Annotated in this window: 53 protein-coding genes (1 of these 53 running past the window's edge); 24 read left to right on the top strand and 29 right to left on the bottom strand. The window is 58.6% G+C overall.

Annotated features, from left to right (window positions below; genetic code table 11):
- Window positions 1-115, top strand: partial view of a YccF domain-containing protein gene (locus NW840_RS06360; protein ID WP_414343163.1) — the end only. The gene continues 254 nt to the left of window position 1, outside the view; 115 of the gene's 369 nt are visible here — the last part of the coding sequence; its start codon lies off the left edge, out of view; it ends in the stop codon at window positions 113-115.
- A 147-nt stretch (window positions 116-262) separates the two neighbouring features.
- Here NW840_RS06360 and NW840_RS06355 read toward each other — a convergent pair whose 3' ends face one another.
- Together NW840_RS06355 and NW840_RS06350 are read right to left on the bottom strand one after the other, a co-directional pair.
- The gene (locus NW840_RS06355) at window positions 263-2,617 is read right to left on the bottom strand and encodes a transglycosylase domain-containing protein (RefSeq protein WP_414343162.1); all 2,355 of its coding nucleotides are present in this window, start codon (window positions 2,615-2,617) and stop codon (window positions 263-265) included.
- Between the two features lie 3 nt (window positions 2,618-2,620).
- Window positions 2,621-4,558, bottom strand: coding sequence for a serine/threonine-protein kinase (locus NW840_RS06350; protein WP_414343159.1), 1,938 nt, complete (start codon window positions 4,556-4,558; stop codon window positions 2,621-2,623).
- A 131-nt stretch (window positions 4,559-4,689) separates the two neighbouring features.
- On the opposite strand from NW840_RS06350, the gene NW840_RS06345 reads away from it, so the two are divergent.
- Window positions 4,690-5,607, top strand: coding sequence for a histone deacetylase (locus tag NW840_RS06345; protein WP_414343157.1), 918 nt, complete (start codon window positions 4,690-4,692; stop codon window positions 5,605-5,607).
- Between the two features lie 11 nt (window positions 5,608-5,618).
- On the opposite strand, the gene NW840_RS06340 is transcribed toward NW840_RS06345, so the two are convergent.
- From NW840_RS06340 to NW840_RS06285, 12 genes are all read right to left on the bottom strand, one after another.
- Window positions 5,619-6,338: a PP2C family protein-serine/threonine phosphatase gene (locus NW840_RS06340; RefSeq protein WP_414343154.1), complete on the bottom strand. Its 720-nt coding sequence runs from the start codon at window positions 6,336-6,338 to the stop codon at window positions 5,619-5,621.
- Entirely contained in the window at window positions 6,338-8,041 is a 1,704-nt protein-coding gene (locus NW840_RS06335) for an ABC1 kinase family protein (RefSeq protein ID WP_414343151.1), read from the bottom strand. Before NW840_RS06335 ends, NW840_RS06340 begins: the two co-directional genes overlap by 1 nt.
- Window positions 8,042-8,070: 29 nt before the next feature.
- The gene (locus NW840_RS06330) at window positions 8,071-8,382 is read right to left on the bottom strand and encodes a DUF6825 family protein (RefSeq protein WP_414343148.1); all 312 of its coding nucleotides are present in this window, start codon (window positions 8,380-8,382) and stop codon (window positions 8,071-8,073) included.
- A 124-nt stretch (window positions 8,383-8,506) separates the two neighbouring features.
- A complete protein-coding gene (locus NW840_RS06325; RefSeq protein ID WP_414343146.1) occupies window positions 8,507-9,232 on the bottom strand; it encodes a phycobilisome rod-core linker polypeptide in 726 nt (241 codons plus the stop codon).
- A gap of 57 nt (window positions 9,233-9,289) precedes the next feature.
- Window positions 9,290-9,931 (bottom strand): HEAT repeat domain-containing protein, encoded by a 642-nt coding sequence (locus NW840_RS06320; protein ID WP_414343143.1) that lies wholly within the window; start codon window positions 9,929-9,931, stop codon window positions 9,290-9,292.
- Between the two features lie 75 nt (window positions 9,932-10,006).
- Window positions 10,007-10,777 carry a HEAT repeat domain-containing protein gene (locus NW840_RS06315; protein ID WP_414343141.1) on the bottom strand — a complete coding sequence of 257 codons (771 nt, stop codon included), beginning with the start codon at window positions 10,775-10,777 and terminating at the stop codon, window positions 10,007-10,009.
- Between the two features lie 73 nt (window positions 10,778-10,850).
- Window positions 10,851-11,120: a phycobilisome linker polypeptide gene (locus tag NW840_RS06310; protein WP_011432575.1), complete on the bottom strand. Its 270-nt coding sequence runs from the start codon at window positions 11,118-11,120 to the stop codon at window positions 10,851-10,853.
- Window positions 11,121-11,435: 315 nt separating this feature from the next.
- Window positions 11,436-11,924, bottom strand: a complete 489-nt coding sequence (locus NW840_RS06305) for a phycocyanin subunit alpha (RefSeq protein WP_414343139.1) — start codon at window positions 11,922-11,924, stop codon at window positions 11,436-11,438.
- A gap of 145 nt (window positions 11,925-12,069) precedes the next feature.
- Window positions 12,070-12,591, bottom strand: coding sequence for a phycocyanin subunit beta (locus NW840_RS06300; protein WP_414343171.1), 522 nt, complete (start codon window positions 12,589-12,591; stop codon window positions 12,070-12,072).
- A gap of 392 nt (window positions 12,592-12,983) precedes the next feature.
- Window positions 12,984-13,799 (bottom strand): tryptophan synthase subunit alpha, encoded by an 816-nt coding sequence (gene trpA, locus NW840_RS06295; protein WP_414343136.1) that lies wholly within the window; start codon window positions 13,797-13,799, stop codon window positions 12,984-12,986.
- A 61-nt stretch (window positions 13,800-13,860) separates the two neighbouring features.
- Complete coding sequence (locus tag NW840_RS06290) at window positions 13,861-15,276, bottom strand: ABC transporter substrate-binding protein (RefSeq protein ID WP_414343134.1); 1,416 nt, start codon at window positions 15,274-15,276, stop codon at window positions 13,861-13,863.
- Between the two features lie 131 nt (window positions 15,277-15,407).
- Complete coding sequence (locus NW840_RS06285) at window positions 15,408-15,623, bottom strand: hypothetical protein (RefSeq protein ID WP_011430147.1); 216 nt, start codon at window positions 15,621-15,623, stop codon at window positions 15,408-15,410.
- Between the two features lie 28 nt (window positions 15,624-15,651).
- Here NW840_RS06285 and NW840_RS06280 point away from each other — a divergent pair, with 28 nt between their 5' ends.
- Window positions 15,652-16,500: a class I SAM-dependent methyltransferase gene (locus NW840_RS06280; RefSeq protein ID WP_414343131.1), complete on the top strand. Its 849-nt coding sequence runs from the start codon at window positions 15,652-15,654 to the stop codon at window positions 16,498-16,500.
- 8 nt (window positions 16,501-16,508) lie between these two features.
- On the opposite strand, the gene NW840_RS06275 is transcribed toward NW840_RS06280, so the two are convergent.
- Complete coding sequence (locus tag NW840_RS06275; RefSeq protein WP_011432567.1) at window positions 16,509-17,297, bottom strand: amino acid ABC transporter ATP-binding protein; 789 nt, start codon at window positions 17,295-17,297, stop codon at window positions 16,509-16,511.
- A 263-nt stretch (window positions 17,298-17,560) separates the two neighbouring features.
- Between NW840_RS06275 and NW840_RS06270 the strand changes: the two genes are divergently transcribed.
- The 9 genes from NW840_RS06270 (at window position 17,561) to NW840_RS06230 (ending at window position 27,792) form a co-directional block, all read left to right on the top strand.
- Entirely contained in the window at window positions 17,561-18,598 is a 1,038-nt protein-coding gene (locus NW840_RS06270) for an amino acid ABC transporter substrate-binding protein (RefSeq protein WP_414343128.1), read from the top strand.
- Between the two features lie 98 nt (window positions 18,599-18,696).
- A complete protein-coding gene (locus tag NW840_RS06265; RefSeq protein WP_414343126.1) occupies window positions 18,697-19,869 on the top strand; it encodes an amino acid ABC transporter permease in 1,173 nt (390 codons plus the stop codon).
- Between the two features lie 3 nt (window positions 19,870-19,872).
- Window positions 19,873-21,078: an amino acid ABC transporter permease gene (locus NW840_RS06260; RefSeq protein ID WP_414329619.1), complete on the top strand. Its 1,206-nt coding sequence runs from the start codon at window positions 19,873-19,875 to the stop codon at window positions 21,076-21,078.
- Window positions 21,079-21,332: 254 nt separating this feature from the next.
- Window positions 21,333-22,019 (top strand): twin-arginine translocase subunit TatC, encoded by a 687-nt coding sequence (gene tatC / locus NW840_RS06255; RefSeq protein WP_414343170.1) that lies wholly within the window; start codon window positions 21,333-21,335, stop codon window positions 22,017-22,019.
- A complete protein-coding gene (locus tag NW840_RS06250; RefSeq protein WP_414343123.1) occupies window positions 22,009-22,623 on the top strand; it encodes a nucleotidyltransferase family protein in 615 nt (204 codons plus the stop codon). The genes tatC and NW840_RS06250 overlap by 11 nt, the downstream gene beginning before the upstream one ends.
- Entirely contained in the window at window positions 22,610-24,058 is a 1,449-nt protein-coding gene (locus NW840_RS06245) for an NAD(P)/FAD-dependent oxidoreductase (protein ID WP_414343120.1), read from the top strand. Before NW840_RS06250 ends, NW840_RS06245 begins: the two co-directional genes overlap by 14 nt.
- A gap of 107 nt (window positions 24,059-24,165) precedes the next feature.
- The gene (locus NW840_RS06240) at window positions 24,166-25,032 is read left to right on the top strand and encodes a DUF2993 domain-containing protein (RefSeq protein WP_414343118.1); all 867 of its coding nucleotides are present in this window, start codon (window positions 24,166-24,168) and stop codon (window positions 25,030-25,032) included.
- 253 nt (window positions 25,033-25,285) lie between these two features.
- Window positions 25,286-26,797, top strand: coding sequence for a hypothetical protein (locus NW840_RS06235; RefSeq protein WP_414343115.1), 1,512 nt, complete (start codon window positions 25,286-25,288; stop codon window positions 26,795-26,797).
- A 77-nt stretch (window positions 26,798-26,874) separates the two neighbouring features.
- Window positions 26,875-27,792: a methylenetetrahydrofolate reductase gene (locus NW840_RS06230; RefSeq protein WP_414343114.1), complete on the top strand. Its 918-nt coding sequence runs from the start codon at window positions 26,875-26,877 to the stop codon at window positions 27,790-27,792.
- Here the strand turns inward: NW840_RS06230 and dapB are convergent.
- The 6 genes from dapB to rpsL form a co-directional block, all read right to left on the bottom strand.
- The gene (gene dapB / locus NW840_RS06225; protein WP_414343169.1) at window positions 27,789-28,649 is read right to left on the bottom strand and encodes a 4-hydroxy-tetrahydrodipicolinate reductase; all 861 of its coding nucleotides are present in this window, start codon (window positions 28,647-28,649) and stop codon (window positions 27,789-27,791) included. The genes NW840_RS06230 and dapB overlap by 4 nt on opposite strands.
- A gap of 121 nt (window positions 28,650-28,770) precedes the next feature.
- Complete coding sequence (gene rpsJ / locus NW840_RS06220; RefSeq protein ID WP_414328725.1) at window positions 28,771-29,088, bottom strand: 30S ribosomal protein S10; 318 nt, start codon at window positions 29,086-29,088, stop codon at window positions 28,771-28,773.
- Window positions 29,089-29,212: 124 nt separating this feature from the next.
- Window positions 29,213-30,442 carry an elongation factor Tu gene (tuf, locus tag NW840_RS06215; protein ID WP_414343112.1) on the bottom strand — a complete coding sequence of 410 codons (1,230 nt, stop codon included), beginning with the start codon at window positions 30,440-30,442 and terminating at the stop codon, window positions 29,213-29,215.
- A gap of 31 nt (window positions 30,443-30,473) precedes the next feature.
- Window positions 30,474-32,597, bottom strand: coding sequence for an elongation factor G (gene fusA / locus NW840_RS06210; protein WP_011432555.1), 2,124 nt, complete (start codon window positions 32,595-32,597; stop codon window positions 30,474-30,476).
- A 153-nt stretch (window positions 32,598-32,750) separates the two neighbouring features.
- Window positions 32,751-33,221, bottom strand: a complete 471-nt coding sequence (gene rpsG / locus NW840_RS06205) for a 30S ribosomal protein S7 (protein WP_011432554.1) — start codon at window positions 33,219-33,221, stop codon at window positions 32,751-32,753.
- 83 nt (window positions 33,222-33,304) lie between these two features.
- On the bottom strand, window positions 33,305-33,712 hold the full coding sequence (gene rpsL / locus NW840_RS06200) for a 30S ribosomal protein S12 (RefSeq protein WP_011432553.1): 408 nt from the start codon (window positions 33,710-33,712) through the stop codon (window positions 33,305-33,307).
- Window positions 33,713-33,925: 213 nt separating this feature from the next.
- Here rpsL and NW840_RS06195 point away from each other — a divergent pair, with 213 nt between their 5' ends.
- Entirely contained in the window at window positions 33,926-34,630 is a 705-nt protein-coding gene (locus NW840_RS06195) for a ComF family protein (protein WP_414343109.1), read from the top strand.
- Here the strand turns inward: NW840_RS06195 and NW840_RS06190 are convergent.
- From NW840_RS06190 to NW840_RS06180, 3 genes are all read right to left on the bottom strand, one after another.
- Entirely contained in the window at window positions 34,608-35,633 is a 1,026-nt protein-coding gene (locus NW840_RS06190) for an HD-GYP domain-containing protein (RefSeq protein ID WP_414343106.1), read from the bottom strand. The two genes, NW840_RS06195 and NW840_RS06190, sit on opposite strands and share 23 nt — an antisense overlap.
- Window positions 35,634-35,826: 193 nt before the next feature.
- Window positions 35,827-36,765 (bottom strand): prohibitin family protein, encoded by a 939-nt coding sequence (locus NW840_RS06185; protein WP_414343104.1) that lies wholly within the window; start codon window positions 36,763-36,765, stop codon window positions 35,827-35,829.
- An 85-nt stretch (window positions 36,766-36,850) separates the two neighbouring features.
- Window positions 36,851-37,654, bottom strand: a complete 804-nt coding sequence (locus tag NW840_RS06180) for a prohibitin family protein (RefSeq protein WP_414343102.1) — start codon at window positions 37,652-37,654, stop codon at window positions 36,851-36,853.
- 248 nt (window positions 37,655-37,902) lie between these two features.
- On the opposite strand from NW840_RS06180, the gene NW840_RS06175 reads away from it, so the two are divergent.
- Window positions 37,903-38,178 (top strand): hypothetical protein, encoded by a 276-nt coding sequence (locus tag NW840_RS06175; protein WP_414330279.1) that lies wholly within the window; start codon window positions 37,903-37,905, stop codon window positions 38,176-38,178.
- Between the two features lie 19 nt (window positions 38,179-38,197).
- Here the strand turns inward: NW840_RS06175 and NW840_RS06170 are convergent, their stop codons facing one another.
- Together NW840_RS06170 and NW840_RS06165 are read right to left on the bottom strand one after the other, a co-directional pair.
- On the bottom strand, window positions 38,198-38,830 hold the full coding sequence (locus NW840_RS06170) for a 4Fe-4S single cluster domain-containing protein (RefSeq protein ID WP_414330282.1): 633 nt from the start codon (window positions 38,828-38,830) through the stop codon (window positions 38,198-38,200).
- Between the two features lie 170 nt (window positions 38,831-39,000).
- Window positions 39,001-41,277 (bottom strand): ComEC/Rec2 family competence protein, encoded by a 2,277-nt coding sequence (locus tag NW840_RS06165; protein ID WP_414343099.1) that lies wholly within the window; start codon window positions 41,275-41,277, stop codon window positions 39,001-39,003.
- 246 nt (window positions 41,278-41,523) lie between these two features.
- Here NW840_RS06165 and cphA point away from each other — a divergent pair, with 246 nt between their 5' ends.
- From cphA to NW840_RS06150, 3 genes are all read left to right on the top strand, one after another.
- Entirely contained in the window at window positions 41,524-44,220 is a 2,697-nt protein-coding gene (cphA, locus tag NW840_RS06160; RefSeq protein WP_414343096.1) for a cyanophycin synthetase, read from the top strand.
- Between the two features lie 322 nt (window positions 44,221-44,542).
- Window positions 44,543-44,743: a hypothetical protein gene (locus NW840_RS06155; protein ID WP_011432545.1), complete on the top strand. Its 201-nt coding sequence runs from the start codon at window positions 44,543-44,545 to the stop codon at window positions 44,741-44,743.
- A gap of 125 nt (window positions 44,744-44,868) precedes the next feature.
- Window positions 44,869-45,723, top strand: a complete 855-nt coding sequence (locus NW840_RS06150; RefSeq protein WP_414343094.1) for a prepilin peptidase — start codon at window positions 44,869-44,871, stop codon at window positions 45,721-45,723.
- Between the two features lie 269 nt (window positions 45,724-45,992).
- Here the strand turns inward: NW840_RS06150 and NW840_RS06145 are convergent, their stop codons facing one another.
- The 3 genes from NW840_RS06145 to NW840_RS06135 all read right to left on the bottom strand — a co-directional run bounded on the left by NW840_RS06145 (window position 45,993) and on the right by NW840_RS06135 (window position 51,655).
- Window positions 45,993-46,367, bottom strand: a complete 375-nt coding sequence (locus NW840_RS06145) for a DUF6883 domain-containing protein (protein ID WP_414330567.1) — start codon at window positions 46,365-46,367, stop codon at window positions 45,993-45,995.
- A 102-nt stretch (window positions 46,368-46,469) separates the two neighbouring features.
- Complete coding sequence (locus tag NW840_RS06140) at window positions 46,470-50,432, bottom strand: magnesium chelatase subunit H (RefSeq protein WP_414343091.1); 3,963 nt, start codon at window positions 50,430-50,432, stop codon at window positions 46,470-46,472.
- Between the two features lie 242 nt (window positions 50,433-50,674).
- The gene (locus NW840_RS06135) at window positions 50,675-51,655 is read right to left on the bottom strand and encodes an integron integrase (RefSeq protein ID WP_414343089.1); all 981 of its coding nucleotides are present in this window, start codon (window positions 51,653-51,655) and stop codon (window positions 50,675-50,677) included.
- Window positions 51,656-51,791: 136 nt separating this feature from the next.
- Between NW840_RS06135 and NW840_RS06130 the strand changes: the two genes are divergently transcribed.
- From NW840_RS06130 to NW840_RS06100, 7 genes are all read left to right on the top strand, one after another.
- Window positions 51,792-52,562 carry a lysostaphin resistance A-like protein gene (locus NW840_RS06130; RefSeq protein WP_414343088.1) on the top strand — a complete coding sequence of 257 codons (771 nt, stop codon included), beginning with the start codon at window positions 51,792-51,794 and terminating at the stop codon, window positions 52,560-52,562.
- Between the two features lie 318 nt (window positions 52,563-52,880).
- A complete protein-coding gene (locus NW840_RS06125; protein ID WP_414343086.1) occupies window positions 52,881-55,157 on the top strand; it encodes a DEAD/DEAH box helicase in 2,277 nt (758 codons plus the stop codon).
- A gap of 376 nt (window positions 55,158-55,533) precedes the next feature.
- On the top strand, window positions 55,534-55,758 hold the full coding sequence (locus NW840_RS06120; protein WP_414329510.1) for a hypothetical protein: 225 nt from the start codon (window positions 55,534-55,536) through the stop codon (window positions 55,756-55,758).
- The gene (locus NW840_RS06115; protein ID WP_414329508.1) at window positions 55,748-56,083 is read left to right on the top strand and encodes a putative toxin-antitoxin system toxin component, PIN family; all 336 of its coding nucleotides are present in this window, start codon (window positions 55,748-55,750) and stop codon (window positions 56,081-56,083) included. Before NW840_RS06120 ends, NW840_RS06115 begins: the two co-directional genes overlap by 11 nt.
- A gap of 203 nt (window positions 56,084-56,286) precedes the next feature.
- Entirely contained in the window at window positions 56,287-56,577 is a 291-nt protein-coding gene (locus NW840_RS06110; protein ID WP_414329506.1) for a nucleotidyltransferase family protein, read from the top strand.
- The gene (locus tag NW840_RS06105) at window positions 56,567-56,905 is read left to right on the top strand and encodes a DUF86 domain-containing protein (protein WP_414343083.1); all 339 of its coding nucleotides are present in this window, start codon (window positions 56,567-56,569) and stop codon (window positions 56,903-56,905) included. Before NW840_RS06110 ends, NW840_RS06105 begins: the two co-directional genes overlap by 11 nt.
- Window positions 56,906-57,012: 107 nt before the next feature.
- Window positions 57,013-57,225, top strand: coding sequence for a hypothetical protein (locus NW840_RS06100; protein ID WP_414343081.1), 213 nt, complete (start codon window positions 57,013-57,015; stop codon window positions 57,223-57,225).
- The last annotated feature ends 446 nt before the right edge of the window (window positions 57,226-57,671 follow it).

Here is a 57,671-nt window from a genome sequence, read left to right as displayed (position 1 = left end):
CCATCTCTTCTGGGCTGTGATTCTGGCAATCACCATTGTTGGGATCCCCTTTGCCAAACAACACATGAAGTTAATTATTTTGTCGTTGTTGCCCTTTGGCCGAGATCTGCGCTGAGAAAGTGGGTGAACCTAGATTGTGGGTTTATTGAGGGGTACGGCCAAACTGGTTATTAGGCATTTCTCACTTGGGATGCAGGAGAGTTTTCTGTCGGGTTGTCAGGATTTGGGGTTGCCAATTGCCAAGGCTGCTCTCGGAGTTGCTCTATTGAACCATCGTCAAACTATTGGTAATGACTTGCCTCGTGTAATTTCCCCAAGTTTGAGCAGCTATGCTGCTGCTTCCTCGTGTTGGGCTGGAGTCATCATTGCCCAACCAAACGCCGGTCACCAGAGGAGGGTTGGGCGTGTAGCCGATAAAGAGCAGATCCTTGTTGGCGGTGGTGGTGCCGGTTTTACCGGCTTCTCCAATGCCGAGCCGGGCAGCAGTGCCGGTGCCGGAGCTGATCACCCCTTGCAGTACGGCTGTCATCTGTTGGGCGACGGTTTCTGGCAGGACAAGTCGCTGAGAACGGGGATCCTCCCGACCAGGGTAAATCTCACGGCAGGTGCGAAAGTCGTTGGGGTTGGCGCAATCGCTGCTATCCAAGATGCGGCGGATGGTGTGGGGCCTTGACCAAAGGCCACGATTGGCAAAAGGAGTGAAGGCTGCTGTCAACTCCAGCAAGTTCACCTCCATGGTGCCAATCACCATAGAAGGATAGGGTTGCAACGGCGATTGGATGCCCATTTGCCGGGCCGTCGCCACCACTTGCTCTAGACCTACTTGTTGGGCCAACCGCAGGGCAATCACGTTTTCGGAGAGGATCAGGCCGCGGGCCAAATCCATAGGGGCCGATCCCGAGCGACAGCCCCGAAAGGTGAGGTTGCCCCAGGTGAGGGGCTCGCAAGACAACACTTGGGAGAGAGGGATCCCCTGGGTGAGGGCAGCCGCATAGGTGAACACTTTGAAGGTGGAGCCCGGCTGCCTTTGAGCTTGGGTAGCCCGGTTGAAGGGGCTGGCGTTGTAGTCGATCCCGCCCACCAAAGCCAGCACTTCGCCGTTGCGGCTGTCGAGACTGACCAAAGCGCCTTGGCTGAAGCCCAAGCGGGATCCCGACTCGCGCACCGTTTGGGCCAGGACTTGCTCTGCCAAACGCTGGTAGGGCAAATGCACCGTGGTTTCGATGATGAAGTTGCCCTCTGCCGAGAGGTCTTGGCCCAAGAGCTGCCGCAGCTCCTGGAAGACGGCACTGTAAAAGTAGGGAGCAACTGTCGAGGTTTGGGAGCGCAAATGGGGGTTGAGGGTGAGGCGACTGCGCCGGGCCCGCCGAATCTCCTCTTCGGGGAAGACTTTCAGCTCGCTCAGGCGATCCAACACCCGATCCCGGCCTCGAACGGCGGCATCATAGTTGGCGACAGGGTTAAAGGCATTGGGCGCGGGCAAAATGGCCGCCAGAGTCGCAGCTTCGGAAAGGCTGAGCTGGCGGCTTGGGATCCCGAAATAGAACTGGGCAGCAGTTTCAAAGCCGTAGATGCCGTTGCCCAGGTAAACATTGTTGAGGTAGAGAGCGAGGATTTCGTCTTTGCTGTAGCGCTGTTCCAGCTTCAGGGCGGCGACGGCCTCCCGCAGCTTGCGCCCGAAGGTGTTGCCGGAGCCGGTGTAGTCCCGCAGCACGGTGCGGGCCAGTTGTTGGCTGATGGAGCTGCCCCCCTGCTGCACTTCCCCCGAGCGCAGGTTCACCCAAAAGGCGCGGGCAATGCCCAGCAGATCCACCCCAAAGTGGGAGTAAAAGCGGTGATCTTCAGCGGCGACCACCACCTTGGGCAAAATCGGCCCAAAAGCTTCCAGGTCGGGCAGCTCCCGGTAGGTGTCCCCCTGATGGCGGCGCAGCTCCGTCTGCTGATCCCCGGCCAGGACGATCAGGGGGTTGCGATCTGCGGAGAGGGGTGGCTCCACTGAGAACTTGCTCCACTCATGGCCGATCCAAATCCTCGCCCCCAGCCCCAAGACCACCATCAGGATGAGGCAGCCGCGCACCCCATACACCTGTGGTGGGGGTGGATCCAGCACTTGAATCCAGACGCTCTCCGGATCCCGGGGCGGGCCAAGGCTCAGTTGCTGGCCATGCCGCAAGATCACCCGGCGCACCCGCTCGACACCACCGAAGGGTTTGAGGCGGAAAACGCCGTTGGTCGAGTCTTGATCTTCTAGCTGGTAGCGACCGGCATTCCACCCCAGCCAGTAGAGAATAGGGGGCAACGGGATCCGCCAACCCAGACCGGGCAGGCGCCAATCCGGGCGGGGACGGATGTGGGCGTGGAGATGGCTCACCGCGGGGGCAGGGATGCGAATGGTGGCCACCGTCTGGCTGCGACCGAGAATGTCGGATCCCTTCAGGGCAACCACCTGGGGGGGCTCTCCTGGGCAGGTAATCCGCAGGCGCACCGGGCGCTTGGGGGGAGGAGGTTCGGGGGGTTTGAGGAGAGCTGTAGGCCCGACAGGGAAAGGCCTCGCCAGAGTTTTGAAGAGGCGAGCGACGGTGCTCAACAGCGGCTTTTTGTCTTCAGAAGCAGACATGGCTCAGTCCCCCCGCAATTCGCGCGCACGGCGCAGCAGCTCCTGCATGGTCTGGCCGGGCCGAGGGCCGCCCGCTGCCGAATGGGGGTTAGGAGCTTTACGAGGCTGGGCAACAGGGGCAGTCGGGGGCAGGGTGGGAGAGGAGGGGGAAGGTGGTGGAGCACCGCTGGGCAGCGTGGGATCCCAGAGGGCCATGTAAAGATGGCCTTGGGCGTTGCGTTCGATCCTGCCGGCCCAGGGGCCAACGCGGAATTGCACTCGCCCGGAACGTCCCTCGCGCACAGCTCGCAGTTCCCGCTGCAGTTGAGCAGGCAAGGGGGCTTGCAGCATATCCTCCAAGAGGCCTTCCACTTGCGGGGTGGGTACGCCAGCGGTGACGGTGGCTTCGGTTTGCCGCAGGGCCAGGCTGGATTCGTCGTAGGTGAGGCCCAAGTCCACCCCGCCAAAGCGGTACAGGTCGTACACGGTATTGGGCCAAGCGCCCTGCCCCTGCTGGCTGGGCGATCCCAGGCCGGCTCGTACCGTCTCGCGGGAAGTCTCCAGGGGAAAGGCGCGAAACACCGGCTCGCTCCTGTTGTAGGGTTCCAGCTCCGGCGCGGGATCCCGCCGTCCGTTCTGCTCTGAAGCCAAAACAAGGAACTCAGGGATCCCCTCCAGCGGCGGCTCCTCGCTCGAACCACTCTCCTCAGACAGGGGATGGGCATTCTCTGGGGCAATGGGATCTTCCACTGCCGGACGAGATCCTGGCCCGGAAACACGGGGGGCCGAGGGGCGCTGCAGCAACTGTCCCCATTGCCAACTCACCAAAACCCAGCCCAGCAGCCCGCCCATCAGAAAGGGAATCAGGCGCACCCAAAGCAGGGATCCCCCGTTCTCGACCTCCGTGGCCGCCGTCAAGGGCCTGAGCCGCAGAGTACCTGATGCGGCCAAGGGCGGCGCAACAGCAGTGGGGTCTCCAGAAAGTGGGCCAGAGGCAACACTTCCAGAGGAGATCAGCGGAGATTGAAGGGCAACGGTCTCTGGAGATCCTTTTTGGGATCCCTGTGCTCTGGCTTGAATGTGCTCCAGCTCCGTCAACACGTTAGCCACCGATTGCGGGCGGGCGGCAGGATCTTTGGCCAGGCAACTGAGGATCAAGTCGGATAAACCGGCGGGCAGCGGAAACTTCAGTCCCCAGTCTTCTAGAGGGATGGGCCGGTGCTTGTGGTGGGCCTGGTACCAGCCCGGGAAAGATTCGGTGGTGGGCTTGAGGGGCATCTGGCCAGACACCATCTGGTACAGCATGATCCCGAAGCTGTAGATATCGGAACGGGCGTCCAGCGGCAACCCTTCCAGCTGTTCCGGGGAAGAATAGGCCAGCGTTCCCAGGTAGGCATGGGTAAAGCTCAAAGATTCATGGCTGTTGAGCAGCTTGGCAATGCCGAAATCCACCAGCTTCGCCAGTTCCCCAAAACTGTCATCGGCCACCACGATCACATTGGCCGGCTTCAAATCGCGGTGGATCACCTGTACCCTTTGCCCTTCCATGAGGATCCCCTCGTGGGCTGCTTTCAACCCCAAGCCAATTTGACGGGCCAGCCGGAAGAAGCGCTCCAAAGGCAAAGCCCCTGCGGCCAGAATATCCTTGAGGGTTTGGCCGTTCAGGTATTCCATCACATAGAAAGGCACCTCATCGGGGGTAAGGCCATAGTCATTGACTTTGACAATGTGCAGGCTTTTTTGGCCCAAAGCCGCGCAGGCTTTCGCTTCCCGTTCAAAGCGCAGGCGGGTGCGCTGATCCATTGCCGGCTGGGAAAGCAGCTTGACGGCCACTTCCACCCCACCAAAGAGCAAATCTTGAGCCAAATAGACTCGCCCCATGCCTCCCTGTCCCAGCAGATGTACGAGTCGATAACGCTGAGCCAAGAGGCGGCCCAAAAAGGGATCCGACGCAGTAAACATAGGGAATCGCGGCGGTACAGAGAACAGGTTTGCAAGAGTCTCGAAGGGATCCGGCAGGAGCGGGCTACCTCTACCATAAGCACTGGAGCCGTTATAGGCCATGCTCACCGCCGTCAATTCGATTGCCCTTGATGTCTTTGCCAATTGTTTACCACCCCGACTACAGTGCCCCCCTGCCGCCGGGCCATCGCTTTCCCATGCCGAAATTTCGCCTCTTGCAAGAGCTGCTGCTGCGGGAAGGGGTGATCCGCCCCCAGCAAGTGCACCACCCTGAGCTGCCCCCTCTCGCCTGGATTGAGTCGGTACATACCCCTGAGTACGTCAGGGCCTACTGTGAGGGATCCCTGGAAGCCAAATTGCAGCGGCGTATCGGCCTGCCCTGGAGCCCAGAGCTGGTACAGCGCACCTGTCGAGCGGTGGGCGGCACCATCCTGACTGCCCAATTGGCCCTGCGCCATGGCTTGGCCTGCAACACCGCCGGCGGCACCCACCATGCCTTCCCCGCCTACGGCTCCGGCTTTTGTATCTTCAACGACCTGGCCATTGCCGCCCAAGTCCTGCTGCAGCAAGGGCTGGTGCAAAGGCTCTTGATCGTGGATCTGGATGTCCATCAAGGAGATGGCACTGCTTGGATCTTTCGCTCCGAGCCGCGGGTGTTCACCTTTTCCATGCACTGCGAGGCCAACTTCCCCGCCACCAAGCAGCAGAGCGACCTGGACGTGCCCCTGCCAGTAGGCATGGAAGATGAAGCCTATCTCCAGACTTTGGCCGACCACTTGCCCGATCTGTTGGCTCAGGTGCGCCCTGACCTGGTGCTCTACGATGCCGGTGTGGATCCCCACGAGGAAGATCTCCTGGGCAAGCTGGCCCTTAGCGACCAGGGCCTGTTTCGGCGGGACATGCAAGTGCTGAACACTTGTCTAAAGCAGGGCTATCCTGTCGCCTGCGTCATCGGCGGCGGCTACGGCAAAGACCTCAACCGCCTCGTGTATCGCCACTCCCTGCTGCACCGGGCTGCCAGCGAAGTGTACCGCCAATACCGTCTTTAGCCGGGCGCAAACTAGGCGTATTCGGCAATCACTACTGTGATGTTGTCTCGCCCGCCCCGCTCTTTGGCCGCCTCGATGAGCTTTAGGGGAAGTTGCTCCAAATCTTCCACCTGCAGGCAATACTCGATGATCACTTCGTCGTCTAACTCCTCCGTCAGGCCGTCGCTACACAACAGCAGGCGATCCCCCGGACGCACGGTAATCGGCTGCACAGAAGGCGGCCCCGCATCAGGCCGGCCCAGGCAGCGCTCGAGAATATGTCGCCAGGGGTGAATCCGGGCCTGCTCGTAGGTCAACTCCCCCAGTCGAATGGAGCGAGCCACTAAGGTGTGATCCTCGGTCATTTGCTGCATCTCGGATCCCCGTAGGCGATAGAGGCGAGAATCACCGATGTGAGCACTCCAGCAGTTGCCCTTGGGATCCACCATGGCCACCACCACCGTAGTGCCCATGTCTGCCCGCTCTGGATTTTCCCGCTGATCCTTGAGGATGGCACTGTTGGCTGCTTCTACGGCTTCGCTGAGCAACCGGGGTGCCGGCACGTTTTTCCAGCCTCGATCCAGATATTCTCGGATGGTCTCGACAGCCAACAGGCTGGCTGTAGCCCCGGCAGCATGTCCTCCCATACCATCGGCAACAATAAAATAGCGCCCCTCTGGATCGCAGTAGCAGGCATCTTGATTGCTGCTGCGGATCTTGCCGGGATCCGTAGCGCAGGCATATCGTCGCATCACATCAATCGCTCTGACCGATTCAACCTTAAGAGTACTCTGATTAAAGCAAGAGCAGCGAGGGCAGCCAAAACCAAAGTGATAACCGTTAAGGTAGCATGTCCGGCCAAAAAGAGCTGAGTTGCGCTCAAAAAAAAGGCCGCAAACAACACCCCGTAAATGACTCCCAGCCCGGTGTTGTTCAGCTTGCGCAGCAAGCGCTCCGTCTCGCTGGATCGCACCCGCAGGCGCAGCTCCCCTTGTTCTATCTTGCTCAAGGTCAATTCGATCCGGCGGGGCAAGCTGAGGCTGCTGCTGGTGAACTCAGCCGCTTGACGGCCAACCTGGGCCAAGAGGGTCTCAGTCTTGCTTCCGTTTAAACTCATCAGCTCTTCCGCAAAGGGTTTGGCCACCTCCATAAAGTCGAACTCCGGATCCAACCCTTTCCCCAATCCCTCCAGCGTGGTCAGGGCCCGCATCACAAAGGTGAAGGTAGCCGGAAAGCGAAACGGCTGATCGTAGGCCAGCTCGTAAAGGTCTTCGCTAATGGCCGCCACCGAGATTTCTCCCGAGTTGCTGGAAAAGGGTTTGTCCATAAAGTGATCCAGCATGTACTGCACCGAGCGGCGCACCGGAGCCAGATCGGCGGTGGGCACCAGCACCCCCAGTTCCACCAGCGAGGCCACCACCTGATCGGCATTTTTGGAGACCACACCTGCCAGCGTGCCCATCAGCTTTTCTTTCACATCGGAGCGCAGGCGGCCCATCATGCCGAAGTCGTAGAAGATCAACGTGCCATCGGGCTTCACGGCAATGTTGCCGGGGTGGGGATCGGCGTGAAAAAAACCATCCTTGAGCAGTTGCCGCAGATAAGCCTCTGCCCCCAGACGAGCCAAAACCTTGCGATCCAACCCTGCCGCACTCAAGGCTTCGTAATCGCTGATTTTGATCCCCGGCAGGTATTCCAATGTCAACAGGCGAGGAGAGGTGTAACGCCAATACACTTTGGGAACAGCAATTTGCGGCATATCCCGAAAGTTGCGACGGAAGGTATCGGCATTGCGGCCCTCATTGAGGTAATCCACCTCTTCCCAGAGGGTGCGCCGACACTCTTCGTAGATGCCGATCCAGTCGCGGCCCGGCCCGCCCCAAGAGGTGCGATACTGAAAGAACTCGGCAATCCCACGGCAGATCTCCAAATCGATGGTGAACAGCCGGGTCAGCCCCGGACGCTGCACCTTCACCACCACCTCTTCCCCGGTTTTGAGCTTGGCGCGATGCACCTGCCCCAAGCTGGCAGCGGCCAAAGGGGTGGGATCAAAGTAGCTGTAGATTTGGGTTATCGGCCTGCCCAGCTCCTGCTGCACAATCGCCGCCACCTGTTCGTAGCTGAAAGCAGGCACCCGATCCTGCAGCTTGGAGAGCTCCTCGACATATTCCGAGGGGAAGAGATCGGCGCGGGTGGAGAAAAACTGCCCTACTTTAATAAAAGTAGGGCCTAAGTTAAGCAGCGTTTCGCGGATCCAAATGGCTCTGGCCCGGCGGCGCTTGGCCTTTCGCTCAGGCGTGGGTTGCCCCCCATAGCTCCAAGCCTGCTGATCCAGCCAAAGGTAAAACAGCCAGGTGAGCACAAATCGCCAAATGTCCAGCATGCGGCCCTGGCGAGTATAGTTCTCCCGGGCCCAGCGGTAGGCGGTATAGGGCTTGACGGGTTGTGATCCCAAAGAAGTCCGGGATCCCAAAAGGCTCGCGTTCAAGCGTTTCGACTCCGGTACTTCTGCAACTCGGAGCGCAGCTGCGCCACTTCCGCCCGCAAGTCGTCCAGAGTTGCCTGCAAATCTTCTGTCTGGAAAGGCAGCGGCACCCTTTCCTGGGCGGCCATGGATGCTTCTGCCTCAGCCCGGGTCATGACATCCTGGGCAAAGGTTTGCCAGCCCTCCTGCAGCTCAGCCCACACCTTGCCCACTTCCCCGGCAATATCGGTGAGGGCGCTTTCCAAACGCTCGCGCAGAACGTCTGCCACAGCCTTGCCGACAAAAAAAGCCTGCACAACCGGATTCTTCATGCGACCCAAGTGTTAAGAAGCATCACCCAGATTATAACGAATCCTGCTCAAACACAGCGGCGAGCCGACCCACCCGAACAGCAGCGGATCGATCGGCCCGGCGGATTGGGGAGTTCGTCCAGTCCTAGCGGCGGTTGGTGGTCATGTCAGGGATCTTCAGATCGAAGACGCTGATGTTTTGCCGTGCAGCCGGCTTGGGATTGAGCATGCGGGCCATGTTGAGGAAGTTTTCTGGATCCCCGGGTTTGGGAGGACGGGTGAGACGATAGGTGCGCACCACTTCCCGCGTCGAGCGCTTCACGCCGGAGACATCGCGCCAACGAGCTCCATAGCGGGGGGTTACCAGGTTGGCGGGCTTTTCCGACAGGCGACGGCGTTGGTAAGGCACCACATCGTCCCCAAAGGCGGCATTGTACTCTTCGCTATCCACCACAGCGTCGATGAAGCCATCTAGCCCCTTGGTGGCAACGATGATGGAGTACTTGATGCGCTCCTGTTGGCTGTAGGTGGGCCGACCCAAAAAGCGCTGGAAGGTGACCTCGATGAAGCGGTAGTTGTCGTTGGGAACCATGACCAGATCCCGGTACACCTCCGACTTGCCCAGGCCGCGCACAAACTCTTTGACCGAGATTGCCCCGTTGCGCAATTGGGACTCCAGAGCTTTTTGCCGATAACTCTCCAGCATCAGATGCTCGCTGAAGATCTGGCGATAGGCGGCGCGAATGATGTTGTCAATTCCTGTCGGGTCGTCAGGACGGTAGACCGGCGGGGTTTCGTCGCTGGCTACAAAGTAGCGAGGCACCCGTTCATTTTGGGTGGTGGGGCGATCGGCAAGCAACGGAAGAGACATAGGTGGTGCTCCTGAAAAAACGAGAAAAACCGAGAAAGACACACTAGAGCAGAGAAGCTAAGGCTCGGCAGCCAACTCCTGCCGGCTCATCTGGACGCGGAGAGGGATCAGAGGATCGGCATCTTCCAGGGCCATCTGGAGCGCAGCCTCGACTGAGGGGCGCAGAGATTGTTCACCCTGGCGAGCCAAGTCCGTCAGGGATCCAACGGCGGCGTAGCGGACTCCCCAATCGGCATCGGCAAGACATTGCCGCAACAGTTGCAAGGCTCGCTCTTGATCGAGCAAGGGCCGCTTGGCCGCCACTCGTCCTAGCCCACGGGTCGCCGCCCGTCGCACACTGGGGGCAAAGTCCGCTACAATGGCTTCCGCCAAAAAGGGGTAGGCATCCCCATGGCCAATACGGGCCAGAGCCCGCACCGAATAGGCCCGCGCCCCATAGTCAAAACCGTCAATATGGCTCAGCAAGGGCTGCACCGCGGCTTCCCCAAAGCGCAGCACCTCCTCCAGAGCAGCCTCCCCAACTGCAGGGCGATTAAACCCAAAGGCGCGAATTAAGATGGGGATCCCTTCCACTTGGCCCAAAGCGCCCAGCGCCCTCACCACCCGCAACAATTCCTCAGGCGACGTGGCCTGCTCCAATTCTGCTGCCAGTTGAGCCACAGCAATGGGAAACGCTTGAGCAGCCGAGGTGGAGGACATAAGCAACGAGTAGTCAAAGGTACAGTTGAAGCATCTGAAATGATCTAAATCAAAGGCACTGAGCGCCCCAAAATCCTAAAAGAGCCTCTCCAGTTGCGGAAGGATCGCTGCCGCCACCTGAGCCGGCGGTACCCGCCCCAACTGAAGCGCCACATCGAACAGCCGCTTCAGAGCATTGATGCGCAGGTTGAGAGCCACGTCGGCTGTGGCCAGCAGCGGCGCCCCCGCCACCCATCCCGATTCGGCCAGGTCGAACAAAGCGGCCTGTCGTAGGCTGGAGTTGGAGTGGGCCAGGAGCGCCACCAGGATTTGGGTCAGCTCCTCGGCTTGCGTAAAGCGATAGAGCACCCAAGCCGCTGCCGAACGCACCCGCTCAGAGGGATGGTTCAAAAAGGGCCGGATCGCTGCCTCAGCCTCGGTGGCCTGAAGCTGACCCAAGGCCTCGATAAGGGCTTCCCAGGGCTGCTCCTGCTCGCGGGACTGCAACAGTGCCAGCAAGGGATCCACTGCTCGCTTGTCCCCCAATTGAGCCAAGGCATAGGCAGCCTCTTCCCGCACATGAAAGTCGGTACAAGTGAGCGCCTCGATCAAACCGGGCACGGCCCGCACGTCCCCGATTTGCCCCAGGGCCTTAGCGGCATTGCGGCGCAGAGGATAGCCCCCCAAGGCGGTGCGATCCCGCTCATCCTGCAACGCCAAAAGCAGCAGCTCTACCCCCCTTGGATCCCGAACTGTGCCCAGGTACCAGGCAGCATAGTACCGATCTTGCAAGTCATCCCCCTGCAGCCGGGCTATCGCCTGCTCCCAAGTGAGCTGCTGCGGCAGCACCGCCGTGTTGGATGCCATACGAACCGTTGCAGAGCTGTTCATGACACCTGGGCAACCTTGCCGGTAACTTCAGTCGGCCGTCGGGCCTCCCTCACTCAGCAGCGCCGTTGCCCTGAGCGGGAGAGGCATTGGCTCCCGACAAGGCAGTGACCTGCACGATTTTGCCACCCATCCGCAGAATGCGCTGCATCTCGGCAGACAACCGACTGTAGGGAACGGTGGTGCTCAGGGTGCTACGGCGAACTTTGGCAGAGGTGGCCAGAGCATCGGGCGGGTTGAGCAGGCCGGTGTACTCAACTCGGTAAACCCGGCTGCCGGCTTCTGTCAGGGCTTCAGGGCTGGTGGTGCTTTGACCAAACATCGCTTTCCCCAGGTATCTATGAGACTTCGTTTGGAAGACAGGCAAACTGACCAGCGAACAAGCCGTACCGGCTATTCTCGCGAACCAGCACGCTGCCGTTGGGCAATGCCTACAATCCAAAGGCTAACTACCCCAGACTGGAGAGCAGGCGACCAACCCAACTGGCTTAAGAGAAGCCAAGGCGCCAAACCAACCTGGAAACAGGTGGAATAGACCTCTTTGGAGCCGTCGCCTGCTCTGGAGAGACACACAATTGGAAGACAAAGAAAGAGATCGTCCACTCCCAACAAGCAGGGATCTCTGCCCTGGGATCCCCTAGCTGAGGGCGTTGATGGCGTAATCGAAGTAGATGGCAGCTTCGTTGGCCGCTTGACCGCTCAGCATGCCCAGAGCGCGGCTCTTCATGTACTGCAGAGCCACGATGTACCAGCTGGGAGAGAGGTTAAAGGAGCGGTTCACTTCCCGCAGTCCGGCCACCAGGTATTCATCGAGGGGGCCGGTGCCACCCGCAACCAGAGAATAGGTAATGAAGCGGAGGTAGTAGCCGATGTCGCGGGCACACTTGGCTTGAAACACATCGCCGTGGCCCATTTCACCCGGCTGAGTCAGGTAAGGGAACCTCTTGAACACTTCCTGCACCGCTTCCCGCACCAGAGTTTGCTGGTTGTTGGTTAGGACACGGGCCGCTTCCAGAGAAGCAGCAGCACGCTGGTAACGACCATTCACGGCCTGCAGTTCGCTGGCATTCAGAAAACGCCCTTGATTGTCAGCGGAAGCAATCGCTTCAGTGATGACAGTTTTCACCTTGCAGCTCCTAAATTCATCGATTGTGTTGTTAATGGACGTTCTGTAGGAAAGGCGGACTGGATTTCCACCTGCCTATCAGAAATGAGGGATCTAACGGATCTCAATTCTGAAAGGAACGACCAAGCTGGCTTCGACCCAAAGCTCAAACGATGGCGGCAGCCGCCTTATCGAAGTAGCTGGCCACTTCGCTTTGCAGCGCCGAGCAGTCCCCAGGAGTGATGCCCTTCGGATCCATGATCTTGGCCAGCGCTTCCTTCTTCATAGCAGCAATGGCATTGGCCACAGAAGTGGTGGGCACCCCCAGAGCAATGTAGGTTTCCCGCAGGCCGTTCAGGCAGCGATCTTCCAGCACAGAGCTATCCCCGGCCAAGGTGGCATAGGTGATGTAGCGCAGGATGATCTCCATGTCCCGTAGGCAGGCAGCCATGCGGCGGTTGGTGTAGGCATTGCCGCCGGGAGCGATCAGATCTGGCTCTTGAGCAAACAAAGAGCGAGCTGCATTGGTTACGATTTGGGCGGCATTGCTGGTCATGCGGTTGACAGCATCTAGGCGCTTGTTGCCCTCTGCCACCAAAGCCGCCAAACGGTCAAAGTCTTGGTCACTTAAAAAGGCACCGCGTGCATCTGCCTGAGCGATCACCCGGGTAAAAGCATCTTGCATGATGGATCTCCTTCTGGTCTTTCCAAAAAGCGATGAGCGACTGGCTGAACCTCCCAAAAGCCGAATCCCAAGCTTTTTTGCGGGATTCTCTTTGACCCCCAAAAATCAAGGATTCCGTGGCAGCAGACCCCCCACCGAACCCCTAAATTTTTAGATAGGTCAAGAACCTCTGCGACTTTCAGACAGCCGAGCATCCAGCCTAATTTTATATCGCGGGATGGATGAGTGTTTTGTGAAGATTTGCAAACCTACCAACCCCAAAATGTCTGCCTAGGCTGGGATCCCTGGACTATGGGGCGCAGCAGGGGGGAAATGGGTCTGCGGGCTGGCTCACAAAATGTAAACATTTGTTTTGAGATGGAAGCAGTCTGAGTGGGCACCTTCCTGAACAGAAGTTAACACTCTGGAGTGGTCACCTCTTGCAGGGCCGCTTTGAGGGCTCGACAAAAGTGAGCTATTTGTTGCAGTCCTTCTTCAGGCGTGGGGGCTTTGGCCAGCCGTTGCACAAATGCGCTGCCCACAATCGCCGCATCTGCTCCCCAGAGAGCGATCTGGCGGGCCTGGTCGGGAGTGGAGATGCCGAAGCCCACCCCAATCGGCAGGGGGGTTTGTTGGCGCAGTTGCTGCAGCAAAGCCGGGATCCGCTTTTCCAGGGTGGCCCGTTCGCCGGTAACGCCGGTGGTGCTGACCAAGTAGACAAAGCCACTGGACTGCTGGGCAATGCGGCGCATGCGCTCCGGGGGGCTGGTAGGTGCCACCAGCAGGATGAGGTCGATCCCTTCGGCCTGGGCTGCTTGTCGCAGGGATCCCGCCTCTTCCAGAGGCAGATCGGGGACGACCAAGCCGGCACAGCCGGCCTGCCGCAGTTGATGCAGAAAGTTGGGGATGCCGAGCTGGTGGATGGGGTTGTAGTAGGTGAACAGGATCAGGGGGGCCTGCAGCGAGAGACAGCGCAAGCCTTGTAGAATGGCGCCCAAAGTGACTCCCCGACTGAGGGCGCGGGTGGCTGCTGCTTGGATCACCGGCCCATCCGCCAAGGGATCCGAGTAGGGTACCCCCAGCTCGATAAGATCGGCGCCGCTCTGATCCAGAACCTGCAAAGCCTCAAAGGTGGTTTCCAAGTTGGGATCCCCAGCGGTGAGGTAGGGGATGAGGGCTTTTTCACCACGGCTGCGCAGCGCCTGAAAGCAGGCTGTGATCCGAGTGGGCATGGGATCCATTCGATTCTGAGGAGATTGAGAGCATCCCCCACTGTAGCGTCTGCCGGGATCCCTAGGGGAGAGGCACGAAATCGTAGCCGGTACCGGAGCGGTTGCCGGGCTCAACCCGCACCAGCACATGGGGAGCATTGCGGTCGCCGGAGGGCAAGAAGCGCACTTCTCCGGAAGCGCCGTCCTGGAGGAGGAAGTTGGGATCCTGCAAACGGGCCAGCACAGCGTTGCGGCTGGTGGCTCCTTGGCTGAAAGCTTGCAAGAAAACCCGGGTGGCGTCGTAGGCCAGAGCGGTGCGCCAGCTCACCTGCCCTCCCCAGAGCTGGGCTGCCTTCTGGGCAAACTCGCGGTTGCGAGGCACCTGAGGATGCCAGGGTACCGCCACCACCAAGCCTTCTACCGCTGCTCCCCCGTCTTGCAACGTGGCGAGGCTGAAGAGCACATCGCCGCCCAGAAGAGCAAGGGGCTTACCAGCTACAGCGTTCTCGCGGGCTACGGCCAGCGCTTTTTCGGCTACGGAAGCCGTGGGAGCTAAAAAAGCTACCTGGGCTCCTTGGCCGACGGCCCTTTGCAGGCTGGCCTGGGGGTTGAAGTCCGACGCCGATAAGTCGAACTCCGCCAGCACGATGCCCCCTTCGCTGGTCAGGGTGGAGGCAAAGGCATCGCGCAAGCTGGAGCTGTAGGCGCTGTTGGGGTTGTAGAAGATGGCCACCCTTTGCAACCGCAACGTGTTGAGAGCATAACGGGCCAGTTGCGTGCCGGCCACTTGATCGGAGGGCACGGTGCGAAAAATGGCATCCCCCAGCATGCTGATGCGAGTGCTGGTGGAGGTGGAGGAGATCATCGCCAAGCCGGCAGGCTGATAAACCTCGGCTGCAGCCAGGGTGGCATCGCTGGTGTTATGGCCAATCACCCCCAAGATCTCAGGCTGCGCCACCAGGGCTTTGGCCACCGCTGCTGCTCGCTCAGGGTTATCGCCATCGTCGGCAATCACTACCCGCAGCAGCCGTCCTCCGATTCCCCCCTGTTGGAAAAGCTCCTCCTGAGCTTGCGCCACCCCGCGCAGGGTCTCTTTGGCGCGGTTGGGGTTGCTGGAGATGGGCACCACCACCGCCAGGCTCAAGGGACTGCCCTGCTGCTGGGCGCGGGCGTTGTTCAAGAAAATGCGAGCTTCTGGGTCGTTGCGGTTGCTTTGCAGACCCATCTCCAACACCGAGATGGCTGCGCTGAGGTTACCTTGGCGCAATAGCTCCGCCGCTGCCGTGGCCGTGGGGCTGCTATCGGCAAACAAGGTGCGCTCGCCGCTGGTCAGGAGCAGATCTTGTGCTCCACCCCCCAACCCTGGCAGCGACACCTGAGGCAGAGGGATCCCTTGCGGCCAGCGAACATAGCCCGCCCGCCAAGCACGATGACCGCCCCAGAGGAGCAATAGACCCAGGACGATGTAGACAATGGGTGGCGGAGACTTGACAACCATGATTCAGGGAAGAAAACGCCGACCTTCGGCCAGCAAAGACACTGCTTGTATCCTCAGGAATCCTCAAAAGTCATCTTTCCAAGGATCTCTAAGGATCTCCGACTATGCATCAGCATGAGTGCGGGAGTATGTCACGGATCGGGACGGTAGGAAGGGCTGTTGCGGTATTGGCGCTCTAGCTGCTCCACAATGGAAATGGGAACGGATGAGGTCTCGGAGGGCTCTTCTGGCGAGGTGCCGATCTGCGTCTCGGTCTCCACATTGAACTGCCGAGATGTTGCCCAAACCACTGCTGCAATCAGCAAAAGGACGATAGCGGCACCGTAAAGAAAGGCGACGATGGCCATCGGGTCAATGGTTTAGCTTTCCCCTTCCATGATAAAGGCTGTCGAGAATTACCCACTTCAGGATCCCTTAGAGCAAGCCCTATGGGACTGGCACCGAGGCCAGGCCAAGGGATCCCTGCTCTTGCATGCCTACGGCCTGGAGGGGATCCCGTTGGCGGAAGAGCCCCAGGTGGTCTCCCCAGAGGTGTTCTTCACCCAGGAGCTGCCGGAGGTGGAGGCCATGGCTTTGGATCTATGCCGCGGTCGGGTGCTGGACATCGGCGCCGGCACGGGCCGCCACAGCCTGCTGCTGCAGGAGGAAGGATTGGCCGTGGCTGCCTTGGATCGCTCCCCGGTGGCGTTGCAGATCATGGCAGAGCGGGGGGTGCGCTGCCGCATTGCCGCCGATCTTTTCCACTGGGCGGGGCCAGGAGAGCCCTTCGATACCCTACTCCTGCTGATGAACGGCGTCGGCTTGGCGGGATCCCTGTCGGGCTTGGAGCGTTTTTTGCGCCTGGCTCGCCACTGGGTTCAGCCCACTGGCCAGTTGCTCCTGGATTCCACCGATTTGAGCGATGCCAGCGACCTCGCAGATCTGCGGAATCTGCCGGCAGAAGAGGGAGGGCGTTTAGAAAACTTGGAAGATCCCTCTGGCAAGCTGGCCGCTCCTGCCCACCTCGAAGCAGGTGGCTCAGAAGATTGGCAGGAAGGGAGCGAGGCAAAAGCCAAGGTAGTGAACTTTGTAGCCGAGTACAACGGCCAGCGGGGGGATCCCTTTCCCTGGCTATTTGTAGATCCGGAAACCCTGCTGCAGTGTGCCCACACCAACGGCTGGCAGGGGCAGATTGTCTATCAAGAGCCGGAGGGGGCTTTTCTGGCACGCCTCACCCCCTTCTGAAGGACTCGCTAGTGGGAAAGGATCTGGGATAAAAACAGGCGGGAGCGCTCTTCTTTCGGATTGCTGAAAAACTCTTGGGGGGTGTTTTCCTCCACGATCTTGCCGCGGTCGAAGAAGATAATCCGATCCGCCACCTCGCGGGCAAAGCCCATCTCGTGGGTTACACACACCATGGTCATCCCCGAGCGGGCCAACTCCCGCATCACGTCCAGCACCTCCTTGATCATCTCTGGATCCAAGGCCGAGGTGGGCTCATCGAAGAGCATCACCGCCGGATTCATGGCCAAGGCGCGGGCAATCGCCACCCGCTGCTGCTGCCCCCCCGAAAGTTGCCCCGGGTATTTTTCTGCTTGCTCGGCGATCCCCACGCGGCTTAGCAGTTCCATAGCCCGCTCTATCGCCTCACTTTTTTTCATCTTTTTCACGTGGATTGGGCCAAGGGTTACATTTTGCAAAACCGTGAGATGGGGAAACAGGTTGAACTGTTGAAAAACCATGCCCACCTCGCGGCGAATGGCATCGATGTTGCGCAGGTCGCTGGTTAGCTCAATGCCATCTACCACAATGCGCCCTCTCTGGTGTTCTTCTAAGCGGTTCAACGTGCGAATAAACGTTGACTTGCCCGAACCTGAAGGCCCACAGACCACCACCACCTCTCCGCGGCGGATGCGGGTGGTAATGCCCTTGAGGACGTGGAAATCGCCGTACCATTTGTGAACATCTTCGCATTGGATAATGTCAGCGCTGGCTGCACTTTGCGGAGAGAGTGAAGACCTTATGTGCGGGGATCCTTGCATGGGTGGGTGACTCCCTAAGTTTCACCAAAGCAGGCATGGGTACCATGGCAGAACTGGCCGAGCCACAACCGTAGCCTCTGCAACATTTCCATACGCCCTGACATGTAAGGCTTTGAGAAAATCGTAGGCGCCTATGGCAAACCATTCTATGGGGTGTGGGGTGTGGCAGGAGTGTAACCCAATGGCACGGTATCTCGGTTGAAGTGCCGTGTATGAACGACTGTTGACGACGAAGATCTTGAGGATTGACATGGGGTAATTTTATGAACTGGATAAAGCATTTGAACGGATTGGCTCCCTTGGCCGGGGCACTGGCGTTGTCTATGGGCCTGCAGTCCCTTCCCGCTTGGGCGCAGCTGGGGCCGCTCACCGACCGCATCAAGGCTCGGGGCGAGTTGATCTGTGGGGTAAACAACCAACTGCCCGGATTCGGCAACCTGGATGACCAAGGCAAGTATGTGGGTTTTGATATCGACATCTGCCGGGCAGTAGCTGCCGCTCTCTTTGGAGATCCGGACAAGGTTCGATACGTCTACCTGACGGCGGCCAATCGCCAGTCTGCGATTCAGTCGGGCGAGGTCGATATGATTAGCCGCAACACCACCTGGACCCTCACCCGGGATCGGGAGTGGGCGGTCACCTTCGGCCCCACCGTCTACTACGATGGCCAAGGATTTATGGTGAAGAAGTCGCTGGGGGTGGAGAAATTGGAAGATCTGAAGGGGGCCACCATCTGTGTGATTGCCGGCACCACCACCGAGCTGAACTTGGCGGATACCTTCCGCGCCCGTGGCATTCCTTTTACCCCGGTGACCTTCGACGGCGACGATTCCTCTTTCAACGCCTACGAAGAGGGCCGTTGCGATGCCATCACCAGCGACCAAAGCGCCCTCATCTCCCGCCGGGCCAGCTTGGCTTCTCCTGATGACCACGTGATCTTGCCGGAGATCATTTCCAAAGAGCCCTTGGGGCCGCTGGTTCCCCACGGAGATGAGAGTTTCTCCGACATTATGAACTGGACGGTCTACGCCCTCTTCTATGCAGAAGAAAAGGGGATCACCAGCGCCAATGTGGACGAGTTCCTCAAGTCGGAGGATCCGGACATTCGCCGCTTCTTGGGCCAGGAAGGCAACCTGGGAGAGCTGCTGGGCCTGAAGCCGGATTGGGTGGTCAATGTCATCAAGGCGGTGGGCAACTACGGCGAGATCTTCAACCGCCACCTGACCCCCTTGGGCGTGCCGCGGGGCTTGAACCAGCCCTACACCAAAGGCGGGATCCAGTACGCGCCGCCTTTCCGCTGATCGGCTGATTCGGAATCCGGGCCTAGGGATCCCGGTTGGTCAGTACCGGCCAGGGATCCCTTGTTTCCTGTCATACTTTGGATTGTTGCCTGCGCCCCATGACTGCACTGTCTGACCAGCCCCACCTTCGCCCCCCCTGGTGGCGGGATGAGCGTATCCTGAAGCTCTTGCTGCAGGTGGCCTTTGTCGTGGCCGTGCTGCTGGTGTTCGGGATCCTTGCTCAGAACCTCCTCGCCAGCCTGCGCCGCCTGGGCATCAGTTTGGGCTTTCGCTTTCTGGGCAACTCCGCCAACTTTGGGATCACCGAGGGGCTGATCCCCTACGACCCCTCCGAGAGCTACCTGAAGGCTCTGGCGGTGGGAGCGGTGAACACCCTCTGGCTGTCGGCAGTCAGCATTGTGTTGGCGACGGCGATGGGCTTTGTCCTGGGGATGGCTCGCCTCTCCAGCAACTGGCTGGCCCGCCAGCTGGCCACCGTTGTTACCGAGATCTTTCGCAATGTCCCGGTGCTGCTGATCGTGATCTTCTGGTACCAGGGGGTGATCCTCACCCTGCCGGGGGTGCGCAACAGTCTCTCCATCGGCGGGCTTGTCTTTATCAACCAGCGGGGAGTGAAGCTGCCCGGGTTGGATCCCAGCGGCTGGCTGGTTCCCGCGCTGGCCATTGTAATCGCGGCTGGGTGGGGGATCCGCAAGCTGCTCCTAGTCTGCCGACCCGAGCTGGGATCCCGGCAGCGGAACCTGTGGGTGGCTGCGGGGGTGGTGCTGCTGGCGGTGGCCTGCTGGGTGCTCTTCCCAGAGCCGCCGGTGCGGCTGGATGTCCCGGTACTGGAGCGCTTTAACTTCCGGGGTGGGATCCAGCTTTCGGCGGAGTTTACCGCCATGATGCTGGGCTTGGTGACCTACACCGGCTGCTACATTGCCGAAGTGGTGCGGGGATCCTTTTTGGCGGTGCCGCGGGGGCAGTGGGAGGCAGCCCGGGCCATCGGCCTGTCGGAGCTGGAAACCTTTCGCTTGGTGATTGTGCCCCAGGCCCTGCGGATCATGATCCCCTCCTTGAACACTCAGTATCTCACCTTGATTAAAAACTCCAGCTTGGCCATTGCCGTTGGCTTCTCCGATCTGTTCAACATCAGCAGCACCATCATCAACCAGTCGGGACGCTCGGTGGAGATGTTCGCCATCCTCATGGCCACCTATCTGACCTTCAACCTGGTGGTTTCCTACGGCATGAACTGGCTCAATGCCCGCGTCAAATTGGTGGAGCGCTAACCCATGCCCAGCAGTCTCTCCTCTCCCCTTGTAGAAGAAAAGGTACTCCCCCCCAGGGAGAAACAAAGTCCTCTGGCTTGGGTGCGCCGCAACCTGTTCGACTCCTGGCTGAGCACCTTGCTCACCTTGGTCTCTGCCTTGGTGTTGGCCTGGGCAATTTCCCTGTTCTGGAACTGGGCGTTCACCCAAGCCCGCTGGGAGGTGATCCCGGCCAACCTGAAAATCTTTGCCAGCGGCACCTACCCCAGCAGCCAACTGTGGCGGGTGTGGGCGGTGTTGGGAATTGTGCTGGCCACCTTGGGGGTAGCGGGGGGGGCTTGGGGCGGTGTGCTGCTGCACTACCTCATTCTCTTGGGAGCTGCTATGGGCTTGGCCGCGTTCCTGCCTTTGGGAACCCAGTCGCAGGGGTGGCTGGCGGTTTGCTCTGGAGCGACTTTTGCCGCTATTGCCCTCAGTCGCGGACGGGAATCCTGGCGGCTGGCTTCCATCTGGGTTTGGGCCTTGATCTTGCCCCTCTGTCTGGAGCTGCTGCTGGGCAACCTGGGCCCCAATTGGCCGGCAGTGCGAACCGAGCAACTGTCTGGACTGCTGCTGACCTTGATCTTGGCGGCAGCCGCCATGATCATCGGCTTCCCCATTGGGGTGTTGCTGGCGTTGGGCCGGGCCAATCGGGCGTTGCCGGTAATCCGGATCTTCTGCACGCTGGTGATCGAGCTGGTGCGGGGGGTGCCTCTGACCACCATTCTGTTTGCCGCCTGGCTGTTGGTGCCCTTCTTTCTGGGGGGGATCAGCGTCAACCTGATCATCAGGGCGGAGGTGGCCTTCATCTTGTTTACAGCCGTGTACGTGGCCGAGGACGTGCGGGGCGGCCTGCAGTCGATCCCGCTGGGCCAGCTGGAGGCGGCACGGGCGCTGGGCTTGAACCCCTTTCAAGTGACCGCTTTGGTGATTTTGCCCCAGGCACTGCGGGCAGCCGTTCCGGCGCTGGTGAACGAGTTCCTCACTCTCTTCAAAGACACGTCGCTGGTGTTCATTGTCGGCCTCATCGACCTGCTGCAGGCGGGGCGCGTGGTGTTCACCAACCCCAACTGGCTGGGCACCCAGCGGGAAGTGCTGTTTTTTATCGGCCTGATCTACTTTATCTGCTGTTTTGCCATGGCCTATGCCGCCCAGCAGGTGGAAAAGGCGCTGGGCTTGGGCAAGCGCTAGAAATTGCAGCCACTCCCCTTCCCCGTCCCCTCTGCTCAGGCCCCAAGATCCCCTTAACAGGCCAGGGCTACATCCCCCTATAGCGGCTCGACAAGTGCTTTTCCCTGGAGAGGGGGCAGCGCTAAGATAGCGGGGAACGTCTCGTTACACCTTGGCCCATGACCCTTGCCTCTGAGACCGAATCCCCGGAGCAAGCCGCGGCGGCCCCTGAGCCTGGTCGGGTGCGGGATCCGGAGTTTCCCTACGAGGTCGAAATGACCTTGATGGAGCACTTGGAAGAGCTGCGCAGCCGCCTGTTGGCCAGCGTGATCGCGGTGGTGATCTGCATCATCGCTTGCTTTGCCGTGGTGAACCGCATTGTCGCCCTGCTGGAGGTGCCCGCGCAGGGGGTTACCTTTTTGCAACTGGCGCCGGGGGAGTATTTTTTCGTTTCTGTGAAGGTGGCGGCCTACTCGGGGTTATTGCTGGCCACACCCTTTTTGCTCTACCAAATTGCCCGCTTCGTCTTGCCGGGGCTGAGCGTGAAGGAGCGCAAGCTGCTGGGGCCGGTGGTGCTGGGATCCAGCCTTCTCTTTGTGGCCGGCTTGGTCTTTGCCTACTATCTCCTCATTCCGGCGGCGCTTAACTTTTTCATCCGCTACGGCGAAGGGGTGGTGGATCAGGCTTGGTCCATCGACCGCTACTTTGAGTTTGTGCTGCTGCTGCTGTTCAGCACCGGCCTGGCCTTTCAGGTGCCGATTTTGCAGGCGCTGCTGGGAGGATTGGGTCTGGTGACTGCCGAGCAGATGTTCAAGGGCTGGCGCTACGTGGTTCTGGGCGCGGTGGTGGCGGGGGCCATTCTCACCCCTTCGACGGATCCCCTCACCCAGAGCCTTTTGGCCGGGGCTGTGACGTTTCTATATTTGTTTGGCATTCTGCTGGTGAAGCTCCTTGGCAAATGAGCCGAAGCTGCATGCGCTGATCTTGGCGGCTGGGTTTTCCACGCGGATGGGAGAGCCGAAAGCCTTTCTGCCCTGGAAAGACGGGCAAACCCTGCTCTCTTACCAGATTTTTCAGTGGCGACAGGCGGGGTTTCAACCCTGGGTGGTGCTGGGATCCCAGCATTTGGCGGCAGCCCAACCCCACTTGGCAGGGGCAGAGGTGCTGGTCAATCCGGCTCCTGAGCTGGGCAAGACCCACTCCATTCGGGTAGGGGTGGAAGGGATCCCTGCCGATTTTCAGGTGCTGGCCATTTCGGCGGTGGATCAGCCTCGCCCGGCGTGGATCTACCACAGCTTGCTGGAGTACCATCTGCGCCATCGCGCTTGGGCTACTGTGCCGGTGCATCGAGGGCGACGGGGGCACCCTACCCTGATCGACAGGCGCTTGCGGGAAAAGCTGTTGGATCTCCGAGAAGAAACCCTGGGCCTGCGCCGGTTGTTGCAGGATCTGGGCAGGCGGGTACAGGAGGTGGAGCTCTACACTCCTGAGATCTTCCTGGACTGCAATACCCCTGCCGATATGGAGGCCGCTGCTGCCGGTTGCGACAGCGTTGCCCAGGAGTGAGGGGATCCCCTTCAAAAATTGTTCTTCGACCGGTCGCCTCAGCGGTACCGAGCACTTCGGCGTTGCCCAGCAAGATGTTCTTCCCATTGCTCGTATGAGAAAGGGCCTTTATCCTGCCAGCACCTACGATCCTGCCTGCCCGGTCGGCAGCTACTGGGACAGCACGATAGCAGATCCCGGTTGGCGGCATCCGGCACCTTTGCAAGCGCAGGTGGGCGCGGAGGTGGTCATTGTGGGGGGAGGATTGACGGGGCTATCGACGGCCTTGCACCTGGCCCGCGACCACGGCATCCATGCTTGTCTGCTGGAGGCGGGATCCCTGGGTTGGGGGGCCTCGGGACGCAACGGTGGCTTTTGCGGGGTGGGGTCGAGCCACCTTACCCACACCCAGATGGTGCGGCGGGTGGGGCTGGCGGAGACGGAGCGCTACTACCGGGATCAATGGCAGGCAGTGGAAACCGTTCAGGAGCTGGCGGCCAGCGAGGGCTTCTCCCTAGAGGCTCAGGGACAGGGCTGCTACGCAGTGGCCCATCGTCCACAGGCATGGTCGGAGTTAGAGGCCGAGTACCAGATCTGTACTCAGGTGGCGGGCTACCCGGCCCAGCTCCTCAACCCCAAAGAGCTGCGGGAACGCGGCTTCAACAGCCAAGAGAACCACGGCGCTTTGCACATCGGGGTGGGGTTTGGCCTCAACCCCCTCAAGCTCACCCAAGGACTGGCCCAAGCGGCCCACCGGTGGGGGGCGAAGCTGTACAGCGGCAGTCCGGTCACGGCCTGGGAAAAGGTGGGATCCCACCACTGCTGCCACACGCCGGGAGGAACGGTGCGCGCTCGGCACTTGGTCATCGCCACCAATGGCTACACCCCAGAGGCCCTGTATCCCCAACTGGCGGGATCCCTGTTGCCGGCACTGTCCAACATCCTGGTCACCCGACCTCTGACGCCTCAGGAGCAGAAAGCGCAAGGGTGGTGGAATCCGACGCCACTCTACGACATGCGGCGGCTGCTGTTTTATTACCGCCTACTGCCGGATGGGCGTTTGCTGTTTGGGGGGCGGGGTGGCACCCGCGATACCCCGACGGAGCGACAGCAGTTGCGCACTTGGATGACTCGACAGCTCTATCGTCTTTTCCCTGCTTGGGAAGGGGTGGAGATCGAGTACGCCTGGAATGGACTGGTCTGCCTTTCTCGACAGTTTCACCCCCATATTGGCCCTTCGCCGGCGGATCCCAGCCTATGGTATGGCCTGGCCTATCACGGCAGCGGTGTAGCCACGGCGGTGTGGGCGGGCAAAATGCTGGCCCAGGAGATCGCCGGGATCCCTTCCCAGATGAGCGCTCTGTTTCGCCAGCCGCCCCGCTCTTTCCCTTTGCCCTGGCTACGGCTTCACTACCTGCGGCTGGGGTATCTTTGGTGGCAGTTGACGGATGGATAGCCTCTCCAAGTGTGCGGGGGATCCCTCTGTTCGGCGGAGAAGTCCTGCCCTAGTCTGGTCGTAGTTCGGGTGGAAACCATCGCTTGTCGTTGCTCCTGAGGTATCCAGTGCTGCTCACGTCTTGCCATCGGCCTGCTCCAGATCCGTCTCCTCTCGAAGCCCAATCGGCAGCCTGTCGCCGCCAACGGCTCTCGCAAGCGGGGCAGCGGCTAGGGTTTGCATTGCTGCTCAGCCTACCCACCATGTTTTGGCCTTGGCCCGGATTTGCCCAAATTGCCGGATCCCTTCTCAGCCCTTTGGTGGCGGCTTGGATCCGTTCTGAGGTGCAGAGGGTCGATAACCTGCAAGTGCAAATTGTCGGCTCTGACGCCCAGATTTTGAATGGGCAGATCCCTCAAGCCCAGGTGTCGGGAGACAACCTCAGCTATCAAGGCTTTCAGATCAGTCATCTGCGGCTGCAGGGCCAGGATATTCGCCTCAATGTGGGCGAAGCCATCCAAGGACGGAGCCCACTGCGGCTATTGGCCCCTGTGCCGGTGCAGGTGAGCTTGCGCCTTACCGAGGAAGACCTGAACCGCACCCTCCAGGCTCCCCTCATCCAAGCCCAACTGGCTCAGGCCCAGGTGCAGTTGCCTGTTGGGGGCCAAGTGGTGCCTTTTCTTATCCGCCAGCCTCAGGTCACGCTGGAACAGGGTCGGCTGCGCATCCAGGCCAACTTAACCACTCCCGAAGGGGTGGAAGCGCCGGTGACGGTGCTGACCGGCCTAGAAGCCCAAGGTCCCAACCGGTTGCGGCTGGTCAATCCCCTCTGGGTGAGCGAAGGCCAAGAGATCCCCATCCCCGGCCTGGCCGATTTCCCCATTCAGTTGGATCCGGGCGTGCGCATTGACCGCCTGGAGGTGCAGCCCGGCCAAATCCTCTACGAGGGGATGTTGGTCATCTACCCGGAAGCGGCGGCAGTGCCACAGGGGTAGGCCGGCGTTTCATGGCTTGCATTTGGTCCGGACAGTGCCGGCTCCGCTGCGGCCAAGGGTGTGATCGGGATCAGACCTGGGGAGCCGGCCTTTGGGGGAAGATCCCTCTAGCGGTGAGCGGGAAAACCCTCTGCGGGCCAAAAGCGGTGGCGTGGGAGTGGTGTATTGAGGTGAAGCCATGATCCAGGAATCCCAGAGGCAGCCATCCAACTGCAAACTCAAACCCTTAATCTGCTGGGCGCTGCCCCTGATCTTGTCGGTCGTTTTTTTGGGGGGCTGTGCTGGCGACCCAGTTTCCACGGTGCCTCTGGACGGCACGGCTGCCGGCACCCGCACGGCCACTCCTGAGGGCCGAACCTTCTCCGATATCTCGCCCGGTCGGGATCCCCGTCTGAAGCATCTTTGGGCCAGCTTTGTCATCAGCCCCCAGCAATTGCAATCTGCCCGCGAGGCTTCTGTCTCTCTCCATCCGCAGGCCATTTTTCCCTGCACCGACTGCGAAAGCCTGCCGGGATCCCCGCCCCCCACTGCTTCCCCCGCTCCAGGCACCTACCGATCTGACCAGCTCACCTTCTCCTTCCGGGTTGAGCCCAACGAGACGTCCACCCGCCTCAGGGGTAGCTTTCACCTGGATACCACCACGCCTCTGATCCACCCCGGCGCAGGGGTGCGCTTGGTAATCCAACGGGCTTTCTGGGGGGAAGACCCGCTGGAACCGCTGCCACCTCCCCAGGACTTTCACCCTCAGCAGATCATCCGAGGCCAGTTCCAGGAGCGCAGTTGGATCCTCCCTTTCTCCCTGCCGCATCCCCCTGCCGGTGAGGTCTTGCCGCCGCTGCGGCTGGAGGTTGTTCTCACCTCGCCAATCCCACCCGATTCCGCCCCCTTTCAACGGGGTAGGCCGCTGCCGCCGCCTCCGGGCCGGCTATATCACGGGGCTGCTTGGCCGGGCATTCCCACTTGGGATCAGCTCTTGTCCTACCGCCAGGCCATTGGTCAACCCCCCGCCTGGGCAGCCGTGGATCACCTCTGGGATCCCCGCCAGGACTTTCCACAGCAGTTGGCCAGTCGCCTGCGGGAAAGCGGCTCAGTCCCCTACCTGCGCCTGCGGCTAGATCCAGCCCAACTTTCTGCCTTGGCCAATGGGGATCACGATGAGACCTTGCGCTCTTGGGCCCGCGGGATCCAGCGCTTTGCCACCCCCATCATCCTGGCCGTCGTCGTTGGCGACGGGGATCCCGAACGCGCTCGCGGTAGCGGTGGGGAGCCCTTTGGTGGGACGGAGTCCTCGCTGCAACAACGGGCCTACCAACACCTGATGCAAACCCTGCGCTCTGTTCGCGTTAGCGGGACGGAGTCCTCGGCCAATTTGCTCTGGGTGGTGGAGCTGGACGGAGAAGATGCAGAGGCCGTGTCCGCCTGGGCTAACTTCCCTGGGATGGACTGGCTGAGCCTACAGGTAACGGGGGATCCCGCCGCTTTTGAACCGCTGTACCGCCGCCTTGAGGCCCTCAACCCGGAAGTGCCTGTGGTGATCCGCGGGCCGGCTCCGGGCTCAGCAACCTCTCAACCGCTGCTGGAAGGTCTGGAGGCGCAGCGCTGGCCTCAGGTGATCGGCTGGAGCTGGACTTTAAGCCCGGACGGGATCCCTCCTGCAGCCGCACAAGATTGGCGGCAGCATCTGCAACAGGGGGATCCCCAGATATGGCTGGGGGAAATGCGGGTGCAGCCCCCGCCCAGCCCCCTTCCCTCGCCCAAGCCTTGAGAAAGGACGACCTGTCTGGAAAAACCTCCCGGAAAAGTCGATAATAAGCCAGCCGTTTTACCTTTCCTTCAGGAATTGTGGCCCTGATCCCCTCATCACCTCCCCTGTCCCGCTTCGCCCAGGCCATCCAGCGGGGGGAATTTCTGCTCACCGCCGAGATCACCCCCCCCAAGGGATCCGACACCAGCACCCTGCTGTCTTTGGCCCAGCAGCTCAAGGGGCGGGTGCATGCCATCAACATTACGGACTCCAACCGAGCCATGGCCCGCATGAGCCCGTTGGCAGCTTCGCTGCTGTTGCATCAGGCAGGCGTTGAACCGATCCTGCAGTTGGCCTGTCGGGATCGCAACCGCCTGGCCCTCCAGGGGGATCTGTTGGGGGCCTCAGCTCTCGGCCTGCGCAATGTGTTGGCCCTCACCGGGGATCCCATCCACATCGGCGATTGCCCCGATGCCCGCCCCGTATTCGATCTGGAGTCGGTGCGCTTGCTGCAGCTTATCCAACGGCTGAACAACGGCCTAGATTGCAATGGCAAACCTCTCCCGGATGGGGGCACGCATCTGTTGGCAGGGGCAGCGGTAGAACCCCAATCGGGCAGCTTTTCCGGCCTGGAGCGGCGCTTCCACCGCAAGCTGGAAAACGGAGCCCAATTTTTCCAAAGCCAGATGGTCACCGACTTTGAGCAACTGGAGCGCTTCATGGATAAGTTGGGCCGTCCCGCCGGCAAGCCCATTTTGGCCGGCATCTTTTTGCTCAAGTCGGCCAAAAATGCCGAGTTTATCAACCGCAACCTGCCAGGAGTGAAGATCCCAGACGAGATTATCCAGCGGCTGGCCAACGCCGCCCACCCCCTCGAAGAAGGGATCCGCATTGCCGCCGAACAGGTGCGGCAGGCCCGCCAAATCTGCCACGGGGTGCATCTGATGGCCGTCAAAGCCGAGCACCTCATCCCCCGCATCCTGGATGAGGCCGGGATCCCTCCCCTGACCCACTAGCTCAAGACCTGCTCCAGCCCGTAGACCAAACCTTGAAGCTGCAGCACCTTGCGGATCCCCAGGATCACCCCCGGCATAAAAGCTATCCGATCGGTGGTGTCGTGTCTCAAGGTGAGGGTTTGCCCCATCCCACCAAAAATGACCTCCTGATGGGCGATCAACCCCGGCAGACGAACGCTGTGAATGGGAATGTTGGGGCCAGAGAGCCCTCCCCGCGCACCGGGGATCAGCTCTTTTTCTTCCACTGAGGACTCCGTCCTGCTGTCGCGAACGGGCGGGTTAAAGGTTTTGCCCAATTGTCCCAGCCGTTGGGCCGTCTGTAGAGCCGTGCCGCTGGGGGCATCCGCTTTGCGGTTGTGGTGCAGCTCGATGATCTCAACGTGGTCAAAATACTGCGCCGCCTGCAGGGCCATCTGCTGCAGCAAAATCATGCCGATGGCGAAATTGGGCGCGATCAAACAGCCCACACCGGACTTATCCGCCAGATCCCGCAGCCGCTCCACCTGCTCCGGCGTCAGGCCCGTCGTCCCCACCACCGGACGCACGCCAAAGGCAATGGCCGAGCGAACATGTTCAAAGGCCGACCGAGGATGGGTAAAGTCCACCATTACGCCGCGGCTGCTGCGCTGCGACAACCTCAGCAACTGCCCCGGCAGGTCGTCGGTAATCTCCACCCCCAGGGATCCCAGGCCCAGCACCTCGCCAATATCCGAGCCCAGTTGAGAGCGGGCCACCGCCCCCACCAACCTCATGTCGGGCGTCTGGGCAACGGCTCGCACCACCTCTCGCCCCATTTTGCCCAAGGCCCCCACCACCAAAACCGGGATGGGGGATTGGGCCGCTCCTGGAGTTGCCAACCCCTGAGAGGGGTCTGCACCACTATCGCGATCGACCGGATCAACCGATGTTGTCACCCGCTGCTGCCCTCATCCAAGCTCTACGAAATGACTGCGAAAGCGGGGGATCTCTGCAGATCCATCACAGCTTCACCTCGATATCTACCCCTGCCGGCAGATCCAGCTTCATGAGAGCATCGATGGTTTTGGAAGAGGGGGAATAGATGTCGATAATGCGCCGGTGGGTGCGGGTTTCAAAATGTTCCCGCGAGTCCTTGTCGGTGTGGGGGGAGCGCAGCACACAGTAGATGCGGCGCCGAGTAGGCAAAGGAATCGGGCCAACCGGCACGGCGTCGGTACGACGAGCCGTATCCACGATTTTGTCGCAGGAAGTATCCAGCAGCCGATGATCGTAAGCCTTCAGGCGGATACGAATTTTCTGTTGAGTCAAGGTAGGCATGGCCGGAGAGCAATCCAGAAAAAGGGGGACTCAAAAAAGCTGGCAGGGAAAGTGCTCCGCGCCACTATCGCAACTGAGTTGGTCTGGGGCCGTCGGCACTCAATCCCTGCCAGGAAAAAGCAGCTTACTTCAGGATCTTGGAGACAACACCCGCTCCGACAGTACGGCCACCCTCGCGGATAGCAAAGCGCATCCCCTGCTCAATGGCGATGGGCTGGATCAGCTCCACCGTCATCTTAACGCGGTCACCAGGCATCACCATCTCTGGCTGGGATCCGTCATCAGCCGTGAAGGAAGAGATGGTGCCGGTTACATCGGTGGTGCGCACATAGAACTGAGGACGATAGCCGGCAAAGAAGGGCGTGTGGCGACCTCCCTCCTCTTTCTTGAGGACATATACCTCAGACTCGAAGCTGGTGTGAGGAGTAATGGTCTTGGGCTTGGCCAGCACCATGCCGCGCTCCACTTCGTTCTTCTGAATGCCCCGCAACAGCACACCAACGTTGTCGCCAGCGATCCCCTCATCGAGGGTTTTTTGGAACATTTCCAGGCCAGTAACAGTGGTAGAGCGAGTTTCTCGCAGGCCCACCAGTTCCACCGTTTCGCCCACTTTGATGCGGCCCCGCTCGATCCGGCCCGTGGCCACCGTGCCCCGACCAGTAATCGAGAAGACATCCTCCACAGCCATCAGGAAGGGCTTGTCCACATCCCGCTCAGGCGTGGGAATGTAGGAGTCCACCGCATCCATCAGCTCATAAATTTTGTCCACCCAAGGATCTTCGCCCCGCTGGGTTTTGGGGTTGGCGGTCATTCTTTCTAGGGCTTTCAGCGCCGATCCTCTGATGATGGGAACGTCGTCGCCGGGGAAGTCGTATTTGGAGAGAAGCTCCCGCACTTCCAGCTCCACCAACTCCAGCAGCTCTGGATCGTCCACCATGTCTGCCTTGTTCAGAAAGACCACCAAGCTGGGCACCCCTACCTGACGGGCCAACAGGATGTGCTCCCGTGTTTGGGGCATGGGACCATCAGCTGCAGACACCACCAAGATGGCCCCATCCATCTGAGCCGCGCCTGTGATCATGTTCTTCACGTAGTCGGCGTGGCCGGGACAATCCACGTGGGCGTAGTGACGGTTGGCAGTCTGATACTCGACGTGGGCGGTGTTGATGGTAATGCCGCGAGCTTTTTCCTCTGGCGCTGCGTCGATTTCATCGTACCGCTTGGCTGTAGCCTGGCCCAAAGCAGCCAAGGTGGTGGTGATGGCAGCCGTCAGGGTGGTCTTGCCGTGGTCAACATGGCCGATGGTGCCAACGTTGACATGGGGTTTGGTGCGTTCAAACTTAGCGCGTGCCATGAATCGTCACTTCCTTTTTGGTTTCAGTCAGCTACTCATTTCCTTTGTTTTTGGCAATGATGGCTTCGGCGATACTGCGAGGAACTTCCTCGTAGTGGCTGAACTCCATCGTGAAGGTGCCTCGACCCTGGGTCTTGGAGCGAATGTCGGTGGCATAGCCAAACATCTCCGCCAAGGGAACTTTGGCATTGACTTTGGTAATGCCGCCTTCTGTATTCATCCCCTCCATCTGGCCGCGGCGGGCGTTGATGTCCCCGATGACATCCCCCACAAAGGCTTCAGGGACTTCCACCTCGACCTTCATCATCGGCTCCAGCAGGGTAGGGCTTGCCCTGCGAGCGGCCTCCTTCAGAGCCATCGAACCGGCGATCTTGAAGGCCATTTCGCTGGAGTCCACCTCGTGGTAGGAGCCATCCACCAGGGTGGCGCGGATGTCAATCAGGGGATAGCCCGCCAGCACACCGGATTCGCAGGCTTCTCGGATCCCTTGCTCGGCTGGCCCAATGTATTCTTTGGGCACAACGCCACCCACAATCTTGGAAACGAACTCAAATCCTGTACCCGGCTCCGCCGGCTCTAGGTCGATAACCACATGGCCGTACTGGCCGCGGCCACCACTCTGGCGAACAAACTTGCCTTCCACGCGGCTAACCGGCTTGCGAATGGTTTCGCGGTAGGCCACCTGTGGGTTACCAACATTGGCTTCTACGTTGAACTCCCGCAGCATCCGATCCACCAAGATCTCCAGGTGCAGCTCGCCCATCCCAGAGATGATGGTTTGATTGGTCTCGGGATCCACAGACACGCGGAAGGTGGGATCCTCCTTGGCCAGGGCCTGCAGGGCCTTGGAGAGCTTATCGATATCGGCTTTGGTTTTGGGTTCTACCGCTACTGAGATCACCGGCTCTGGGATAAACAGAGACTCCAGGATCACCGGCGCATTTTCGTCGCAGAGGGTGTCTCCGGTGGTGGTGTCCTTGAGGCCCACCACAGCTCCCAGATCTCCTGCCCGCAGCTCATCCACGTCCAAGCGTTCATCGGCCTTCAGCACCACCAACCGCGAAATTCGCTCCTTCTTGTTCTTGGTGGAGTTGAGCACATAAGTACCTTTGGTCAACACCCCCGAGTAGACGCGAATAAAGGTGAGATCCCCGTACTTATCACTCATCAACTTGAAGGCCAGGGCGGAGAAGGGCTCATCGTCGCTGGCACGGCGGGACACTTCTGAGCCATCTGGCAGCACCCCCTTGATGGCCGGAATATCCACAGGCGAGGGCAGGTAATCCACCACCGCATCCAGCAGCATCTGGACTCCCTTGTTCTTGAAGGCAGAGCCACACAGCATGGGCACAATTTGGCCGCTGATCGTGCCTTTGCGCAGACCCGCCATCAAGTCGGCTTCGCTCAGATCTTCTTCGGCGAAGTACTTTTCCATCAGAGCTTCGTCCGTCTCGGCCACTGCTTCCACCAGCTTGGCCCGATACTCTGCCACGAGATCTTTCATCTCCTCAGGGATGGGGGCCGGACGAATGTCTTTGCCGATCTCATCCATATAAATGCGGGCTTGCATCCGCACCAAGTCAACAATGCCGCAAAACCCGTCTTCGGCACCGATGGGCAGTTGGATGGGCACAGCATTGGCCTTGAGGCGCTCCCGGATCTGGTTGTAAACCTTGAGGAAATTGGCCCCCATGCGATCCATTTTGTTGACGAAGGCAATGCGGGGCACATTGTAACGATTGGCTTGCCGCCAGACGGTCTCAGACTGAGGCTGCACGCCGCCCACCGAGTCAAAGACGGCGATCACCCCATCCAGCACCCGCATGGAGCGCTCAACTTCAATGGTGAAATCGACGTGCCCAGGAGTATCGATGATGTTGATGGTGTACTCCGGTGCGCCGGAGAGGGGCTGGGAAGGATTTGCGGGATCCCGCTTAGTCCAACGGGTGGTGATGGCCGCAGCGGTGATGGTGATGCCCCGCTCCCGCTCCTGGGCCATCCAATCGGTGACCGCAGTTCCGTCGTGAACTTCGCCAATTTTGTGCACCAGACCGGAGTAGAAGAGAATCCGCTCTGTGGTCGTGGTCTTGCCAGCATCGATGTGAGCCGCGATGCCGATGTTTCGGACTCGTTCTAGGGGAACTGTGCGTGCCACGTCAACCTCCCAATCCTCGTCGCCCTGCGACTTGGGCAAACTAAAAAATCCTTTACAATTCTAATCTTTTTTGCCGATTTTTCTCCACCTCGCTGGAACTCGGGCTGGGCAGAACAGGGATCCCAAAAGTCTCCACTGCTCCGCCAGGCTAGTTCAGTAGCGGTAGTGGGCAAAGGCCTTGTTGGCCTCGGCCATGCGATGCACCTCTTCCCGCCGTCGAATGGCGCTGCCGGTTTCGTTGGCTGCATCGATCAGCTCATTGGCCAACTTGGCGGCCATGGTGCGACCTGGACGAGTGCGCGAAAAGGTCACCAACCAGCGCAGCGCTAGGGAAGTGCCCCGTTCTCCTCTCACCTCCACAGGCACCTGATAAGTGGCTCCGCCCACCCGGCGGGCTTTCACCTCCACCAGTGGGGTGGCGTTGCGAACAGCATTTTCCAGCAAGGGCAGTGGGTCTTGGCCAGTGCGCTCCCGCACAATGTCCAGAGCTTCATAGAGGATCCTGGCAGCCAGGGATGCCTTACCCCTCATCATCAACTTGCGGATCAGCATGGTAACCAGACGGCTCCCATACTTGGGATCCGGGGGCACATCACGACGAGGGGCACGGTTGCGGCGAGACATAGGAGCTGGGTTGCTTGTTCAGATGGGGATGGCAGAAAGAAAGATGACGAGTGGGATATGGAGGGTTGAGGGTGAGGGCAAAGCTATTTTTTCTTGCCAGCGGCGGCTGGAGCTTGGCCCGGCTTGGGCCGTTTCGCCCCGTATTTGGAGCGGCCTTGTTTGCGGTCTTTGACCCCTGCAGCGTCGAGGGTGCCCCGGATAATGTGGTAACGCACGCCGGGCAAATCCTTAACCCGCCCACCGCGAATCATGACCACAGAGTGCTCCTGCAGGTTGTGGCCGATGCCAGGAATGTAGGCAGTGACCTCAAAGCCGGAAGTGAGGCGAACGCGAGCCACTTTTCTCAGGGCCGAGTTGGGCTTTTTGGGCGTTGTCGTGTACACTCGGGTGCAAACCCCCCGCCGCTGTGGACAAGCCTTCAGGGCAGGAGACTTGGTCTTGCGAGCGGCAACGCTGCGCTCCTCACGGATCAGTTGCTGAATGGTGGGCATGGGCTGGCAGAGAAGGTCACGGCTTAAATGTTAAATGAATTATCCGGTTGAATTATCCGGCGATATTGAATCCTAGCAAGGCGGGATCCCAGCGTCAACTTGGGGATGGACTGCTGGGCTGTTAGCCTGGCCGAGTCTGAATTTCGGCCTCGTTCCCCCCTTGCCTCAGCTTTTTAGGAGACTCTGCACACCAGAAAGGATCCCTAGCAGACGATGGGCTGGTTAGATTGGTGGATTGTGCCTCCATGTCCGCTTTGCCGGCGCCCTGCCAAGGCCGTGTTCTGTCAAGACTGTCAAAGGCGGTTGCAGGCGGAGCGCCTTGCCACTTGGCCAGTCACCACCTCGCCTTGGCCACTTTACGCCTGGGGGATCCACCGGGGGGCGCTGCGCAGGGCCATCTACTGCCTGAAGTACGAGGGACAACGGCGCATTGGCTCGGTTTTGGGAGAATGGCTGGGATCCCGCTGGGTGGAAAGCCGACAGCCGTCTTCAGGCTCCCGTAGGGCCTATGGCTTGGACTATACGGTGGTGCCCATCCCGCTTCATGCGGAGCGCCTGCGGCAACGGGGCTACAACCAAGCCGCCTTGATCAGCCAAGCCTTTTGCCAGCGGACAGGTCTGAGACATTGGCCTGAGGCTCTGGTGCGGGTGCGGGCCACAGCGGCTCAACATGAGCTCAACCCGCTGCAACGACAGCACAACTTGGCCGGGGCCTTTGCCCTGAAACAAGTTCCGGCCACACCGGTGTTGCTGGTGGATGACATCTACACCACCGGCTCTACTGTGCAAGCCGCCCAGCAGGTATTGGCCGCTGCCGGGATCCGTGTAGCCGGGGTAATCGTTGCCGCCCAAACCCCAAAAGCTGCCTGTCCAGCCTGGCCCGGCCCTCCAGACCCTATCCCGCCTCCAGCAGATTAAAGGCCGTAACAAACATAAAGTCACAAAACTCGCGCACCAAGTTCGGATCCCGCCAGCCCTTGCGGGTTTCCTCCCGCAGCACTTCCAGGGCCTGTTCGGCGGTCAGGGCCGGTTTGTAGGGGCGAGAGGAGATCAGAGCGTCGAAGATGTCGATCACCTGAAAGACGCGGGCCAACAGAGGGATCTCTTCGCCTGCCAGCCCATCCGGGTAGCCGCTGCCATCCCAACGCTCGTGGTGGTGGCGGATGATCGGCAGCACATCCTGCATGGTGCGCAAGCCCCGACAAATGTCTTCGCCGATCAACACATGGGATTTCATGATCTCCCATTCTTCCGGGGTATGCTTGCCCTGCTTGCACAAAATCGCATCCGGGATCCCGACTTTGCCGATGTCGTGCAGGTAGCCGCCCCAGCGCAGGGCCTTGATCTGTTGACGAGACAGCCCCAAGTAACGGCCAAACTGTTCCCCCATGGCCACCAAGCGTTCGCAATGGTCACCCGTGGTGGGATCCCGGCTCTCCACAGCGCGGGCAATGGCAAACAACACCCTGGCGGCGTGATCCAGGTCTTCGTTCAAGCGCTTTTGGTGGATGGATGAGCGTACCCGCGCCAGCAGCTCCACGTGATCGAAGGGCTTGGTCAAAATGTCGTCGGCCCCCACCTGCATCCCCATCAGGCGATTGGAGCGGTCGGTCAGGGCAGTGATCAGCACAACGGGGATCAGGCGGGTCAGCTCATTGGCCTTCAGTTGCCGGCAGACATCGAACCCGCTCATGTTCGGCATCAGCACATCCAACAGCACCAAGTCTGGCCGAAGCCGCTCCACAGCCTCCAAAGCCTCTTCGCCGTTGGTGGCCTCGCTCACGCGGAAGTGGGCCGACCGCAACAGCTCACCGATGTAGAGGCGGCTGCTGGCCTGATCGTCCACCACCAAAACATGATCCGCCTCCGCCAGCTTCGGGTTTAGACGGGGAAAGGGGGTGTGAGTCAGGCGGGAGTTCATGGCGGTAAAACCTAGCCTTGCATCGAGTACGAGCTTTCCCCCTGAGTTGGATTCGGCGCAACTCTACGAGGGATCCCAGCCCAGACCCCTGGCGGTAGGATGTCAACGAACTCAAACGGCATCCCTCAGCCCTCGTATCTAGACACACTCTACACCCAGGTTTTTAAGACTGTACTCCGCAACTTTGCTGAACCTACTGCCCTCTTTGCAGGGCTGCCTGATGGGGATCCACATTGAGAAACACGGTGGCATCGCCCTCGACGCGGATGATGCGCAAAGGGGGCAGCGAGCCCGTCGGGTTTTGGATGCGCTCTTGCAGCTTTTCGTAGAGCAGCAGATCCGCCAGTTGCGCGTTTTCTGCTGCCGCTTGTCCTTTCAGCTCGATGGCCCGCTGGTTGGCCGCCGCCAAGATCAGCAGCCGCTCGGTCTCTTTTTCCTGGATCTGCGCCCGCACTGCCGCCGTTTGTGCTGTAATCGAGGCCACCTGTTTGCGTTCAATCGAGTCTCTTAAGGCTTGTGGGAAATCGGGGTTGCCCAGAAACAGGCCCTCCACCTGCACCAGAGGCAGGGTTTGGCCATCGCGGTTGACAGTGGGCATCTCTTGGCGAATCAAGTCCAGCGCTCGTTGTTCGATGGCAGCCCGCTGGCTTTTCCGGTAAAAGTCTTCCGAATTGAAAGAGGCGGAGATATCCCGGATTTTGGAGCGCACCACCGGCACCACCACCGTGGAAAGATAGTTCTCGCCGATGTTGGCGTGCAGCTCGTCCAAAGTGGCGAGGTTGGGCTTGAGGGCAATGGCTACATCGATGGCAAAGGCTTGCCCATCGGCGGTGTTCACGGTGATGGCGTTGCTGATGGCATTGGCCGAGGCGGGGTTGTTGGTAAACTCCCAAACGCGGGTGAGCACGGTGTAGGTGATCGGCGTCTCGATCCCTGGGATCCGGAAGATGGCCCCTGGCAGTTCCACCCGCCCCTTCTGCAACCCGGAAAAGGTATTGAACACTACAGTGGCATGTCCGGGCAAAGTGACGTACAGGCAAGCGCGGAGCACTCCCAGGGCCGCCAAGACGGCGATCCCTCCCGCGGTTAGCCAACCGGCTCTGCTGTGGGGTGCTTCTCCTGTTGGATACATGGCGGCTGCTCCCGTTTTAGGGTCGGTGAGAAGAGCTGAAGAAGCTGGGGCTGAGCCAAAAGGATTGATTTCCTAATTGAGTTATCTATTTGGTGATCAAAGTTTCCAGGCGGGATCCCAGTACCGCAGCTTTCACCACCTCTAAGTACTGCGGATTTTGGGTGAGGGCCTGTGCTTTGGCTCTCAATTGACCGGCTTCTGCCTCCGCTTGAGAAATGATGGCGCGGGCATCTTGGCGGGCCTGCTCGATCTCAAATTGCTTTTGCGCCAGTTGATTTTCGGCAATGGTCTTTGCCTCAATGGCCGCTACAAAATCAGGATCGAAATCCACATCCCGCAGCAGAAAATCCAAAACCTCGATGCCGTATTCCTTCAGCAGAAGAGCCACCCGTTCGCGGATTTGGCCCTGGAGCAGCGGGCGCTCCGTGGAATACAGAGCCTGGGCAGAAAAGCCGCTGGTCTCATTCAGAATGACCGACCGAACAATGGGAGCGATGCGATCCAGGTAATTTTCCCCCAGTTGCGTATAGACCTTGGGGGCGTCCACAATGCGAAACTGCAGCGTCGCCTCAGCCGCAATCTGCTGCCCATCCTGAGAAAGGGCCACCAGCCGCGGTGCGTAGGCGGTCGGGTCGTTGTCTTTCCAGGTCAGAGCTTGGGTTTTTACATCAAAAATCACCGTGCGAGAGACAAAAGGCGGCACCCAATGCAGACCTGGCTGCAAAGCCATCGGGCTCACCCCCCCTCCCCAGGTGAACACCACCATATTTTCTCCGTTGCCCACCAGTCGCAGCGGCCTGCCCATCGCCACTAGGATCAACACGGCTCCGGCAAGGGTGGCCTTGGGCAACCAGCGACCAACTCGCCTTTCCCAACCCTCTGCTCGCATCTCCCCATCTCCTGCGCATGCAGCCATTCTCGCGGCTGTGGGGAAATGAGGCTGAGAAATCGCCGCTATCTTTTAAGTTTTCTCCAGGGATCCCGCGAGAGATCCCGCGCTTGCTCGCCCACTGTTCTCAACGATGTCGAGAACTCTACAAAGTTTACAAAAGATTACTTCATACTTTGCAAAGACCCGTGACAGACAAGCGAAAAGGGAAGAAGATTAAAACATAATAAAGATTTGGGTTGCCGTTCATGCTACCTACTGTCGACTACGAGCGGCGAGACATCCAGGTGCCACCCTCGTGCATTCCCGCTGCCGCCCAGGCCTTGATCCGGCAGGGGGTATCCATCTGCTGGCGGGAAGAGAGCCTGTCTGCCCTAATTCGTCTCGGATCCAAAGGCGCCGCCGACCGGGCCGCCATTTTGCTGGTGGAAATGAGCCTCATGGGCCAACCGGAAGAGCTAAAAAACTGGCTGGAGATGTGCTGGCAACTGCCCGCTTGTCTCAGGGAACCGCTGCAGGTGTAGGATAAAGGATCACTGCAGTTCAAGAGCCTGCCTCGTCGAGGAGAAACTGGCTGCCGTAGCCGGTAACGATGCGGGTTCCATCTTTGAGGATATGAATTTCCACCTGGTCACTGGCCCAATTAAGCTGGTTTTGCAAGGCGGGGTTGAAGACGTGCACCCGCTGGTTGCGGGAAGAGACCAGCGAGTGGGGGGAGTGAATGGCCTGAGATTGGAGATAGGGGCCGTCCACTAAAATATCCAGCTCTTGCAGCAGCTCCTGGGCGCCGGGAGGAGCTTGGGGGGAGTGCAACTGTTCTAGGGTAAAGCCGGTAAAAGACATCACTGTCAGCCCTTTGGCCTTGAGAAGCCGCGCCAAGCTGGCCAGGGCAGGAGCCTGCCAGAAGGGTTCCCCGCCGGAGAAGGTTACCCCTTGATTTTTGGGGTTGCTTAGGATTTGGGCTGCTAGGTCGGTCACGCTCACCAGTTGATGGATGACAAACGGCCAGGAAGCCGGGTTGAAACAGCCTGGGCACTCCCGCAAGCAGCCCTGCACCCACACCACCGCACGGCAGCCCGGCCCATTCACTTCCGACTCGTCCACATACCCCATCAGGTTGAGATAGCCGGGAGGAATCTGGGCCAGAAAGCTCAGCGCCATCTCTGCCTTGGACATGGATCACCCGCTGCAAAACCTCTTGAGGCTATTCTTAGCCTAATTGGCAGCTATGCTCATAAGGCAGTCATGAATCAATAATTAACGCTTGAGAACGATTGAGGCTCGTAGTTGCAAAAACAGGATAACTGGGAGGCTGCTGAGAAAGCTGCCTGGTCTGGAAACCGGCCCTACTCCAATTGCGCCCTCAGGGTTTGCACTCCCCGTCGCGACCAGCTCACCGCTCCAGCTCGATCGGCTACGTAGAGGGGCCGTTGTTTTTGCCGAAACCAGGCAGTCACTGCTTCGCTGACAGGGCCAGAGCTGATGCCCGCCTGCACCTGAAAGCGCTCCAACAGATCCAGAATCAGGGATCCCCCGTCCCACCACAGCCAGTCGATCTGGGCCGGCATCAGCGGGGATCCGGTTAGCTCGGCTTGCACATGGGTGCCGGCAGAGCCCAGCAGCAGCCAATGGGATCCCTCAGCCTCCAGTGTCAACACCAGGGGATTGGTGTAGACAGCTTGCAGCCGCAGCCGCTCCGAGAAAGGCATCCGATCGCCTGGCTGCAGCACCTGATAGGGGATCTGGGCAGCTTGCACGGCACTAAGGGAACGCAGGTAACTTTCGGAAGCCGCATTAGCCCCTCCCCCATCCCAAAATTGCCCAATCGCGCTGGCGGGACGCAGTCCTTTGGAGAAAGCCGACAGCAGGATCTCCCAGCCGCCATTGGCAGAGCCGGCGGAGGTCATGGCCACCGCCCCGTCCAGACGGTGCAAGCCCTGCTGCCGCAAAAAGGGCAACACCGTGCGTTCTGCCAAACGGGGATCCCCGCTGTTGAGCAAGAGGTGGCGCCCTTCCGCTTGAATGGCCAGGATGGGAATTCGTCCACTGGCCAAGGCGGTAATTTGGACCGGCGGCCCCGGCCACATCCTTGGACCCAGGAGGATGGCGGCCATGATCAGGGCTGTGCCCTGCCAGCGGAAGGCCTGTCGCCACCGCGGCCAAAAGGTTAGGGCCACCAGCGCCCCGTAGAGGAGCAGGCACTGGAGCAGGGAGACCCGGCCGGTGTAGTAGGAACTCAGAGGCCAGCTGGCCATCCAGTTCACCCAGTTGATTAAAGGCGTGATCAAAAACGTCAAGGGCCGGGCCAGCAGGGATCCCAGCCCTGGAGAGAGTAAAGCCACAAAGGCCACCCCGAACCCCGCCACCAGCAGCGGCACCAGCAGAATCAGCAGCAGCGGGTTGGCCAGCAGCGAGTAGGTGGGGATGCGGCCAAAGATGGCCACCTGCAGCGGCAAAGTCCAGATCTGGGCTGCCAGCGGAACGGCCAAGGCGGTGGCCACAGCCGGAGGCAAAAAGTCCAGCCGGGAAACAATTGGGGCTGTTCCGACCAGCAGGCCCAGGGTGGCGGCAAAGCTGAGCTGAAACCCCAGGTCTGTAATCCACAGCGGCTCGTAGATTAAGAGCAAAACTGCCGCCACCAGTAGCGTCCCCAGGGGATTGAGCTTCACCTTTCCTTCCAGGCGCGGCTCCGTCAGCACCAGCATGGCCGCCGCCCCCATCAGTGCCGCTCGCAACACCGAAGGGCTGAACCCCGTGAGGGCGGTATAAAGCCCCAGCACCGCCAGGATGCTCCCCTGCTGCAGGCGCACCGCCAACCGCCGTGTCAGGACAAACACCACCCCCACCAACAGCGACACATGGAACCCAGAGGCGGCCAGCGCATGGGCCATGCCGATTTCCCGGAAGGCATCCTGCAAGTCGAAATCCAATTGGGCGGCCCGGGATCCCAGCACCAAGGAAGCCAACAGATTCCCCTGCCGCTCTCCTAGCCCGGCGATGAACGCTTCCCGCACCCGCCGCCGCAACACCCAGCCCCCCCAACCTCTTCCCCCCGGCTGCAGGATCACCTCACGGGCGCTGAAGCCGGCAAAAGCCCCCTGGCGCTGCAGGTAGGCTTGAAAATCAAAGCTGCCCGGGTTCAAGGCCGGACTGGGAAGGTACAGGGATCCCGTCAGGCGCACCCGTTGGTTGGGGTGGAGATCCTTGTCCTGGAGGGCCTCAGGGCCGGTGGTGACGTAGAGCTTGCCGCTGACCTGGCGGGCCGTGGAGTCGGCGTTGAGCACCTGCTCTGCTCTCAGCCAAAATTGCCGCCGTTCGCTGCGGGTGGGACGAGGTTCCGAGAGGACGGTGCCTACCAAGTTCATCTGCTGCTGGGGGGCCAACAGGCTGATATCCGTCGGCCCGGGAAAAGGCTGCCGCCAACCCAGGTAATTCCAAGCCAGACACCCCACCAGACCCATCGCCAGCCAAGTGCGGGCCAGACGCGGTTGCCGCCGGCACAGCAGGGATCCCGCCAGCCCCAATCCCAGCAGGATCCCCCAGCCCCACCCGGCAGCCTGGGGCCAAGCCCGCACCAGCAGGCCCAAGATCCAGCCCAACCCCAGCAGATAGGTTCTTTCCATGTGCCGCAGACCCGTCTGCCCCCCACTGTACCGATGTGGTCAAGCGGGATCCATTGCGTTGTCTTAACCTTGCTCGCCTGCCGAAAGAATTGTATTAAAGGATACTCTTTCTCGACCTTGGCAAAGGGAGTGTAGATTAGGGCTGGTCGCGCCAGCGGGATGTAGTCCTTGGCAGTTTCCTGCGCCGGCATCCTGAAAACGACCCTAAGTTATCTGTCCCCTTCCCCGCTGTTTCCCCTAGACCCTATGCGCATCCGATCCATCCGCGTTCTCAGTGGCCCCAACTACTGGAGCATCCGTCGTCATAAGCTGATTCAAATGCGGCTTGATCTGGAAGACTTGCAGGAGCGACCCACCAACACCATCCCGGGTTTCAAAGAAAGGTTGGAGGCCCTGTTGCCGGGACTGTGGGAACACCAGTGCTCCCGCGGCTGCTATGGGGGATTCTTGCAACGGGTGGAAGAGGGCACCCTCATGGGCCATGTGGTGGAGCATGTGGCCTTGGAACTGCAGACTCTGGCCGGCATGAAAGTGGATTTTGGCCGCACCCGCGAAACCTCCACCCCCGGCACCTACAACGTCGTGTTCGAGTATCAAGAGGCAGAGGCCGGGCGCTTTGCGGCCAAAGCTGCAGTCTACCTCTGTCAGGCTTTGGTGGATGGAGAAGACTACCGCCGCGACCTAGAACTGGACATTCAAGAGTTGCGAGAGATCCGAGAGAACGTCCGCTTCGGCCCCAGCACCCAAGCTTTGCTGGACGAGGCCGCCCTGCGCGGGATCCCCTATCTGCGCCTCAACAAGGGATCCCTGGTGCAACTGGGGTACGGCGTCTACCAAAAGCGCATCGAAGCCACCACCACTGAAAAAACCAGCATCATTGCCGCCGACCTGGCCGCCGACAAGCGGGCCACCAAAGAACTGCTGCAGGACATGGGGATCCCGGTGCCCAAGGGCTATACGGTGCGTCGCCGCAGCGAGTTGGCAGCCACCATCGAGGATGTCGGGGGCTTTCCGGTGGTGATCAAGCCCCTTAACGCCAACCACGGCAAGGGCATCACCGTCAACATCACCAGCCTGGAAGCCGCCGAGATCGCCTACGATGCCGCCAGCCAATACTCCGATGTGGTGTTGGTGGAAAAGCACCTGGTGGGGGATGACTACCGACTGCTGGTGATCAACAACAAGCTGGTGGCTGTGGCCAAGCGGATCCCAGCCTATGTGGTGGGAGATGGCCGCTCCACCATTCAAGAGCTGATCGACGAAGTCAACAGGGATCCGCGGCGGGGGTTTGGCCATGAAAACGTGCTGACCCAAATTAGCGTTGACGACATGACCCTGCGCATCCTCGAAAGCAAAGGCTACACCCTGGATACAGTGCTGCCCAAAGGAGAACATTGCACCCTCAAATCCACCGCCAACCTGAGCACCGGAGGCATCGCCGTCGATTGCACCGATATCATCCATCCCTACAACGCCTTCATTGCCGAACGGGCAGCTCAGATCATCGGCCTGGATGTGGCGGGCATCGACCTCATCTGCCCGGACATTGCCCAGCCCGTCAACGAAACCGGTGGCGGCATTGTCGAGGTGAACGCTTCTCCGGGTTTGCGCATGCACCTGGCCCCCAGCGAAGGGATCCCGCGCAATGTGGCTGAGCCCATCATCGACATGCTCTTTCCCCCCGGCAGCCACACCCGCATCCCCATCCTGGCCGTCACCGGCACCAACGGCAAAACCACCACCACCCGCCTGATCGCCCACATCCTCAAAGGCATCGGCAAGCGGGTCGGCTTCACCACCACCGACGGCGTTTACATCCAAAACCATCAAATTGCCAAGGGAGACATGACCGGCCCCCACAGCGCCCGCCTGGTGCTCAGGGATCCCACCGTAGAAGTGGCGGTGCTGGAAACGGCGCGAGGCGGCATTTTGCGAGAGGGGCTGGGGTTTCCGGAATGCGATATTGGCGTGGTGCTCAACGTAACCTCAGATCACCTGGGGTTGGGGGATATCGAAACCCTAGAAGACATGGCCCGCGTCAAATCCGTCTTGGTGGAAGCGGTACACGAGCGGGGCTACGCTGTCTTGAATGCCGATGATGGTCTGGTGGCCGCCATGGCCGCCAATGTCAAGGCGACAGTGGCCTATTTCAGCATGAACCCGGAAAATCCCCTCATTCAAAAGCACATTGCTTCCGGGGGCATAGCAGCTGTCTATGAAGAGGGCCACATCTCAATTTTGAAACGGGGCTGGAAACTGCGCATAGAAGATGTAACCAAAATTCCCCTCACCCTCTCTGGCAAGGCCAGCTTCATGATCCAAAATGTGCTGGCCGCTACTTTGGCAGCCTTCCTGCACGGGGTTTCCATCGACGACATCCGCATGGCGCTGGGCACCTTCACCAGTTCTGTAGCCCAGACCCCCGGTCGCCTCAACTTGTTTGATGTAGGGGGCTACCAGGTGTTGGTGGACTATGCCCACAACCCAGCAGGTTACGAAGCCATTCAAAGTACCCTGGAGCGCTGGGATTGCCAACGAAAAATTGGGGTTATCGGCGGGCCTGGGGATCGGCGCAACAGCGACCTACGAGAGCTGGGAGTCTTGGCAGCGCGCATGTTCGACCGAGCCATTGTCAAAGAAGATGATGACCGGCGAGGACGGGAACCAGGCGAGGTGGCCGCCCTAATCCGGCAGGGTTGGGAACAGGAAAAGGCAGGGGATCGTCTGCAGGAAATCTTGGATGAGGCAACTGCTATCGAAACCGCTCTGGAGAAAGCCGAACCCGGAGACCTGGTGGTGATCTTTCCGGCGGATGTACAGCGCACCATCCAGATCATCACCCGCTTTCAAGACAAGCTCAATCCCAAACCCAGTTACCGTGGCTCCTCCTACAGCATCGGCCCAGATTTGATCTCCCCCAGCCCCGACGGCAAGCCATCTTAGGACGGCTGTCGACAACTCCAGAGTGCTCTATGGCCTCCATTCCTGGACAGACATCGAGAATTGAGTGGGCGGAGGTGACCCATAAGTCCTCGGCGGCGATATCCTAGGTTTAGGCTGGCGGGGGCGGGTGACTTGTCTTTTGGGAAGCAGCAGGTGTTCGGCTCAGGGGATCCTCGGCTTTTCAGAAGCCTTAACCGTTCTAAAAAAGTCTGAGGGATGGCAGACAGAACTTTGGGGATCCCAAAAGGTCTAAAGACTCCGTCCCGCCGACGCGATGGGAATGTCGTTAGGGTAGTTGTGAATTTGGCAAGGAAAACAGCTCATGGACAGCGCTCTGCTTCAAGCGGCTCGCCAGATTTATCAATTTCATCTGCAGTATCGACCGGAAGTGCTGGAGCAACCTCCGCGGGGGGTAGTTATTCACCGCCGTACCCTGCGAGGGGATCTGATCTTTTCCGAGTTCCCCATCCTGCTGCCCCAGGAAACTTTTATTCCGCTGCAGCAATTGGAGCCGCTGCGGTGAGGCACAAGGAGCTACGCTGACAGAGCAGATCCCCCCTTCCTCTCCTGCTTTTGGGAACTCCGTCCCGCCGACGCGATGGGAATGGCTGCCATGCTCGAGGTTCTCCCCTACTGCGCAACGCTCGCATGATGTGGCTGAGCAACGCTGATGCGAACGGCACCTGGGAGCTGCGCCTACTGGGCTGGGTGCTGGTGCTGGTGTTGGGGGCCTGTGTGGGCAGCTTCTTAAATGTGGTGGTCTATCGTCTGCCGCAGGGCCTTTCTCTGCTCTATCCCGGATCCCATTGTCCAAGCTGCAAGACGCCGCTGGGCCCGACGGAGAACATTCCCATCCTGGGCTGGTTGTTGCTGCGCGGTCGCTGCCGCCATTGCGGGGTGCAGATTAGCTGGCGCTACCCTGCCGTTGAGGCGTTGACAATGGGCCTGTTTGCCCTCAGCATCGGCGCTTTGGGGTTTTCTGCCCAAGGGATCCTCACCTGCATCTTGTTGAGCTGGCTGTTGGCCCTGGCGCTCATCGATCTGGATACCTTTTTGCTGCCGGAGGAGCTGACCCGTTCAGGCCTGGTGGTGGGGCTTTTGGCCCGCCTGGCTCTGCCGTGGCTCCAGGGATCGGGATCCCTGGCCGCTACAGGCCTGTCACTGGTGGCAGGGATTGCAGGAGCTGTGCTGGGCCTCTGGCTGCTGGAGGGCATTGGCCTCTTGGCCCGTTGGGTCTTGGGGCGGGAGGCTATGGGCGGGGGAGATGGCAAGCTGTTGGCCCTGATCGGCATGTGGTTGGGGTGGCAGGGGGTGGTGGTGGCCCTTCTTTTGGGTTCCGGGTTTGGCCTGCTGGCTAGCTTGCTGGCCATGACCAAGGGGCGGGCCCGCCTGGGAAAGCCCATCCCCTTCGGCCCCTACTTGGCTATGGGCGGAGGGGTAGCCGCTCTAGCCGGATCCCAACTGGTGGAGGGCTACCTACGCTGGGCCGGATTGGTGGGGTAGAGGGAACGTCCATTCAACATTGGATACTTCATGTTTCGGGATCTATGACTTCAAACTGATCGGGAAAAAGAATGAGATTAAAATATCGAAAACCTCCTACCAAGCTCAAATCCGGAACCGCTAAATCAACCGCATAGCCTTCAGTGGGATCTGAGTAACATTCCACAATGGATCCCTGAGTTCCAGCAGGAATAGTGGTCTCGCTGAAATACTCCTTGACATCTGCCACAGTTTTGACTCTACTGTATGGCTTGATTCTAGAAGTGGTTTTACTCATCATTGTGTACCTCTAGCCAATTGGTGACCAAACGAGGGATTAAACTTTCCTTATCAACCTGCCACACGGTCACTAAAGTGCCTTTTTTCTGATTGAGGCCCAAAATTTCAATCTTGACTCGATAGCGGCTTCCATAGGGTGTTGGAAACGGATCCCCGGCTAAGGCGCAAGGCAGAGCAGCAGTAACCTGTTGCAGAATGTGAGCAAATCCCACCCTTCTTCCCTCTGGTGTACTGACATCATAGCCAAGCTCTGCAAAGGCAATCCACTTGCCTTGATTTCCAGGATTAGCTGGATTCATAGAGTAATCAACGAACTTGGCAGGATCCACTGCTGCTTCAGAAGCCCTGGGCAAGGATCCGGCCATGGTTGCAGCTTTTGCCGACTTCACGTAAGGTCTAAGGACTCCGTCCCGCTGGCGCGAACAGTAGCCCAGACGTCTCACGCTAACCTGAAACAACCATATTAATTACTCCACCCCTTCGATTCTGTCCTCGATCTCCTGATACAGCTCCTGCAGGCGCTCGATATTGGCCTGGGAAGTCTGCCAATAGCCACGCCCATGCACCTCCAGCAGGGATCCGACAATGCGCCGGAAGGAGTGGGGGTTGAGGTTCATCAAGCGCTGCCGCATCGCCTCGTCCTTGATGAAAGTCTCGTTGGTTTCCTCGTAGATCCAGTTGTCCACCGCGCCTGCCGTGGCCGACCAGCCCGAAGTGTTGACCAACCGCTTGGCGATCTCCCGTACCCCTTCGTAGCCGTGCTTGAGCATCCCCTCATACCACTTGGGATTGAGGAGCTTGGTGCGGGCGTCCAGACGGATGGTTTCGCTCAGGGTGCGGATCTGGGCGTTGGGCGTGGTGGTATCTGCCATGTAGGCCGAGGGAGCTTTGCCATCCGGGCGCAGGCTCTGCACCAGCTTGGTGGGATCCGCGTCGAAGTAGTGGCTGACATCGGTCAGGCTGATCTCCGAGGAGTCCAGGTTCTGGAAGGTCACATCCACCGTTTTCAGGCTGGCCTCGAAGAGCTGTCGCATCTGCTGGTTGGGCAAGTTGGAGCCGAAGGCAAAGGACTTGCGGGATAGGTACATCTCCCGCAGCTCGCTTTCATCTTCCCAAGAGCTGTTTTCCACCGCCAGGTTGATGTTGGCCGAGTAGGAGCCAGACGCATTGGAAAAGACCCGCGTCGCCGCCTGTTCCAGGGTCAGCCCCAGCTCTTCTGCCTGCTGCAGGGCGTGCTTGCGCACGAAGTTCAGCTCCAGGGGCTCGTTGGCCGTGGCCGCCAGCTTTACCGCCCGGTCGATCAGATCCATCTGGTTAACAAACAGATCCCGGAATACCCCCGAGCAGTTCACCACCACATCGATTCGGGGACGGCCCAGCTCCTCCAAGGGGATCAGCTCCACCTTGTTCACCCGCCCCAGGGCATCGGGTTTGGGTCGCACCCCCAGCAAACACAGCACCTGCGCTAGCGACTCCCCGTAGGTCTTGATGTTGTCGGTGCCCCAGAGCACCACCGAGATGGTTTCCGGGTACCGGCCACCGTTACTGCTCATCTCGCGAGCCAGCAGCCGTTCCACCACCATCTCCGCCGACTGGATGGCGGCTGCCGTGGGGATGGACTGGGGATCCAAAGCGTGGATGTTCCGCCCTGTCGGCAACACATTGGGGTTGCGGATGGGATCCCCTCCTGGCCCCGGCAAAATGTACTCCCCTTCCAAGGCCCGCAGCAGGGATCCCAGCTCATAATCTGCCGTAATTTGCTTGAGGCACTCCTCCAGAAATTCAAACAAGGGCTTCAAAAGATCCGGATCGACCTGGGGGTAGCCCGCTTCTTTTAGGACTGCCAACCAGGGGGCTTGCCGGCCCATGTTGAAAAAGTTGAGCTTGGCCACCCGCGCGACCCGGCCCTGGGCGTCGGTCTGCTCCTGCACCAGCGCCGCCACCGCCTTCTGGCAGGCCTTGTTGATGCGATCCAGCAGCTCCGTATCCGCCAGGTGTCCCCGATCCCGGTTGCGGTAGATCTCGTCGATGTCCCGGCCCAGGCTTTGGGCGAGAATGCGGGGCAGGCCGAGGATCCCTTCTTCGGGGCGGTCAATGCTGGCAATGCTCACCAGGGTGGCAATCGCCTCCTCTGCCGTGGGGGGCGCTCCAATGACGTGCAGACCACAGGGCAACAGCCGCGACTCAATCTCCATCAGCTGGGCGTAGAGCTTGCCCACCACCCTGTCCCGCTCTTCCAAGCTCAACTGGGCGGCGTCCCCCTGGGGCAACTCCACATCCTTGTCCAGGTTCACCAGCCGCGCCTTGTCGCAGATGGCGTTGACGATAGCGATGCCCCGCGCCCCCTCCCGCAGGGTTTGGTAGGAGCCGATCATCTCCCGCAGCTCTTGCAGCCCCTTGTAGAGGCCGGCGTTTTCTGCCGGCGGCGTCAGGTAGCTGATGGTGCAGGCGTAGCCCCGCCGCTTGGCAATAGTGGCCTCACTGGGGTTGTTGGCGGCGTAGTAGTACAGGTTGGGCAGGGATCCAATTAGATTATCCGGATAGCACTCGCCCGACATGCCGATCTGCTTGCCCGGCATAAACTCCAGGGATCCATGGGTGCCAAAGTGCAACACCGCATCCGCCCCCCAAACTTTCTCCAGGTAGGTGTAGTAGGCAGCAAAGCCGTGGTGGGGGCTGGCTGACCTGGAAAAAAGCAGCCGCATGGGATCCCCTTCATAGCCGAAGGTGGGCTGCACCCCGATGAACACATTGCCAAAGTGCTTGCCGTAGATCAACAGATTTTGCCCATCGGTATTCAGGTGCCCCGGCGCTGGCCCCCAGTATTGCTCGATGGCTTTCACGTAGGGTGTCAGCGCCTCGTACTCCCGCACCGACAGTTTGGCGGCCACATTCAGCTCCGGGCTGGCGTACTGGGCCTGGGGATCGTGCAGGATGGACTCCATCAGCTCCTGCGGGGTTTTGGGCAGCTCGGGGCCGAGGTCATAGCCGTTGTGGGCCAGGGCCTGCATCACCCGGTGAATAGAGGCAAATACATCCAAGTAGGCTGCTGTCCCCACATTGCCTTTGTCCGGTGGGAAGCTGAAGACGGTGATGGCGATCTTCTTCTCCAGCTTGGGCTTGCGCCGCAAATTGGCCCATTTAATGGCCCGCGCCGCGATCAGCTCGATCCGATCCTGCATTGCGTGAGCTTTGCCGGTGGCCGCGTCCCGCCCTGAGAGGATGATGGGATCAATGGCCCCGTCCAGCTCGGGAATGGCAATCTGCAGAGCCACCTGCACCGGGTGCAGCCCCAGGTCGCTGGCAGCCCATTCCTCCGTCGATTGAAACACCAAGGGCAGCGCCACCATGTAGGGGCGATTCAGCCGTTGCAGCGCTTCCACCGCCTTGGGGTGATCCTGCCGCGCCGGCCCTCCCACCAGGGCAAACCCGGTTAGCGACACGACCACATCCACAATGGGCGCTGTCTTCTGCGCGTTCCAGAAAAACTCGTTCACTGGCTTGGAGAAATCTAGACCCCCGGCAAACACCGGCACCACCCGCGCCCCGCGCGACTCCAGCTCTTGCACCATGGCCACGTAGTGGGCATCATCCCCCGTCACCAGGTGGGTGCGCTGCAACACCAATCCCACGCAGGGAGCCAAGGGATCCTTCACTTCTGCCGGCAAATCCTCACGGGCGTTGTACCAATCCAAATACTCCGACAGGCTGGCAAACATCTGGGGTGCCAGGGGGTGCCAAATGCCCATCTCCAAATAGGTGACCGGCTCGGCAAACTGCACCTGATCCCGCATCCCCGGCAGGTAGCGATCCGCCAGCATCAGCAAAAAGTTCTCCAGGTTCTCGCGGGATCCCCCCAGCCAGTACTGAAAGCTGAGCATGAAGTTGCGGGCATCCTGCGCCTTGTCGAAGGGCAGATACTTCAGCACCTTGGGCAGGGTCTGCAGCAGCTTCAACATCCCCTCCTGGAAGTTGGATCCCTGCTGGCGCTTGCGCATAAACTGGGCGATGGCGCTCTTGGACTGTCCCAGCTGCGCCATGGAAAAGGATCCCATCTTGTTCAGGCGCATCACTTCCGGCATGGAGGGAAACACCACCACCGCATCCAGCCGTTCCCGCAGGGGCTCTACCGCCTGCACCACCTTCTGGGCAATGTCTTCGATAAAAATCAGGGATCCGATAAAGACATTGGCCGTTTCCAAATCCCGCTTGAAGGCATCGTAGCCCGCGGGATCCCGCAGCTCCTCCACCAGATAGCCGGACAGCTCCACCGCCAGCTTGGAGTTGTGGGCGTTGATGTGCTGCACTGCTGCGGTCAGGGCACTCTGATATTGCGGCTCCAACACCACATACACCACCTTCATCAAGCGGCGATCCCCCACCTCGGCAGGGGTAACGTGGCGGGTGATGGGCTTAACCAGAGTAAACATGCGGTCGCTCTCCGTCGTGCAATGCAAAAGATGGGGTGAACTGGGGAAAGGACTCCGTCCCGCTGACGCGAAAGGACTCCGTCCCGCTGACGCGATAGGCAGGATCCCCTATTGTCTGTTTCCCGTTCTACCAGAGAAACGGATCCCTGCTGGGGGCATGGCGGCAAGGTCGTAATAATTCGCAATGATCGCTGAGGTACTGTAAAGGGGAAGAGGATCCCTTCCCCAGAGAGCGTCCCCTTCTAAGGATCCAATGGACTTCTCACCCCGCGCCCGCCTTTATTCAGCACATGGGTGTAAATCATGGTGGTTTTGACATCTTTGTGGCCCAACAATTCTTGGACGGTGCGGATGTCGTAGCCGTTTTGCAGGAGATGAGTGGCAAAACTATGGCGGAAGGTGTGGCAACTGACCCGCTTGGGGATCCCGGTTTTTTGGACAGCTTGTTTAATCGCCCGTTGTAATCCAGACTCATGCAAATGATGGCGGCGGGTGATGCCAGTGCGAGGATCCTGAGATAACCTTTCTGCCGGAAAGACATATTGCCAGCTCCACTCCCGCTCCGCATTGGGATACTTGCGCTCCAAAGCAAATGGCAGATAGACTGAGCCGTATCCTTGTTCCAAATCCTGCTGATGTTGTCGCTTTGCCCAGAGCAAGTGTTCTTGCAAAGGTTCCACTAAGGTTTCTGGCAGCATCGTTAACCGGCTCTCCATCCCTTTACTATTGCGAATCACCAGTTGCCGTTGGTTAAAATCCACATCTTTGACCCGGAGCTGCTGGGCTTCCGCCAATCGCAAGCCACTGCCATACAGCACCTGCACCACCAAGCGATGGATCCCGGATAGATGCACAATGATGGCTTTGACCTCCTCAGGGGTTAAGACCGTAGGCAAATAGCGTGACCGTTTGGCTCGCACGGCGTCTAGGTCAAGGTCTAGCTCCAGATGCAGCACTTCTCGGTAAAGGAACAACAGCGCACTGAGAGCCTGGTTTTGGGTGGAAGCGGCAACCTTACCCTCCACCGCCAGGTGAGTGAGAAAGGCGTTGATTTCTTCGCCGCCCATCTCCTTAGGGTGTCGCTTGTTGTGAAACAAGATAAAGCGACGGATCCAGAGAAGATAAGATTTCTCGGTTTGGTAGGAGTAGTGTTTGACCCGGAGGGCATCACTGACTTGCTCCAGGAGCTTTCTGGGTCTAGGTATGGGTGTGTTAATGCTCATTCAGCCAGATAAAAACCCTTTGGAGGTAATTATCGCTCAAAATGTTGACTATACAGACAAATTAGGGTAGCATTACACTAGGCGATGGAAAAGTCTGCTTCTTAGGTAATTATCAGTCATCTAGCTGCAGAAACACATGTTGGGCGCTAAATCCGAAAGCGGTACCTTCGTGGCGATGACTTTCTCGGTTTCCAAACCTTCTAGATCACGCAACCTGAGTGTTGCTTTGGCTGTCGTTGTCCTGGTTATCAGTGGGGAATATTTCTTCCGACACTATGTTCTATTTTGGTTGCCTGTTCTCGGAACTTTAGCGGTCAACGACATGCTTTCTTTGTTTTTGGCATATTTACTCTTGCTGATCGGCCTGGGCACGTTTGTGCGCGTCCGCTGGCCGCAGGAATTAGCCGCTATTGGGCAGTCTTTACGTGAGGGTGTGACCAGCTGGAATTTCACCTTCTGGGTATTGGCATTAGTGCTATGCGTTTTGGGCCTCTCGACCGTGGATCGGTTACTATGGGGAAACATCAAGTTACCCATGGTGGTTAGCTCTTATCGAAATCCGACGGTATGGTTTGCCAACCTCGCTCCTATTTTGGAGGGGATGTCACTCATTTTGGTGAATGGCCTTTTCGTGCCCATCGCAGAAGAATACCTGTGGCGCGGTCTGGTTCAAGTTCGCCTGATCCGCATTCTTCCCGCACCTTTTGCCATTGGTGTGACGGCGGTTCTTTTTTCGTTAAAACATGCGTTCGTGGATGCCTCCCTGGGACGGCTTCTGGCCTTGATCGCCTTCGGGGCTATTTGTGGGATTGTCGCTCAGCGTAACAATTGGAGACGTTCGGCAGCCCTGCATATGGTCGTTAACACGGTTGCCACCGCCATCGGATTAATCTTCGATCTGACTTGAAACCGCCAAAGGCGCCCAACACGGCTTGCAGGCGACTCCGCTCCGCTCGCTATGCTCGCTGCGCGGAGCGCCTGAAGCCCACCGTTATGTTGCCAGCGCCAGAGTTGTGCCTAGTCAAGGTTGTTGGTAAGGGGGCGCTGGGGTCGGTGGGTAGCAGAAGCGATCAGTACAGAAATTTACACAACATAACAAATCACTGCACCCGTCCATATGTTAGACTATTCATATCATCCAAAACCTCTGGTGGCGGGTGAGTTCAGCTGTTATGTTGCTTGTCTTATTAGTCAAATAGATTTAGTTTAGTCATTTGGAAACAGCATGTCAGAAGGTAAGTTCCAGAACTATGCTCCACTTAACCCAAACACAGCAGAGAAAAAGTTTTGGGAATGCCTCAAAAAGGCATTTCAGAATGAGCCATGCGTAGCTTACTTTAGGTATCCAATTTTTAAACGCACAGGCAATCTCACCAGAGAACCTGACGTTATCTTTATGCACAGAGATTTAGGATTGTGGGTATTTGAGTGTAAAGGGTGCAGTATCGCTAACATTGAAAGTATCGAAGGGCATCAGTGGAAAATGACTAATTGGCATAGGGAAGAGGAATTGCCTATGCTTCAAGCTGAGGATGGCATGTTTGCAATAAGTGCGAAACTCACAGAACGAAGAGAAACACGAGGACTGGTCACCTCACACTACAGAGTGGTATTACCCTTTGTTAAAGAGCAAGAATGGCAAGATAAAGGATTTTCTGACTTGCCGTGTACCCATGGCGTTGTTTTGCTGGAGGAGGATCTGAAGCCATCGACTCTCCGAGAAAAACTACAGTTGGGCGCTTGCGAAAATCCACAGCGTCCCCTATCTGATGAACAGTGGCAAAACATAGTTGCTTTACTGGGCGGTTCGCTACCAAGACAAGAAGCTAGAGCCATACCCACAGGAACACCACCCGAAAATCCTTTAAGAGTCATCCATTATCTGGAATCTCGCCTTCGTTTTCTGGACGATCAACAGCAAAAGGTAGCTTTTGAGGTTCCAGATGGCCCTCAGCGTGTTAGAGGATTAGCAGGAACAGGGAAAACCGTTCTATTTGCCAAGAGAGCCGCAAAAATCCATGCCGCGCACCCTGACTGGAAAATTGCTTTTGTGTTTTTTACACAGGCACTTTACGACCAAATCATAGGTTTAATCAGTCTTTACTATCGTGAAATGGTTCGGCAGGATGAAGGAGATGTAGAGCCAAACTGGCACAATGTACAAGTACTACATGCTTGGGGTTCAAGAGAGCGTAACGGTTTCTACCGTAACTTAGCCCAAAAATCGGGAATACGTCCTCTGAGTGTCAAGGATGTAAGAGAGAGGATGGGGCGCAACTGCTCTCCATCAGAGGCTTTTGAGTATGTTTGCGATGATCTAGAGAAAAGGGTGCCGAACATACCTGTACTTTTTGATGCGATCTTGATAGATGAAGGACAGGATTTGCCCCCATCCTTCTATCGATTAGCTTATAAAAGTTTATCTGACCCAAAACGACTTTATTGGGCATACGACGAAGCACAGGGGATTGGAACCCTGACGGTACCTCGTCCTTTGCATATCTTTGGGCTTAATCCAGATGGAACACCAGTAGTAGATTTAGGTGGGAACAAACTTCCTGATGGAACCATAACCAGCCCTACCTACGAAGGAGGACTGCGCAAGGCACACAATTTAAACCGATGCTACCGAACACCTAAAATGCTTCTCATGGCTGCTCACGCTATCAACATGGGCTTACTGCGACAAGAGGGTTGTTTGCAAGGAGTGAGTAACAAAGAGGATTGGGAAAAACTAGGTTACACTGTTCTGGATGGAGATTTTTCAGATGCAAGTGTCAAAGCTGGCAAAACAGTCACAGTTACGCGCGAGGCAAAAAACAGCCCTCACCCCATAGACAGTGATGATTTTCCTCACAAGGACGCTTTAGGCTCACCTTTACGCATCCAGACTTTTTCGGATGAGTTGGAAGAGCAGGAATGGATTGCTCAACAAGTGGAGGAAGATCTGAAGTTAGGCTTCGACCCTTGGGACTTGTTGATTACTTGCCCCACTGGTGATAAAGAACAGCAGTACTTTGAAGCAATAAAATCTAAACTCTCAAGGCGAGGTATCCAAAGCGTTATTGCAGGTGTTGATACAAATCTGGATATCTTTCGCATGGATAACTGCATCACGATCTCAACAATTTTCCGAGCCAAGGGCAATGAGGCGTGGAAGGTTTATGCTTGCAGATTTCATTGTGCTACCCAGCCATTAGCTTGGAGAGGAGAGTCAGAACTACAGAAGCGTAACGAAGCCTTTGTTGCACTTACACGAGCGCGTATCTGGTGCGTTGTAACTGGGGTTGAGGGTGCGAGCCCAGTTTTTGAAGAATTGAGAGCTATTGTGCAACAGTACCCAAATCTAACCTTTAAAGCATTCAATCAATCCTCATTGAAAAGGATTAATGATGAAGATTTGAATAGCAAATTAGAAACTCGTATCAATATTTGCTTATTTGCTACCAATTGTAAGTGCAACATAACAAATCACTGCACCCGACTTGAAGCTATACTTTAGTCATTACCCAAAACTATAGCTAGGTAGGTTAAGGTTGTCGCCTTAAGATTCTGGGAAACCAATGTGGGGCTACGCCCAGCGACCCATATCATGCCAACCTTTGTATGCTTAGCTATACTGGTGGCGGGTGAGTTCAACCGTTATGTTGCCAGCGCCAGAGTTGTGCCTAGTCAGGTTTGTTGATGAAGGGGCGCTGGGGTCTGCAGGTAGCAAAGGCAATCGGTGTAAAATCTACACAACATAACGAGTCGCTGCACCTGACCCAGTGTTATGTTCTGAGCAGTTCCTAAAGCTGTTAGTAGCAGGTGAGCTTAGCCGTTAGCCAGCGCGACTTAATCTCAAGTGTAATAATATCCAACATCGAGGAGTTGGAAAGATGAACACAGTGATTACCATTCCTCTGGATGCAGATACAGCGAGACTTTACAGTCAAATTCCTGCTGACCTGCAAAGAAAGTTTCAGTTGTTACTTAACCTTTGGCTGCGCGACCTCATCGTACCACCGCGTCCCCTCCAGGTTGTCATAGATGAAATCAGCCAAAAAGCACAGGAGCGTGGCTTAACTCCTGAGATACTGGAATCTCTGCTGAATGTCGAATGAACCATGCTTTGTTTTTGATACCAATGTTGTTATCAGTGCGCTCCTGTTGAGATGTTCTGTCACTCGTCAAGTCTTTGACAGGGCAACACAGAGAGGCAAATTGCTTATCTCACGTGTGACCGTTGAAGAATTGAGCGATGTCCTGCGGCGCAAAGGATTTGAAAGGTATATAACCGAGGAAGAACGGATGGAGTTCTTGAGCACTTTTGTTAGAGATGGCGTCTTGGTGGAGATTGTAGAGCGCGTGGCGACGTGTCGTGATCCCAAAGACGACAAGTTTCTTGAACTGGCTGTTAATGGCAAGGCAAGATGTGCGTGCCGTTAGATGTACCCAGAGACAAGATGATGAGCAAGCTCAAATGCCCTCATTGCGGGAACCCAGGGATCCCTGTCCTCTGCAAGGTGTGCCTCGGCTCAACTGTGCCTGCGACCTGCAAAGCGTTATGAATCTTTGTTTGAGTCGTAATTGAGAGGAAATAGGTGAGCTATAATTCCTAATGGACTTTTCTTTTCATTGCGGGTTGGGTAATGCAAAAACAGGAAGTCCTTACATTACTGGCAAATCACCAGAACACTCTGAAGGACTTTGGCGTAAAGTCTCTAATGCTCTTTGGTTCAGTAGCAAGGGATGAAGCGCAAACAGACAGTGATATCGATCTGCTAGTAGAGTTTGACCGTCCAGTTGGATTGTTCACTTTTGTACGCTTGAAACGATATCTAGAGGAAATTTTAGAGAGTCCGGTTGATCTAGGTACGCCTGACTCCCTCAAGCCCTATCTGCAAGAATCCGTTCTCCGGGAGGTGGTTCGTGCCTTCTAGAGATTGGCAGAACAGAGTAAGAGACGTGCTAGCTGCGATTGAAGAGATCCGAGAGTTTATAAAAGACATCACGTTCGATGAATTTCAAGTCGATCGAAAGACAGTTGGGGCAGTTTTGTATAATCTTGCAATTATTGGTGAAGCAGTTCGCGGCATTCCACCAGAGGTGGAGGCTTCGCATCCTGAAATTCCATGGGACGAAATGCGGGGAATGCGGAATATTGTGATCCATGAGTATTTTCAAGTGAGTTTGTCCATCATCTGGCAAACGATTCAAGAAGATCTTATTTTATTAGAAACCTCTCTTCGACAATTGATAAACCCTTAAGAGAAATGTATAATGTCGGAAGTAACAGCAGCATTAGACCTCACCTCATGCCCGGCTCCGATCCAGCGCGCCCATTTACTGTGGTGGTTGCCGACAACTTCCACTATGTGGAGAAATATAAAGAGTACGAGTACGGAAAGTTTGAGACCCTCGAAGCCGCAATTGCCGCTTGTAAGCGTATCGTCGACGAGTTTTTGATTGAGGCTTTGCGGCCCAGCATGACTGCTGACGAGCTCTACAGCGAATACACTTCGTTTGGAGACGACCCGTACATCGTTGGCTCGGAGGAGCCGGAAGTTCCCTTCTCAGCCCGTACCTAAGCAAAGGCGCGGTGTCTGGAGTTATGTGGATCCCGATCTGCACAAAACGCTGATGAGGATGAATCCGACAAATTGCCGGAGCAGCATCGGAAATAGAGGCAATTAAGTTAGATGAGGATCCCTCTGGGCCAGGATATATGGTTGTTTCAGACTGCAGGAAAGCAACTTGGGGATCCCAGGTTCCCATAGTCTGCTTTGGGAGACAGATAAGGGGTATGTTTGTGTTGGCCGGTTAGAGATCGAAGGCAGGGCAAATGTCCCAGACTTATTCGGAATGACTATCGCGAACGGAGCTATTGTACTGGCTACCGTCTCATCGCCATTTGAATTGACTATAAGTAAACACACAAGCTCTCAAGCACGGGGGGGCAACGGTGGGCATTGGATCCCGGGAACCAGGGATTCCAGCAAGCCGCTACAGGCATCCCAGAGCAGCTCGATCACGT

Source organism: Synechococcus sp. R5-13, assembly GCF_047462015.1.
Lineage (GTDB): Bacteria > Cyanobacteriota > Cyanobacteriia > Thermostichales > Thermostichaceae > Thermostichus.
The sequence above is the reverse complement of the archived record's forward strand: the minus strand, read 5'-3'. Positions and strand labels throughout refer to the sequence as shown.

Coding starts and splice junctions, on each gene's coding strand:
- NW840_RS06355 (WP_414343162.1), bottom strand. CDS start 2,617: ATGTCTGCTTCTGAAGACAAAAAGCCGCTGTTGAGCACCGTCGCTCGC.
- NW840_RS06350 (WP_414343159.1), bottom strand. CDS start 4,558: ATGTTTACTGCGTCGGATCCCTTTTTGGGCCGCCTCTTGGCTCAGCGT.
- NW840_RS06345 (WP_414343157.1), top strand. CDS start 4,690: ATGTCTTTGCCAATTGTTTACCACCCCGACTACAGTGCCCCCCTGCCG.
- NW840_RS06340 (WP_414343154.1), bottom strand. CDS start 6,338: ATGCGACGATATGCCTGCGCTACGGATCCCGGCAAGATCCGCAGCAGC.
- NW840_RS06330 (WP_414343148.1), bottom strand. CDS start 8,382: ATGAAGAATCCGGTTGTGCAGGCTTTTTTTGTCGGCAAGGCTGTGGCA.
- NW840_RS06325 (WP_414343146.1), bottom strand. CDS start 9,232: ATGTCTCTTCCGTTGCTTGCCGATCGCCCCACCACCCAAAATGAACGG.
- NW840_RS06320 (WP_414343143.1), bottom strand. CDS start 9,931: ATGTCCTCCACCTCGGCTGCTCAAGCGTTTCCCATTGCTGTGGCTCAA.
- NW840_RS06315 (WP_414343141.1), bottom strand. CDS start 10,777: ATGGCATCCAACACGGCGGTGCTGCCGCAGCAGCTCACTTGGGAGCAG.
- NW840_RS06310 (WP_011432575.1), bottom strand. CDS start 11,120: ATGTTTGGTCAAAGCACCACCAGCCCTGAAGCCCTGACAGAAGCCGGC.
- trpA (WP_414343136.1), bottom strand. CDS start 13,799: ATGCCCACTCGGATCACAGCCTGCTTTCAGGCGCTGCGCAGCCGTGGT.
- NW840_RS06290 (WP_414343134.1), bottom strand. CDS start 15,276: ATGGTTGTCAAGTCTCCGCCACCCATTGTCTACATCGTCCTGGGTCTA.
- NW840_RS06285 (WP_011430147.1), bottom strand. CDS start 15,623: ATGGCCATCGTCGCCTTTCTTTACGGTGCCGCTATCGTCCTTTTGCTG.
- NW840_RS06280 (WP_414343131.1), top strand. CDS start 15,652: ATGATAAAGGCTGTCGAGAATTACCCACTTCAGGATCCCTTAGAGCAA.
- NW840_RS06275 (WP_011432567.1), bottom strand. CDS start 17,297: ATGCAAGGATCCCCGCACATAAGGTCTTCACTCTCTCCGCAAAGTGCA.
- NW840_RS06270 (WP_414343128.1), top strand. CDS start 17,561: ATGAACTGGATAAAGCATTTGAACGGATTGGCTCCCTTGGCCGGGGCA.
- NW840_RS06265 (WP_414343126.1), top strand. CDS start 18,697: ATGACTGCACTGTCTGACCAGCCCCACCTTCGCCCCCCCTGGTGGCGG.
- NW840_RS06260 (WP_414329619.1), top strand. CDS start 19,873: ATGCCCAGCAGTCTCTCCTCTCCCCTTGTAGAAGAAAAGGTACTCCCC.
- tatC (WP_414343170.1), top strand. CDS start 21,333: ATGACCTTGATGGAGCACTTGGAAGAGCTGCGCAGCCGCCTGTTGGCC.
- rpsJ (WP_414328725.1), bottom strand. CDS start 29,088: ATGCCTACCTTGACTCAACAGAAAATTCGTATCCGCCTGAAGGCTTAC.
- tuf (WP_414343112.1), bottom strand. CDS start 30,442: ATGGCACGCGCTAAGTTTGAACGCACCAAACCCCATGTCAACGTTGGC.
- rpsG (WP_011432554.1), bottom strand. CDS start 33,221: ATGTCTCGCCGCAACCGTGCCCCTCGTCGTGATGTGCCCCCGGATCCC.
- rpsL (WP_011432553.1), bottom strand. CDS start 33,712: ATGCCCACCATTCAGCAACTGATCCGTGAGGAGCGCAGCGTTGCCGCT.
- NW840_RS06195 (WP_414343109.1), top strand. CDS start 33,926: ATGGGCTGGTTAGATTGGTGGATTGTGCCTCCATGTCCGCTTTGCCGG.
- NW840_RS06190 (WP_414343106.1), bottom strand. CDS start 35,633: ATGAACTCCCGCCTGACTCACACCCCCTTTCCCCGTCTAAACCCGAAG.
- NW840_RS06185 (WP_414343104.1), bottom strand. CDS start 36,765: ATGTATCCAACAGGAGAAGCACCCCACAGCAGAGCCGGTTGGCTAACC.
- NW840_RS06180 (WP_414343102.1), bottom strand. CDS start 37,654: ATGCGAGCAGAGGGTTGGGAAAGGCGAGTTGGTCGCTGGTTGCCCAAG.
- NW840_RS06175 (WP_414330279.1), top strand. CDS start 37,903: ATGCTACCTACTGTCGACTACGAGCGGCGAGACATCCAGGTGCCACCC.
- NW840_RS06170 (WP_414330282.1), bottom strand. CDS start 38,830: ATGTCCAAGGCAGAGATGGCGCTGAGCTTTCTGGCCCAGATTCCTCCC.
- NW840_RS06165 (WP_414343099.1), bottom strand. CDS start 41,277: ATGGAAAGAACCTATCTGCTGGGGTTGGGCTGGATCTTGGGCCTGCTG.
- cphA (WP_414343096.1), top strand. CDS start 41,524: ATGCGCATCCGATCCATCCGCGTTCTCAGTGGCCCCAACTACTGGAGC.
- NW840_RS06155 (WP_011432545.1), top strand. CDS start 44,543: ATGGACAGCGCTCTGCTTCAAGCGGCTCGCCAGATTTATCAATTTCAT.
- NW840_RS06150 (WP_414343094.1), top strand. CDS start 44,869: ATGATGTGGCTGAGCAACGCTGATGCGAACGGCACCTGGGAGCTGCGC.
- NW840_RS06145 (WP_414330567.1), bottom strand. CDS start 46,367: ATGGCCGGATCCTTGCCCAGGGCTTCTGAAGCAGCAGTGGATCCTGCC.
- NW840_RS06140 (WP_414343091.1), bottom strand. CDS start 50,432: ATGTTTACTCTGGTTAAGCCCATCACCCGCCACGTTACCCCTGCCGAG.
- NW840_RS06135 (WP_414343089.1), bottom strand. CDS start 51,655: ATGAGCATTAACACACCCATACCTAGACCCAGAAAGCTCCTGGAGCAA.
- NW840_RS06130 (WP_414343088.1), top strand. CDS start 51,792: ATGTTGGGCGCTAAATCCGAAAGCGGTACCTTCGTGGCGATGACTTTC.
- NW840_RS06125 (WP_414343086.1), top strand. CDS start 52,881: ATGTCAGAAGGTAAGTTCCAGAACTATGCTCCACTTAACCCAAACACA.
- NW840_RS06120 (WP_414329510.1), top strand. CDS start 55,534: ATGAACACAGTGATTACCATTCCTCTGGATGCAGATACAGCGAGACTT.
- NW840_RS06115 (WP_414329508.1), top strand. CDS start 55,748: ATGTCGAATGAACCATGCTTTGTTTTTGATACCAATGTTGTTATCAGT.
- NW840_RS06110 (WP_414329506.1), top strand. CDS start 56,287: ATGCAAAAACAGGAAGTCCTTACATTACTGGCAAATCACCAGAACACT.